45 protein-coding genes and 1 pseudogene (2 of these 46 cut by a window edge) are annotated in these 57,671 nt (G+C 61.4%); 14 read left to right on the top strand and 32 right to left on the bottom strand.

What is annotated here, in order from left to right; genetic code table 11:
- From NQL71_RS14590 to NQL71_RS14565, 6 genes are all read right to left on the bottom strand, one after another.
- Positions 1-1,509: the 5' portion of a long-chain-fatty-acid--CoA ligase gene (locus NQL71_RS14590; RefSeq protein WP_248686720.1), read on the bottom strand. It extends 54 nt beyond the left edge of the window; 1,509 of the gene's 1,563 nt are visible here — the first part of the coding sequence; it begins with the start codon at positions 1,507-1,509; its stop codon lies off the left edge, out of view.
- 90 nt (positions 1,510-1,599) lie between these two features.
- Positions 1,600-2,742: an acyl-CoA dehydrogenase family protein gene (locus NQL71_RS14585; RefSeq protein WP_046819226.1), complete on the bottom strand. Its 1,143-nt coding sequence runs from the start codon at positions 2,740-2,742 to the stop codon at positions 1,600-1,602.
- 97 nt (positions 2,743-2,839) lie between these two features.
- Positions 2,840-3,673, bottom strand: a complete 834-nt coding sequence (locus NQL71_RS14580; RefSeq protein WP_046819227.1) for an SDR family NAD(P)-dependent oxidoreductase — start codon at positions 3,671-3,673, stop codon at positions 2,840-2,842.
- Between the two features lie 34 nt (positions 3,674-3,707).
- Positions 3,708-4,142 carry a MaoC family dehydratase gene (locus NQL71_RS14575; RefSeq protein WP_274642878.1) on the bottom strand — a complete coding sequence of 145 codons (435 nt, stop codon included), beginning with the start codon at positions 4,140-4,142 and terminating at the stop codon, positions 3,708-3,710.
- A gap of 10 nt (positions 4,143-4,152) precedes the next feature.
- Positions 4,153-4,590 carry a MaoC family dehydratase N-terminal domain-containing protein gene (locus NQL71_RS14570; protein ID WP_077183406.1) on the bottom strand — a complete coding sequence of 146 codons (438 nt, stop codon included), beginning with the start codon at positions 4,588-4,590 and terminating at the stop codon, positions 4,153-4,155.
- Between the two features lie 32 nt (positions 4,591-4,622).
- Positions 4,623-5,807 carry a lipid-transfer protein gene (locus NQL71_RS14565; protein ID WP_046819230.1) on the bottom strand — a complete coding sequence of 395 codons (1,185 nt, stop codon included), beginning with the start codon at positions 5,805-5,807 and terminating at the stop codon, positions 4,623-4,625.
- Positions 5,808-6,264: 457 nt separating this feature from the next.
- Between NQL71_RS14565 and NQL71_RS14560 the strand changes: the two genes are divergently transcribed.
- Both NQL71_RS14560 and NQL71_RS14555 read left to right on the top strand, forming a co-directional pair.
- Positions 6,265-7,413: an acyl-CoA dehydrogenase family protein gene (locus tag NQL71_RS14560; protein WP_046819231.1), complete on the top strand. Its 1,149-nt coding sequence runs from the start codon at positions 6,265-6,267 to the stop codon at positions 7,411-7,413.
- A 189-nt stretch (positions 7,414-7,602) separates the two neighbouring features.
- Positions 7,603-8,067, top strand: a complete 465-nt coding sequence (locus tag NQL71_RS14555; RefSeq protein ID WP_052760663.1) for a PaaI family thioesterase — start codon at positions 7,603-7,605, stop codon at positions 8,065-8,067.
- On the opposite strand, the gene NQL71_RS14550 is transcribed toward NQL71_RS14555, so the two are convergent.
- The 4 genes from NQL71_RS14550 to NQL71_RS14535 form a co-directional block, all read right to left on the bottom strand.
- Positions 8,068-10,821, bottom strand: a complete 2,754-nt coding sequence (locus NQL71_RS14550) for a winged helix-turn-helix domain-containing protein (RefSeq protein ID WP_274642877.1) — start codon at positions 10,819-10,821, stop codon at positions 8,068-8,070. It lies immediately after the preceding gene.
- A 206-nt stretch (positions 10,822-11,027) separates the two neighbouring features.
- Positions 11,028-11,600 (bottom strand): DUF2889 domain-containing protein, encoded by a 573-nt coding sequence (locus NQL71_RS14545; protein ID WP_077183404.1) that lies wholly within the window; start codon positions 11,598-11,600, stop codon positions 11,028-11,030.
- A gap of 109 nt (positions 11,601-11,709) precedes the next feature.
- Positions 11,710-12,897: a lipid-transfer protein gene (locus NQL71_RS14540; RefSeq protein ID WP_046819234.1), complete on the bottom strand. Its 1,188-nt coding sequence runs from the start codon at positions 12,895-12,897 to the stop codon at positions 11,710-11,712.
- Between the two features lie 28 nt (positions 12,898-12,925).
- The gene (locus tag NQL71_RS14535) at positions 12,926-14,032 is read right to left on the bottom strand and encodes an acyl-CoA dehydrogenase family protein (RefSeq protein ID WP_046819235.1); all 1,107 of its coding nucleotides are present in this window, start codon (positions 14,030-14,032) and stop codon (positions 12,926-12,928) included.
- Positions 14,033-14,353: 321 nt separating this feature from the next.
- On the opposite strand from NQL71_RS14535, the gene NQL71_RS14530 reads away from it, so the two are divergent.
- Positions 14,354-17,089 (top strand): winged helix-turn-helix domain-containing protein, encoded by a 2,736-nt coding sequence (locus NQL71_RS14530; RefSeq protein ID WP_274642876.1) that lies wholly within the window; start codon positions 14,354-14,356, stop codon positions 17,087-17,089.
- A 50-nt stretch (positions 17,090-17,139) separates the two neighbouring features.
- Here NQL71_RS14530 and NQL71_RS14525 read toward each other — a convergent pair whose 3' ends face one another.
- The 8 genes from NQL71_RS14525 to NQL71_RS14490 form a co-directional block, all read right to left on the bottom strand.
- Entirely contained in the window at positions 17,140-18,474 is a 1,335-nt protein-coding gene (locus NQL71_RS14525; protein ID WP_274642875.1) for an MFS transporter, read from the bottom strand.
- Positions 18,475-18,625: 151 nt separating this feature from the next.
- Positions 18,626-19,567 (bottom strand): electron transfer flavoprotein subunit alpha/FixB family protein, encoded by a 942-nt coding sequence (locus NQL71_RS14520; RefSeq protein WP_274642874.1) that lies wholly within the window; start codon positions 19,565-19,567, stop codon positions 18,626-18,628.
- Positions 19,567-20,316 carry an electron transfer flavoprotein subunit beta/FixA family protein gene (locus NQL71_RS14515; protein ID WP_274642873.1) on the bottom strand — a complete coding sequence of 250 codons (750 nt, stop codon included), beginning with the start codon at positions 20,314-20,316 and terminating at the stop codon, positions 19,567-19,569. The genes NQL71_RS14520 and NQL71_RS14515 overlap by 1 nt, the downstream gene beginning before the upstream one ends.
- A 147-nt stretch (positions 20,317-20,463) precedes the next feature.
- On the bottom strand, positions 20,464-22,041 hold the full coding sequence (locus NQL71_RS14510; RefSeq protein WP_256721406.1) for an arylsulfatase: 1,578 nt from the start codon (positions 22,039-22,041) through the stop codon (positions 20,464-20,466).
- Positions 22,042-22,110: 69 nt separating this feature from the next.
- Entirely contained in the window at positions 22,111-23,253 is a 1,143-nt protein-coding gene (locus tag NQL71_RS14505) for an acyl-CoA dehydrogenase family protein (RefSeq protein WP_274642872.1), read from the bottom strand.
- Between the two features lie 10 nt (positions 23,254-23,263).
- Positions 23,264-24,460 carry an acyl-CoA dehydrogenase family protein gene (locus tag NQL71_RS14500; protein WP_274642871.1) on the bottom strand — a complete coding sequence of 399 codons (1,197 nt, stop codon included), beginning with the start codon at positions 24,458-24,460 and terminating at the stop codon, positions 23,264-23,266.
- A gap of 104 nt (positions 24,461-24,564) precedes the next feature.
- Positions 24,565-25,650, bottom strand: a complete 1,086-nt coding sequence (locus NQL71_RS14495) for a Zn-dependent alcohol dehydrogenase (RefSeq protein WP_274642870.1) — start codon at positions 25,648-25,650, stop codon at positions 24,565-24,567.
- Positions 25,651-25,720: 70 nt separating this feature from the next.
- The gene (locus NQL71_RS14490; RefSeq protein ID WP_046819242.1) at positions 25,721-27,133 is read right to left on the bottom strand and encodes a coniferyl aldehyde dehydrogenase; all 1,413 of its coding nucleotides are present in this window, start codon (positions 27,131-27,133) and stop codon (positions 25,721-25,723) included.
- A gap of 158 nt (positions 27,134-27,291) precedes the next feature.
- On the opposite strand from NQL71_RS14490, the gene NQL71_RS14485 reads away from it, so the two are divergent.
- Positions 27,292-29,979, top strand: coding sequence for a winged helix-turn-helix domain-containing protein (locus NQL71_RS14485; protein ID WP_274642869.1), 2,688 nt, complete (start codon positions 27,292-27,294; stop codon positions 29,977-29,979).
- Positions 29,980-29,985: 6 nt separating this feature from the next.
- Here NQL71_RS14485 and NQL71_RS14480 read toward each other — a convergent pair whose 3' ends face one another.
- A complete protein-coding gene (locus NQL71_RS14480) occupies positions 29,986-30,636 on the bottom strand; it encodes a TetR/AcrR family transcriptional regulator (protein WP_077183394.1) in 651 nt (216 codons plus the stop codon).
- An 11-nt stretch (positions 30,637-30,647) separates the two neighbouring features.
- Entirely contained in the window at positions 30,648-31,433 is a 786-nt protein-coding gene (locus NQL71_RS14475) for an enoyl-CoA hydratase/isomerase family protein (protein WP_046819245.1), read from the bottom strand.
- A 142-nt stretch (positions 31,434-31,575) separates the two neighbouring features.
- Here NQL71_RS14475 and NQL71_RS14470 point away from each other — a divergent pair, with 142 nt between their 5' ends.
- Together NQL71_RS14470 and NQL71_RS14465 are read left to right on the top strand one after the other, a co-directional pair.
- The gene (locus NQL71_RS14470) at positions 31,576-32,718 is read left to right on the top strand and encodes an acyl-CoA dehydrogenase family protein (RefSeq protein WP_046819246.1); all 1,143 of its coding nucleotides are present in this window, start codon (positions 31,576-31,578) and stop codon (positions 32,716-32,718) included.
- Positions 32,715-33,836, top strand: a complete 1,122-nt coding sequence (locus NQL71_RS14465) for an acyl-CoA dehydrogenase family protein (RefSeq protein WP_274642868.1) — start codon at positions 32,715-32,717, stop codon at positions 33,834-33,836. Before NQL71_RS14470 ends, NQL71_RS14465 begins: the two co-directional genes overlap by 4 nt.
- Positions 33,837-33,963: 127 nt before the next feature.
- Here the strand turns inward: NQL71_RS14465 and NQL71_RS14460 are convergent, their stop codons facing one another.
- Positions 33,964-35,178 (bottom strand): aldose 1-epimerase family protein, encoded by a 1,215-nt coding sequence (locus NQL71_RS14460; RefSeq protein WP_046819248.1) that lies wholly within the window; start codon positions 35,176-35,178, stop codon positions 33,964-33,966.
- 206 nt (positions 35,179-35,384) lie between these two features.
- Here NQL71_RS14460 and NQL71_RS14455 point away from each other — a divergent pair, with 206 nt between their 5' ends.
- On the top strand, positions 35,385-36,290 hold the full coding sequence (locus NQL71_RS14455; protein ID WP_077183391.1) for a LysR family transcriptional regulator: 906 nt from the start codon (positions 35,385-35,387) through the stop codon (positions 36,288-36,290).
- On the opposite strand, the gene NQL71_RS14450 is transcribed toward NQL71_RS14455, so the two are convergent.
- Together NQL71_RS14450 and NQL71_RS14445 are read right to left on the bottom strand one after the other, a co-directional pair.
- Positions 36,280-37,056: a substrate-binding domain-containing protein gene (locus NQL71_RS14450; protein WP_274642867.1), complete on the bottom strand. Its 777-nt coding sequence runs from the start codon at positions 37,054-37,056 to the stop codon at positions 36,280-36,282. The genes NQL71_RS14455 and NQL71_RS14450 overlap by 11 nt on opposite strands.
- 25 nt (positions 37,057-37,081) lie before the next feature.
- Positions 37,082-38,374, bottom strand: a complete 1,293-nt coding sequence (locus tag NQL71_RS14445; protein WP_046819251.1) for an MFS transporter — start codon at positions 38,372-38,374, stop codon at positions 37,082-37,084.
- Between the two features lie 273 nt (positions 38,375-38,647).
- Here NQL71_RS14445 and NQL71_RS14440 point away from each other — a divergent pair, with 273 nt between their 5' ends.
- Positions 38,648-41,053 carry a glucose/quinate/shikimate family membrane-bound PQQ-dependent dehydrogenase gene (locus NQL71_RS14440; protein ID WP_274642866.1) on the top strand — a complete coding sequence of 802 codons (2,406 nt, stop codon included), beginning with the start codon at positions 38,648-38,650 and terminating at the stop codon, positions 41,051-41,053.
- Positions 41,054-41,156: 103 nt separating this feature from the next.
- On the top strand, positions 41,157-42,449 hold the full coding sequence (locus NQL71_RS14435; protein WP_274642865.1) for a carbohydrate porin: 1,293 nt from the start codon (positions 41,157-41,159) through the stop codon (positions 42,447-42,449).
- On the opposite strand, the gene NQL71_RS14430 is transcribed toward NQL71_RS14435, so the two are convergent.
- Together NQL71_RS14430 and NQL71_RS14425 are read right to left on the bottom strand one after the other, a co-directional pair.
- Positions 42,439-43,113 carry a dTMP kinase gene (locus NQL71_RS14430; RefSeq protein ID WP_256721405.1) on the bottom strand — a complete coding sequence of 225 codons (675 nt, stop codon included), beginning with the start codon at positions 43,111-43,113 and terminating at the stop codon, positions 42,439-42,441. The two genes, NQL71_RS14435 and NQL71_RS14430, sit on opposite strands and share 11 nt — an antisense overlap.
- Before the next feature lie 228 nt (positions 43,114-43,341).
- Entirely contained in the window at positions 43,342-45,234 is a 1,893-nt protein-coding gene (locus NQL71_RS14425) for a sigma-54-dependent Fis family transcriptional regulator (RefSeq protein ID WP_274642864.1), read from the bottom strand.
- 244 nt (positions 45,235-45,478) lie between these two features.
- On the opposite strand from NQL71_RS14425, the gene NQL71_RS14420 reads away from it, so the two are divergent.
- Positions 45,479-47,302 (top strand): NAD(P)/FAD-dependent oxidoreductase, encoded by a 1,824-nt coding sequence (locus NQL71_RS14420; protein ID WP_274642863.1) that lies wholly within the window; start codon positions 45,479-45,481, stop codon positions 47,300-47,302.
- Positions 47,303-47,423: 121 nt separating this feature from the next.
- Entirely contained in the window at positions 47,424-48,383 is a 960-nt protein-coding gene (locus NQL71_RS14415) for an endonuclease (protein WP_046819257.1), read from the top strand.
- Positions 48,384-48,452: 69 nt separating this feature from the next.
- Here the strand turns inward: NQL71_RS14415 and NQL71_RS14410 are convergent.
- A pseudogene (locus NQL71_RS14410) lies at positions 48,453-48,629 on the bottom strand (RHS repeat-associated core domain-containing protein); the annotation flags it as partial.
- 427 nt (positions 48,630-49,056) lie between these two features.
- On the opposite strand from NQL71_RS14410, the gene NQL71_RS14400 reads away from it, so the two are divergent.
- From NQL71_RS14400 to NQL71_RS14390, 3 genes are all read left to right on the top strand, one after another.
- Positions 49,057-49,749 carry a 3-oxoacid CoA-transferase subunit A gene (locus NQL71_RS14400; RefSeq protein ID WP_046819258.1) on the top strand — a complete coding sequence of 231 codons (693 nt, stop codon included), beginning with the start codon at positions 49,057-49,059 and terminating at the stop codon, positions 49,747-49,749.
- Between the two features lie 8 nt (positions 49,750-49,757).
- The gene (locus NQL71_RS14395; protein ID WP_046819259.1) at positions 49,758-50,399 is read left to right on the top strand and encodes a 3-oxoacid CoA-transferase subunit B; all 642 of its coding nucleotides are present in this window, start codon (positions 49,758-49,760) and stop codon (positions 50,397-50,399) included.
- 364 nt (positions 50,400-50,763) lie between these two features.
- The gene (locus NQL71_RS14390; protein ID WP_274642862.1) at positions 50,764-52,086 is read left to right on the top strand and encodes an OprD family porin; all 1,323 of its coding nucleotides are present in this window, start codon (positions 50,764-50,766) and stop codon (positions 52,084-52,086) included.
- Between the two features lie 9 nt (positions 52,087-52,095).
- Here NQL71_RS14390 and NQL71_RS14385 read toward each other — a convergent pair whose 3' ends face one another.
- The 6 genes from NQL71_RS14385 to NQL71_RS14360 form a co-directional block, all read right to left on the bottom strand.
- A complete protein-coding gene (locus NQL71_RS14385) occupies positions 52,096-53,058 on the bottom strand; it encodes a Csu type fimbrial protein (RefSeq protein ID WP_274642861.1) in 963 nt (320 codons plus the stop codon).
- Complete coding sequence (locus NQL71_RS14380) at positions 53,055-55,412, bottom strand: fimbria/pilus outer membrane usher protein (RefSeq protein WP_248686743.1); 2,358 nt, start codon at positions 55,410-55,412, stop codon at positions 53,055-53,057. The genes NQL71_RS14385 and NQL71_RS14380 overlap by 4 nt, the downstream gene beginning before the upstream one ends.
- Positions 55,413-55,516: 104 nt before the next feature.
- Positions 55,517-56,305, bottom strand: a complete 789-nt coding sequence (locus NQL71_RS14375) for a fimbrial biogenesis chaperone (RefSeq protein WP_077183363.1) — start codon at positions 56,303-56,305, stop codon at positions 55,517-55,519.
- A 44-nt stretch (positions 56,306-56,349) separates the two neighbouring features.
- On the bottom strand, positions 56,350-56,850 hold the full coding sequence (locus NQL71_RS14370) for a Csu type fimbrial protein (protein ID WP_046819263.1): 501 nt from the start codon (positions 56,848-56,850) through the stop codon (positions 56,350-56,352).
- A gap of 4 nt (positions 56,851-56,854) precedes the next feature.
- The gene (locus tag NQL71_RS14365; protein ID WP_046819264.1) at positions 56,855-57,391 is read right to left on the bottom strand and encodes a Csu type fimbrial protein; all 537 of its coding nucleotides are present in this window, start codon (positions 57,389-57,391) and stop codon (positions 56,855-56,857) included.
- Between the two features lie 19 nt (positions 57,392-57,410).
- On the bottom strand, positions 57,411-57,671 hold the 3' end of the coding sequence (locus tag NQL71_RS14360; protein ID WP_077183875.1) for a Csu type fimbrial protein. It continues 270 nt past the right edge of the window; 261 of the gene's 531 nt are visible here — the last part of the coding sequence; the start codon falls outside the window, past its right edge; the stop codon is at positions 57,411-57,413.

Below are 57,671 nucleotides of genomic sequence, written 5' to 3'. Positions count from 1 at the left end.
CAGCACTTTGCCGACACTGGTCAGCGGCAGTGTTTCGCGGAACTCGACACTGCGCGGTACTTTGTAGCCAGCAATCCGCTCGCGGCAGTGGGCTATGATTTCTTCGCTGCTGGCCTTGATGCCAGGCTTGAGAATGATCACCGCATGCACGGTCTCGCCCCACCTCTGGCAGGGGATGCCGATCACAGCGCTTTGTGCCACCGCGGGATGGCTGCCGATGGCGGCCTCAACTTCCCCGCAGTAGACGTTTTCGCCACCACTGACCACCATGTCCTTGAGCCGGTCGCAGATGTAGATGAAACCGTCCTCGTCCATGTAGCCGCCATCACCGGTGTGCATCCAGCCGCCGCGCAACGCCTCGGCAGTGGCCTCGGGTTTTTTCCAGTAACCGAGCATCACGTTCGGGCCGCGCACGATGATTTCACCCACGGTGCCGCGCGGTACTTCGTTGTCATCGGCGTCTACGACGCGAATTTCCACGCAGTTCACCGGCAGGCCGGCCGAGTACATCTTGCCGCTCGCCTGGTGCTCCGCGCTGTGATACTCGCTGTCGAGGAGCGCCGCTGCCGGGGAGAGTTCGGTCATGCCGTAGCCTTGGGAGAAACTGGCATCGGTGAACACCGCGCGTGCCCGGTCCAGCAAGGCCGGGGTAATGGTGGAGGCGCCGTAGATGATCCGATTGAGGGAGCTCAGGTCCAGATCCCGACCCTGTTCCTGGTGCCAGTCCAGCAGCATCTGGATCATGGTTGGCGCGAGCAGCACCTCATTGGCCTTCTCTTGGTCAATGGCACGAAGAACGCCTTGCGCGGTAAAGGTCTGCAAGACCGCATGGGTCGCGCCACTGATGAAACAGGACGTCATCGCCGCGAAGTCCGCCAGGTGAAACATCGGCATCGCATGGAGGAATGTCGTCCCCGGCTTGCAACGTCCGGCGATCAAGGAGTTCATCGCCGAGAACGCCACATTGCTATGGCTGAGCATCACCCCTTTAGGTTGGCCGGTAGTGCCGCCGGTGTAGAAAATGCCCAGCAAGGCATCACCGCTGCGGCGCGCATCTTCCACCGGCTCGCTGAGCTCGATCAGGGTTTCGTAGTTGAGCATCCCCGGTGGTGTTTCGCCGTCACCGGCGTAGATCACCACATGCACGGTTTGCGCCTGTTCGCGCACCATGGCGCCTAAAGCTTTGTGGTGATCGTCGACGATCAGCACCGTGGTTTCGGAGTCGTCCAGCGAATAGACGATCTCCGCCACACTCCAGCGAAAGTTCACCGGATTGACCACGGCATCGGCCCACGGCACAGCCTGGTAATACTCGATGAAGCGTTGCGAGTTGAACGACAGCATGGCCACGCGATCGCCACTGCCGACACCCAGGCCTTTCAATGCACCGGCCAGGCGCGCGACGCGATCACCGAACTCGGCATAGGTGATGCTGCGGCCCTGGGAACGGACGGCCACGGCATTGGGACGTTGCTGCAGATGACGGTGCAGCCCTTGAGTGATGTACATGAAAACTCCAAATTGCTTTTTTATTATTCAATCGATTTGGAACTATCGACGCGGCTGTCGGGCCGACCACAGTCGGGGTCGGCCCTGTTGTCACAACGAACGCGCAACGACCTCGCGCTGAATCTCGTTGGAACCGCCATAAATGCGTGCTACCCGCGCATCGGCCCACATCCGCCCGATCGGGTATTCGTTCATGTAGCCGTAGCCACCGAACAGTTGCAGGCAGCGATCGAGTACTTCGCCCTGGCGTTCGGTCAGCCAGAACTTGCCCATCGACGCCAGGGTGGTGTCGAGGGTGCCGTCGATCCAGCGCTGGATGATCAGGTCGACAAAGGTCCTGGCCGCCAAGACCGTCGCCTTGGCGTCCGCCAGCACGAAGCGGCTGTTCTGGAAGTCGATCACCGGTTTGCCGAAGGCCTTGCGATCCTTGGTGTATTCCACGGTCAGGCGCAGGGCGCGTTCCATCACCGCTACGGCGCCGACGCCGATCTGCGCGCGCTCGTACGGCAGCTGACTCATCAGGGTGTAGAACCCTTGCCCTTCCACTTCGCCAAGCAGGCAATCGGCCGGCACTTCAACGTCGTCGAAGAACATTTCCGAAGTGTCCTGGGCGTGCATGCCGACTTTGCTCAGCAGCTTGCCGCGGCGGAAACCCGGGGTGTTGGTGTCGACCATGAACAGCGACACGCCCTTGGCACCCTGGGTGATGTCGGTCTTGGCGATCACCAGCACCATGTCGCAGGTCTGGCCGTTGCTGATGAAGGTCTTGGCGCCGTTGATGACGTACTTGTCGCCCTGCTTTACGGCGCGGGTGCGCACCGATTGCAGGTCGGAACCGGCACCCGGTTCGGTCATGGCAATGGCGCAGATGATTTCGCCGGAACCGATCTTCGGCAGCCAGTGCTTCTTCTGCGCTTGAGTACCGGATTCGAGGATGTAGTGCGCCACGATGTGGCTCAGGCCAAGGCCCAGGCCGCCGCCGAAGGTACTCATGGCGTTGACCACGCACACGTAGTGGCCGATGTCGCCTCCCGCACCGCCGTACTCTTCCGATACATCCGGAAGGATCAGGCCCAATTCACCGGCCTTGAGCCACGCGCTACGATCGGCGAAGTGCTGCTCACGCCACTTCAGCTCGTTGGGCTCCATGTATTCCTTGCCGAAGCGCATGACCATGTCGTTGAACGACTCCAGGTCCTCGGTCATCCACGGGGAGCGGTAATTTTCCAGCATTTCAAACACCTCATGTTCTTGGGCTTGTTACCCGCGGGCGGGCAACAAGCTCGACGAATCGTTGGCCCCGCTAACCAGGGCACACACCGCGACAGTCTTAGAAGTTGGAACCTGGACCACCGCCGCAGTAGATGACCTGGCCGGAGCAGAAGTTGGATTCCGGCAGGCAGAACATCACCACTGCACCCGCGGCTTCTTCCGGTTTGCCGACGCGACCCAACGGGATGGTGGAGGCCACACCGTCCAGGCGCGCCTGCTGCACGCCGACCTTGATTTCGCGACCTTCGATATTGACGGTCTTGCTGTCGTCGCCAGCCAGGGCCTGGGTCAGGCGCGTATCGATCAAGCCGAACGCGACGGCGTTGACGTTGACTTTCAGGCGACCCCACTCCTTGGACAGGGTCTTGGTCAGGCCCAGAATCCCGGATTTGCCCGAGGAGTAGTTGGACTGGCCCACGTTGCCGCCAGCAGCGCCGGAGGAGATGTTCACCACCTTGCGCAGCACTTCACGACCTTCGGCGGCTTCTTTCTTGGCCAGGGCGCTGATGATCGGCTGGGCGGCACGCAGGATGCGGAACGGTGCGGTCAGGTGGCAGTCGATGACCGCGTACCACTGCTCGTCGCTCATCTTCTGGATCACGTTGTCCCAGGTGAAACCGGCGTTGTTGACGATGATGTCGATAGAGCCGTAGGCCTTGACGGCGGTCTGCACGAAACGGTCAGCGAAGTCCGGCGCCGTGACGCTGCCCACGCACGCCACAGCTTCTCCGCCAGTGGCACGGATCTCGGCGACCACTTCCTCAGCCGGTTCAGCATCCAGGTCGTTAATCACGACTTTCGCGCCGTAGGCGGCCAGTTGCAGGGCGACTTCACGACCAATGCCACGGCCGGAGCCGGTAACCAGAGCGACTTTACCTTCAAGCTTTTTCATTTTTTATTGTTCCTGTGAAATAGGGTTAAGGGGTTCAGGCCAGGGCCACGACAGCTTCGCCGGCGAGCTTTTCTTCGCCGTACTGGTTGGCGCAACGGATCTGCAGGCGCACGCGTTTCTCACCGTTCTCTTCGAATTTGTCGGTGATGGTTCCGGTGCAGGTCGGGATATGTCCCAACTGGGTGATGCCGGTGAAGCGGATCGACAGGCTGCGCACTTGTTGCTGCGGTACCCATTGGGTCAACAGGCGACCGAGGTAAGCGGCCGACAACATGCCGTGGGCAAACACGTCGGGCATGCGCGATTTACGGGCGAAGTCGATGTCGATGTGGATCGGGTTGTGATCACCCGACGCGCCGCAGTACAGCGCCAGGGTGGTGCGGTTGACCGGTTGCAGCGCCAGCTGCGGGATCACATCGCCAATCTGGATATCGGAAAATTGCACGTGGGTGGTGTTAGAGAGCGTCATCGACATTTCCTCAACGCTGTACGAGGGACGAGCGGACATCGGCGATGTGTACGCCGTCCTGGTTGGTTACCCGCGATTCCATGACCACGAATTGCAGGGCCCCGCCCTTTTTCTCGTAGACATCGGTGATGCTGGCGTCGAAGGTCAGCACGTCACCGGCATAGGCCATGGCGTGGTAGACGAAGGACTGTTCGGCGTGCAGGATGCGGCCCAGGTCAAAGTTGCACAGCTTGAGGAAAGCGCTCAGGTCGCGACCTTCACCTTCCAGGCACTTGAGAAAGGTCGGCGGTACCGGCAGGGCCTTGTGGCCCGCGGCGATGGCCGCCGCCTCGCTGGTGTACAGCGGATCGGTTTCGCCGATCGCCTTGGCGAAGAAGCGCAGGCGGCCCTTCTCCACATCGACGCTGAATTTGTCGAGCTTGTGCCCGATCAGGCTCTTGTCAGCCATGTGTCTCACTCCTCTTGTTGTTATGGAAAAACTCAGTTGCGGCCGTACATCGTGATGACGCAGGCGCCGCCCAGGCCGAGGTTGTGTTGCAAGGCGATGTTCAGGTCTTCGACCTGGCGTTTGTCGGCGGTACCGCGTAACTGATGGGTCAGCTCATAGCACTGGGCCAGGCCGGTGGCGCCCAAGGGGTGGCCCTTGGAAAGCAGGCCGCCGGACGGGTTGGTCACCACCTGGCCGCCGAAGGTGTTGTCGCCATCGAGGACGAACTGTTCGCCGCCACCGACTGCGCACAGGCCCAGGCCTTCGTAGGTCAGCAGTTCGTTGTGGGCGAAGCAGTCATGCAGCTCCACGGCGCGCACGTCCTGCGGGCCGACGCCGGCCTGCTCGTAGACCAGTTGCGCGGCGCGCTGGGTCATGTGGAAGCCGGCATAGGCGATCATCGACGGCGGATCGAAGGACTCCACCGGATCGGTCACCATCGACTGCGCGAGAATCACCACGTCACTGCGCAGGCCGTGTTTCTTGGCGAAGGCAGGCGAGCAGATGATCGCCGCCGCGGCGCCACAGGTCGGCGGGCACGCCATCAGGCGGGTCATCACACCCGGCCACAGCAGCTGGTCATTCATCACGTCTTCGGTGGTCAGCACTTTCTTGAACAGCGCCAACGGGTTGTTCGCGGCATGGCGGCTGGCCTTGGCGCGGATGGCAGCGAAGGTTTCCATGCGGGTGCCGTACTTCTGCATGTGTTCGCGACCGGCACCGCCGAAGGTTTTCAGTGCACGCGGCAAGTCGACGTCGCGGGTCAGGCCTTCCAGCACGTGGACCACACTGGCCCGGGTCTGTGGACGGTCATCCCAGTGCGACTTGAGCGCGCCAGCCTGCATCTGCTCGAAACCCAGGGCCAGCACGCACTCGGCCTGACCGCTCTGTACGGCAGCGCGGGCCAGGTAAAGCGCGGTGGAACCGGTGGAGCAGTTGTTGTTGACGTTGACGATCGGGATGCCGGTGCGGCCCACTTCATACAGGGCAGTCTGGCCGCAGGTGGAGTCGCCAAACACGTAACCGGTGAAGGCCATCTGCACCTTGTCGTACGCGATACCGGCGTCCTTCAGGGCCAGGCGCACGGCTTCGGCGCCCATGTCGGTGTAGCTGGGGCTGGCACCCGGCTTGGCGAAGGGGATCATGCCGACCCCGGCGACTACGACTTTTTCACTCATGGATGAATTTCCTTTTGGCATACACGTTCGGTTGTCGTACCCGCCGGCCGGTAGGTTCTTGTGGGATTCATCCTAGGTTCGCCCCCAACGGTGCTACGACCGTCGAAGGGATGAAGTTGCGGAGGTAGTGGGACGCGTTCCAAGGAACGTTGGGAGGGAGTAATTCGATGAAGCCAGTTGTGGGAGCGAGCCTGCTCGCGAAGGCGGTGTGTCAGGCGAAATGGATGTTGAATGCGCCGGACCCTTCGCTGGCAAGCCAGCTCCCACAATGATTTTGGGTGGCCGCAGGTTTTGCATTCAACCGCAGTTACAGGAAAGTACCTTCCTACTCCCCCGAAACATCCCTTCGAACGATCCCCCGCCTACTCCGCAGCATCATCCCTTCGGCGCTCGCTGAAAATCCGCGCTGCGCCCAGCATGGCAAGAGACCCCGTCCCATCACCTACCGAGGATTCACATGAGCGAATACAGACCCGCATGGCTGACCGAAGACCTGGCGATCTTCCAGGAATCGGTTCGTCGTTTTACCGCCGAGGAACTGGTGCCCCACGAAGAGCGTTGGGCCAAACAGCAGCACGTGGACCGTGAAACCTGGCTGAAGGCCGGCGAGATGGGCATGTTGTGCCCCGCGATCCCGCAAGAGTACGGCGGCGGCGGTGGCAGCCACGCGCACAACGCGATCATCGGCTACGAACTGGCCCGTGGGATCGCCACCAGCCTGGGCACCAACGTCCATAGCGCCATCTGCGCGCACTACATCCTGCGCTACGCCAGCGAAGAGCAAAAACAGCGCTGGTTGCCAAAAATGGCCACCGGTGAGATGGTCGCGGCCATCGCCATGACCGAGCCCGGCGCCGGCACCGATTTGCAGAACGTCAAGACCAAGGCCATCCGCGAGGGTGATCACTACGTCATCAATGGCTCCAAAACCTTCATCACCAATGGCTTCCACGCCGACCTGGTGCTGCTGGTGTGCAAGACCGACCCCTCCCTGGGTGCCAAGGGCATGTCGATCATTGGCCTTGAGGTCAAGGATCTGCCGGGCTTCCGCCGTGGACGGATCCTCGACAAGATCGGCCAGAAAGGCCAGGACACCTCGGAGCTGTTCTTCGATGACGTGCGTGTGCCGGTGGCCAACCTGCTCGGCCCGGAAGAAGGCAAGGGTTTCATCCAGCTGATGCAGCAACTGCCCGAAGAACGCATGTTCATCACCATGAACGCCCTGGGCTCCATGGAACGCGCGGTCGAGGAAACCATTAAATACAGCAATGACCGCAAGCTGTTCGGCAAGCCATTGCTGGACATGCAGAACACCCGCTTCAAGCTGGCGGAAATGCAGACCACCGTGACCATTGCCCGCACCTTTGTCTTCGACTGCCTGGACAAGATGGTCAAGCACGAACTGGACCCGACCACGGCCGCCATGGCCAAGTGGTGGACCTCCACCCAAGCCTGCCAGATCATCGACGAATGCCTGCAACTGCACGGTGGCTACGGCTACATGATGGAGTACCCGATCGCCCGGTTGTACGTGAACACCCGGCCGATGCGCATCTACGGCGGCTCCAACGAAGTCATGAAAGAGCTGATAGCCCGCACCTTGTAAACCGACACCGGTTAATCAAGGTGCACACACTGTGGGAGCGAGCCTGCTCGCGAAGACGATTGCACGGTCGACACGTGTGTTGCCTGACTGTCCGCTTTCGCGAGCAGGCTCGCTCCCACAGGATTTGAAGTGAGCAGCGCCTTGGGTGATCGGCACTCACCACTGCACGCGCACAATGAGCACATGCCAATGAATTCAATCCCTGAACCCTTCGAAGCGGCCGCCCACGAAGACAGTCCGCCTGCCGGATTCCTGCCAATGGGTCGCGTCGGTTTCGTGGTGCATTGCACCGGCCTTTACGTAAATGAAGAACGCTCGGTGCTGGCTGCTCGTATCCGCCCCGAACACCTGAATCCGCTGGGCATCGCCCATGGCGGTTTTCTTGCGACTCTGGCCGACACCGCATTCGGCCGGGCCCTGCGGCTTGCGGCGGCCACCGACTTGCCGCCAGCGACCATCAACCTGAGCATGGACTACCTGAGACCGGCCAATCTGGGCGCATGGGTTGAAGCCCACGTTCAGATTCACCGGATCGGGCGCTCGTTGTCCCATGCCAGCCTCGACCTGCTCGATGGCGAACGCCTGGTGGCCCGGGGCAAGGCGACCTTCATCGGCAATACCCCAAGCCTGCACGGCAACCCGCGCCAGGGCTGATCAAACCTGGGGGTTGCCGGGAAGCTTCAGTTCCAGGTCGCGTACCTTGGCGATGGCCTCGTCGCGCCCGGTGACCTCCAGCTTGTAGAAAATATTCTTCATGTGCCACTTCACCGTTTCCGGTGACAGGTTCAGCACCCGGGCGATCTTCTTGTTGGGCAGCGCCTGGGCCACCAGGCTCATCACGTCAAGTTCGCGAATGCTCAGTACGCTGGCGGTCCCGGTGTCCGGCGCCGGCTGGCTGCTGGCGTCAGCCGTACAGGCGACGTCGAGCAAGCGTTGCGCGTAGAACGTCAACACCGGGTCCAGGACATGCTCGGCCATCAACGCTTCGAGCAGCGCAGCAACCCCCGGCCCCGCATCCAGCAGGCTGCGCACCAGCCCCAGGCGATGGCCCTGACGCAACGCTTCGATCAGTTGCTCGCGCGCCTGATCCACGTGCCCCCTGCCCTGTTCGATCATGGCCATTTGCACACGCATCGCCACCACCCGCCGCCAACGGCGGTTATTCTGTGACGTCTCGATCAGCGCCGGCAAAGGCTCGGCCGCCGCCGAAAAATCCCCGGCATGCAGGGACCGTTCAATCTCGGCCCGCCGCGCGATGATCCGAACTTCCAGTTCAGTGCCCGATTGCGCCGCCTGGTGTGGTTGCGACGTCTGGAGGATGCGCTGTAACGCGCCGTCCGCCGCGGATTCGTCGCCGGTCTGCTGCAACCAGCGCATGCGCACCAGCAGCGCACAGACCAGTAGACGGTCAAGGTCATAACGGCTCGCATACTGCTCCAGGCGGTCCAGCCAGCCCATGGCTTCGGGTTGTCGCCCGGCCAGCCACTGGGCCATGGCCAGCGTCTGCATGCATTGCAATACGGTGTCGGGGATCGCCACCTGCTCCAGCAGTTTCATCCGTGGCTCAAGCAGCTGGCAGGCGGCGTGGTAATCGCCCTGCTCGTACAACGCCGTACCGAGCAGACCGGCGGCCATGGTGCTGACCACCAGATAGGCCACCCCATGTTTTTCGGCCTCTTCCAGCACTTCACGGTAGAGGTGCTCGGCCTGGGTGGCGCGGCCTTCGAGCGCCAGGCTCATGCCACTCATGCAGCGCCCCAGCAGGCTGCGGCGCGGCGAACCGAACGGCCGCTCGCCGCCCTCGAGGACCTTGCGCGCTTTGTCGAATTCGCCCTGGTACATGTACAGCCAGGCCAGGGTGTTGCTGCGCCCCGACCAGGAAAAGTCGTCGGCATTGTCCGGGATCGCCAGCAATTCAGGGAGGATCGCCAGCATTGCCGCCGTATCGTCCTGGTGAATCGCCTGGCTGCCCTTGAGCACCGTCACTGCATGGCGCTGCCGGGGGTCGAGCCTTTCGTGATGGGCTTGCAGATGCTGTAAGGTCTGCTGCAACGCCTGGAAATTGCGCGAGTACAGTTGCAGATGAGCCATCACCACCTGCAAGCCGAAACGTTCGGCGGTCTGTTCCGCCGGCAAGCCCTTGAGCAAGCCTGAGATCTGGCTGAGGTTGCCCTTGGCCAGCAAGTCATAGGCGCAGGCTTCGACGATATCGGCCGCCGCCTCGCAATCACCGGCGCGCACGGCGTGACGCACCGCTTCATCAAGGTGCTCGTGTTCGGTGAACCAGCCCCGCGCAACGGCGTGCAGCACCTGTTCCTGTTGCGGTCGCGCCGCCAGCCGGGCGCGCAATACGCTGCCCAGCAACGGATGCAGGCGGTACCAGGTCTCGCGGTCGTGGCTCTTGACCTGGGTGATGAACAGATTGTCGCCATCGAGTCGGGCCAACTGGGTCATCATGCCGGCGATGGCGTGGGGCTGGCCAAGCAGGGTTGCGCACAACGAAGCGCAGAAGCGTTCGCAGATCGATGCGCAGGTGAGCAGGCGCAGATCTTGCGGTGCAAGGCGCACCAGCACTTCGCGTTCGAAATAGTCGGCAAAGCCGATGGCATCGCGAATTTGCACACGGTCGAAGCGCGTCATCTGCTTGGCCTTGAGGTCGACGGCAAACAATTGCAGGCCGGCGACCCAGCCATCGGTCAGCTCGTGCAGCGTCGCCGCGTCGCGGGCATCGATGGCGCCCAGGTGTTCACGCAGGAAAAGCTCCGATTCGCTGCGACTGAAGCGCAGGTCGCGCAGGTCGAATTCGCTGACTTGACCCCGTGCGCGCAAGGCGGCCAGTGGAAATGGCAGTGCCGCCCGTGTGCCGAATACCAGGTGCAGGTTTTGCGGGGCGTAGTCGATCAGCCATTGCAACGCCTGGACGATGCGCGGCTCCTGCAGATGTTGCATGTCATCGAGCATCAGCACCAGTTCACGCGAATACTGGGCGATGCCCTGCACCAGGGTGATGATCCAGTGCTCGACCGCCATGTCCTGGTTATCACGACCGAGCAGGATGCCGGCATCGCGCACCTGCTCCGGCAGCACTTGCGCCAGGCTCGCTTGCAGGCAATGGCTGAAGCGGCCGAGTTCGTCGTCTTCGGCGCCCAGCGACAGCCAGGCCACCTCGAAATTCATCGCCAAAAGTTCCCGGCGCCAGGCCAGCAACGTGCTGGTCTTGCCACACCCGGCAGGGCCCTGGATCACCACGCAACGCTGGCGCCGGACCTCTTGCAGGCGCAGCAGCAGGCTCTCACGAGGCACCAGCCGCCGGGCCCCGCGTGGCGGTACGACCTTGGTGTCGGCGATGGACTGATCAGCGTCGGCCGAGGAACGAAGGTCGGTGTCTTTGCGGGGGGGTAACGACATGGGAGAACACTTCCGGAATGGCGGGACAGGCGACAAACGATGTAGGACAAAAGCTGTCCCGACTGCATGTATTTTCGCAGCTCATTGTAGGGCCTGGCTCGACATTTGCCGATACGGCTTTCGTCCGAAGACGGCCTTACAGCCAACCTTGATTGTGTGGCTGGACCCTGATCCCCTGGCTCCCACAGGTCGTGAGCCTGACACCATCAGGCCTTGGGCAAGCCCTCGGGCCACAATAGCCGCACCGCATCACCCTCTTCTCGATAGGCATGGCAGGTGCCGATCACCCATGGGCGCACCGCGACGACCTGTTGCGTGCCCGTTTCCCGACGACGACTGGCCTCGGCACGGTAGGTGGAAAACAGCGTTTGCATCGCCACGTTGGCCATGCGCTCAAGCAGTTCGGTCAGGTGGGTACAACCGATGGCGCCACCGACGATGGCTTGCATCTTCTTTTTGAAGCCAGCGGCAATCTTCAGCCCCACCAAACCTGAGTAAGCGGCCGCCGCTTCACCACAGAACTGGCTGGCACCGGTAGCCGTCACCGCGACGATGTGCTGGATCACCATGTCGGCGTCGATGGTCATCACCAGGCGCATGTCATGGATCGTTCCGCCCTGGGGCACCCGGTGAAACGGCAGGTCGGTCGGTTCGTTGGTCAGGTCCTGCAGGCATCCTTCGATGTCGTACTGGCCATCGCTGCGCCGATAGCCCTTGCAGATGATTTCGCGGGTGTGCAGCAGTGTGCGAGTGGGTGAGTCAAGGGGCTCGGTGGTCATCAATCAATTCCTTCTTGCTGCTTCGCAAAAGCGTTTGAAACAGGCCGGTGACAGGTCCCCGACCGTTTTTCGGTGAGTAGGCCGTGCCTGGCTCGGCCGTTCACATCACTCAGTTCTTGCCGTACAGCGTGACCACGCAGGCGCCACCCAGCCCGAGGTTGTGCTGCAGGCCATGGCGCAAACCTTCGACCTGTCGCGCACCGGCGGTGCCACGCAGTTGGTGGGTCAGTTCATAGCACTGCGCCAGGCCCGTGGCGCCCAGCGGATGGCCTTTGCACAGCAGGCCGCCGGACGGGTTGGTGACAACGCGACCGCCGTAGGTGTTATCGCCGTCGAGCACGAACTGCTCGGCGCCACCCACCGGGCACAGGCCCAGGGCTTCATAGGTCAACAGTTCGTTGTGGGCGAAGCAGTCGTGCAACTCGACCACGCGAATGTCCTGGGGACCGACGCCGGCCTTTTCGTACACCGCGCCGGCGGCCCGTTCGGCCATGTGCGCGCCGACGAAACCGATCATGGTCTTCGGCTCGAAGGACTCCACCGGGTCGGTCACCAGCGACTGGGCGAGGATCGCCACATCAGTGCGCAGGCCGTGCTTTTTCGCGAACGCCGGCGAGCAGATGATCGCGGCGGCGGCACCACAGGTCGGCGGACAGGCCATCATCCGGGTCATGACCCCTTCCCACATCAATTGGTCATTCATGACTTCTTCGGTGGTGACGATCTTCTTGAACAAGGCCAGCGGGTTGTTGGCGGCATGGCGGCTGGCCTTGGCGCGGATCGCGGCGAAGGTGCTCATCTGCGTGCCGTACTTGCGCATGTGCTCACGACCGGCACCGCCGAAGGTGATCAGGTTGCGCGGGATGTCACCGGCGTCGCCACACAGTTCATCCTGAATCGGCAAGTAATCGCCACGGGGCAACGGACGGTCATCGAAGTTGGAACGGGTCGGCCCCGGGCGCATCTGCTCGAAGCCGACCGCCAGGGCGCATTCGACCTGGCCGCTTTCGACGGCGGCACGGGCCAGGAACAGGGCGCTGGAGCCGGTGGCGCAGGCATTGTTGACGTTGAAAACCGGAATCGCCGTGCGGCCCACCCGGTACAACACGGCCTGGCCGCAAGTGGTGTCGCCGTATACGTAACCGGCAAACGCCATCTGCACCTGGTCATAGCCCAGGCCGGCATCGGCCAACGCCAGACGTACCGCTTGGGCACCCATGTCGATGTAACTCGGGCTCGCGCCTGGCTTGCTGAACGGGATCATGCCGACCCCGGCTACTAATGCGTGTTGACTCATGACGATGTCCTTGCTGGTTTGAGAGGTGTCACAGCGCTTGCGCGATAATTTCGTGCGTAGCCTTGCCAGTCATGCCGTGATCGACCGTGGCATGGGCAATGGAATGAGTGCGCAGGCGGCCTTGGGTGGCGCGCAGGCGTGCCAGTTCCTCGGTGCATTTGCGCAGGGTGTCGCTGGCAAACAGGTAGGCGATCGCGACTTGCTCGGCGGTCAACGGCTGGCGCATGCGCAGCTCCAGGTAGTGATCGACCAGCACCCGCAAGGCGACGGCGCGGGCCTTGATATCGGCGACCTTGTTGCGGGTGTGCTGCAGCGCCCACGAACAATGGCCACGGGTATCGAGCTGACGCAGATGGTCCAGGGTCAGGTCCAGCAGGTGTTCGAGGCGGCTGGCGGCAGAAATCGCCGCCAACAGGCGCTCCTGGTCGCCTGCCCGATTCAGGTAATCCAGGCCCCTGCCCGCTTCGCCCAGCTGGTTGCCCACCGGTACACGTACGTTGTCCAGGTGCAACTCGGCGGCGCCCGGTTGCGCGCTGGCAGGCACACTGCGGTTGCGCTGCACACCCGGGCGACCGGTTTCAACCATGATCAGGCTGACGCCCGTATCACCTTCATTGCCGTCGATGCGGCAGGCGAGCAGGATCAGGTCGGCGGCGATGCCGTTACCGACCGCGGTTTTGCTGCCGTTGATCAGGTAATCAGCACCCTGGCGCACGGCGTGAGTCCGCAAGCTCCCGGGTTTGCCGCCGGGTTCGGTGACGGCCAGGGCCAGCACAACCTCGCCGCTGCAAACGCCTGGGAGCCAGCGACGCTTCTGCTCGTCGCTGGACAACTGGGCGATGCACGGTGCGATGACGTCCGAGTGCAGCGACAAGGCCCGGTCACAGACCCCTGCCCGGGCAAATTCCTCACGCAGCACCGCGGCATGGCCCACGTCACCACCACCGCCGAATTGCGCCGGCAGGGTCACGCACAACAGCCCTTCACGACCGGCCTTCAACCAGACCCGCCGTTCAACATCACCGGTATTTTCCCGACCCGCCAGGCCAGGCAGGTTCTCACGCTCGATAAAGCGTCGCACGGCGGTGCGAAACATTTCATGGTCTTCGCGGTAGAGAGTGCGTTGAACGTCCATCCGGAACCTTTGGCCATCGCCCGATTGCATGGAAAAAACGGGCTGACCCGTTCCAGTTTGTCGAGGCAATCGTTGCATGGGACCCGGTGCATCGAGAGCCACCCTCACAGGGGGGGCGGGTTTGCAAGACGTTGTGCGTGCACAATAATCGGGCAAGCTCATTGAGTGACGCAGGCGCTCAACGGCGCACCCTGAGGGTTGCGTTAGACCAAAGTCTCGGGCGACGGCCAGACGTGGCAATATGGCCGCACTTACAAGAATAAAAAGGTCAGTTTGCCAGGCGGTTGCGCCAGGCGAGTGATCCGTATGGAGGTTCTTTCAATGCCAGTTCACCGGGACAATCCAACGGTCGAGCCTGCCGGCCCTGCTCTCACGGCCGCCCCGGGTGAGCCATCAGCCTCGAAAAGTGGCTCTATCAAGTTCGCCAGTCCGAAATCGGCTGACAGCCACTTGTCGCGCTCTCGCCTGCTCCAGCAAATGGCCGACGCCGACGCGGCCCGCCTGATCCTGATTCGAGCAGCCGCAGGTTTCGGTAAAACCACGCTCATGCAGCAATATCGCGAGCACTGCCTGGCCAACGGCAAGCGTGCGCTGTGGATCAACATGGAGCCCGCCGACAACGATTTGCAACGCTTCGTCAACCTGTTGAACAAGGGCCTGGGCTTACTGCCCGTGTCCGACGAGCAGTCTGAGCGCAACGATCCACGCTGTGCCGAGGACCTGCTGGAGCTCATGGTCAGCGCCCCCTTGCCATTTGCCGTCCTGCTCGACGAAGTCGAAGTCATCCAGAATCCCGAGGTGCTCGAGTTTCTCCAGCAACTGGTCGAGCAACTGCCCTCAGGCAGCGTCGTGGTGATGGCGTCGCGCTCAACGCCGGGCATTGGCCTGGGGCGGATTCGCGCCCGTGGCCAACTGCTGGAAATTCGTCCGCAGGATCTGCGTTTCACCCTTGAAGAAGCCATGGCGTTCATTCGCGGCAAACGGCAGATCCCGCTGCATGACGACGAGCTGGCCACGCTGTACCGGCGCACCGAGGGCTGGATCGCAGGGCTTTACCTGGCCAGCCTGTCGCTCAAGGACCGGGACGATCACGGCACCTTCATTTCGTCCTTTTCCGGCTCCAACCTGGAGCTGGCCGAGTACCTCACCGAAGACATCCTGGCGCGTCAGACCGAGGAATGCCGGGTATTCCTGATGCAGACCAGCATCCTCGAGCAGTTCTGCGTGCCGCTCTGTGAAGCGGTAACCGGGCGCAAGGACAGCCGCGCCATGATCGATCACCTGGACCGTACCAACCTGTTCCTGGTGCCGGTCGACAGCCAGCAACAATGGTTCCGCTATCACCACCTGTTCGCCAGTTTCTTGCGCCATGCCCTGGATCGCCTGTACCCGGGCATGGCCCAAACCCTCCATGAAACCGCCGCGTCATGGTTCTTCAACGACGGGCAGCCGATCCCCGGCGTCGAACACCTGTTCAATGCCGGGCTCCTCGATGAAGCCGCCGAAGGTTTGAACCGTCACCTCGATACCCTGATCGACAGTGGCCGCACACGTTTGTTGCTGCGGTGGCTGGACCGGATTCCCGAGGCGACTCGCGACCGCTATCCGCTACTCAACCAGGCCTACGCCTGGCTGCTGGCGAGCACGACCCGCCTCAAGGACGCGATGCACGTGGCCGAACGTCTGGCGCAACAGTCGGGGCCCGCCTATGCCTATGTGCCAAAGGTCGTTGAATGTCTGCGCCTTGGGGTGACTGACCAGGCCGAAGCCTGTTGCCGCAGGGGCGTCGAACTGCTTGAGTGCATGCCCGCCGACGAGGTGCATTTATATATCGTGCTGGCCAACTCGGTGGCGATGAACATGGTTGCCAGCGGTCGCTACGATGAAGCGCGCAACCTGTTGTCCAGTGCATTGCAGCGTGACTCGCGGGTTCATTCGAGTTTTCTGCGCCACATCTTCCGCGTCAACGAGAGCACCCTGGACCTGATCCAGGGCCGCTTGAGCAATGCCCTCGTGCGTATGCACAGCACGCCGGAGCGAACGCAAAACAACGGCCAGCGCAAACCGCACGAAGCCAAGCTGTCGCTGGATATCCTCCATGGCCTGTTGCTGTACGAGAGTGGCGACTTTGCGCAAGCGCAAAAGTATTTGTCTCGCTGCCTGTTTTTCGCCAAGCAGGTCAGTTCCCCCGAGAACCAGATCATCACTCACGTACTGACCGCACGTATCGCCTACAGCCAGGGCGATCGCACCACCTGGACCCGCTGCCTGATGGAGCTCGAGATGATCGGCCGCCAGGTTGGCTCGCCCCGCGTCCAGTGCTCTGCGTGGCTGGAGAGAGCCCGCGTGGCGTTGCTCGAACAGCGCCTGGACACGGCGCTGCAAGCCCTGCATTCAGCTGACCTTGTCGGCGATTGGGACCGTCCCGATTTCATCCGTATCGCCAACGACGTGGACACGCCGAGCATCGCCCGACAACGCTTGCGCATTTTCCAGGGCGAAGGCGCGGCGGCAGCCAAGGCCTTGCGCACGGCGATCGAGCAAGCACGACACTGGCAACATCACCGCCGCGAACTCAAGCTGCGCCTTCTCCTGGCGCTCGCGCTGGACAGCACCCAGCAACCGCAGGAGGCCTTCCAGGCGCTCGGTGAAGCGCTCCGCCTGGCCAGCCATGACGGCTTCCTCGCCACGTTCATCGAAGAAGGCGAACGCATGGCGGGGCTGTTGCAACGCTGGGCCACCACCGGCAAGGCACGCTGCAAGGACCTGGGGATCGACTGCGGATTCGTCGACAGGCTGATGCAGCTATTGGAGGTCAGCGACGGCAACATGGAAGATGCCCGCAACGACAACGGCGCCCACGAAGTGCTGACGGTGCGCGAGTATCAGATCCTGCAACTGCTGGCCGCCGGGCATCGTAACCGCGAAATCGCCGAGAAGGTGTTTCTCTCCGAGTTCACGGTCAAATCCCACCTGCAGAAGATCTACGCGAAACTCGAGGCCAACGGGCGCACGGAAACCCTGGCCATTGCCCGCGCGCGGGGCTGGATCACCTGAAAGACCGACGCGCATCGCGGGGGCGGCCCGCAATGCGCCGATCAGGATGGCTACGGCTTGACGCGCTCCTTCAGGTGACTGGCCGGAATGGCGACCAGCAACACCACCGCGCCCACCACCAACACCCCTGCGATCACATCGAACGCCAGGTACAAGTCCCCGGTCGCCGACTTGATCGCGCCCACCACAACCTGGCTGATGACCCCGGCCAGGCCGCCGATGCAACTGATGACCGCGATGCCCACGGCCGCCGCCGAAGGTGACAGCAAGGCCGGTGGAATACTCCAGAACAGCGACAGCGCGGACATTGCGGCGGCGGCACCGATACTCATGAACACCAAAGACAGCACCAGATGATCCTGAACCGGGCCCAGCAGGAAGAAGCAGGTTGCGCTGAGCAGCAGGGTCAGGCTCACGTGCCAGCGACGTTCCAGGCGTTTGTCTGAACTGCGGGCCAGCAAGTACATGCCGATCAAGGCGCCGGCATAGGGCACGCTGGCGAGCAGGCCAATGGTTTTCAGGTCATGTACACCGAATCCGCGTATCAATGTCGGCATCCAGTAAGACACCGTATTGGAGCCACTGTAAATGCAAAAGAACACCAGGCCGGCGACGTACACCCGAGGATTGCGCAGCACTTGCGCCAGGCTGGCGTTGGGCAGGTCTGCCGGGCGCCCCTGGGCAAGGCCAGCGGCCAACATGTGTTTTTCCTGCGGCGTGAGCCAGCGTGCGTCGTGCGGTTTGTCCACCAGCCAGAACCAGCCGAACAGCCCCAGCAGCATCGCCGGGACGCCTTCGAGTACAAACAGCACCTGCCAGTCACGCAGGCCCAGCCAGCCATGGAAATGACTCATGATGGTCCCGGCGAGCGGCCCGCTGACGATGCCGGCAATCATCGCCGCCATCAGGAACACCGCAGTGATTCGTGCACGCAGTGCGGGCGGGAACCAGTACGTCAGGTACAGGATGACGCCGGGGAAGAAACCGGCCTCGGCCACGCCCAGCAGAAACCGCGCGACAATCAACTGGTTCGCCGTGGTGACAAAGGCCGTGGCCACCGTGACCATGCCCCACAGCACCATGATGCGAGTGAGCGTGGCCCGGGCTCCAATGCGCTGCAGGTACATATTGCTCGGTACTTCGAACAGGATGTAACCCAGGTAGAAAATACCGGCACCGATCCCGTAGGCGGCATCCGTCAGCCCGATGTCCTCGGCCATGCGTAACTTGGCGAAGGACACATTCAACCGGTCGATGGTATTGATCGCGTAGGCCAGGACCAGGTACGGCAACAGGCGCAGGATGACCTTGCGGTACACCGCACGGGTTTCCTCGACGGAATAATCGGCTGTCGCCGGCAGGTAGTGCTCCGCTGCGTGGCTCATGTGGCGCTCCTTTCCATGGGTAAAACCACCTCTCCCTGTGGGAGCGAGCCTGCTCGCGATGGACGTCAACGATGACGCGTGCATTCAGGAAGAATGCGGCGTATCTGATCCTTCGCGAGCAAGCTCGCTCCTACAGTGACGGCGGTGTTTTTTAGAGGGCTTGTTCGAGTTGCGGGACTGCTTCGAACAGGTCCGCCACCAGGCCGTAGTCCGCCACCTGGAAGATCGGGGCCTCTTCGTCCTTGTTGATGGCGACGATGACTTTCGAGTCTTTCATACCGGCCAGATGCTGGATCGCCCCGCTGATGCCGACCGCAATGTACAACTGCGGCGCGACAATCTTGCCGGTCTGGCCGACCTGCATTTCGTTGGGCACGAAACCTGCATCGACCGCTGCACGGGAAGCCCCAACCCCGGCGCCGAGTTTGTCGGCGAGGCTGTACAGGTATTGGAAGTTGTCGCCGCTTTGCATGCCACGCCCGCCGGACACAACGATCTTCGCCGCGGTCAGCTCCGGACGATCAGATACAGCCAGCTCCTCGCTGACGAAGCGGGAAATGCCGGCATCGTGGACTGTGGCAATGGCTTCAATGGCAGCGCATCCGCCGTCGGCGGCGACTGGGTCGAAACCAGTGGCACGTACCGTGATCACCTTGACCACGGCACTCGATTGCACGGTGGCGATGGCGTTACCAGCGTAGATCGGGCGCTTGAAGGTGTCGGCGCCTTGCACCGCGATGATCTCGGAGATCTGGTCGACGTCCAGTGCAGCCGCTACGCGAGGCAGGATGTTTTTGCCGTTTGAGGTCGCAGGCGCCAGGACGTGACTGTAGATGGTGTGTTGCTCGATCACCTGGCTGACCACCAGCGGGGCGATGTTTTCCGGCAGTTGATGGGCGTAGGCCGGGTTGTCGGCCAGCAGCACTTTGGCGACACCTGCGATTTTTGCCGCGCTTTCAGCCAGGGCGCCAATGCCCTGCCCTGCTACCAGCACATGGATGTCGCCGCCGATTTTTACGGCAGCCGCCACTGTGTTAAGCGTGGCCGGGGCGATGGTGTTGTTGTCGTGCTCAGCGATTACCAGGATTGCCATTAGATCACCTTCGCTTCGTTTTTCAGTTTTTCGACCAGTTCAGCCACCGACTTGACCTTGATACCGGCGCTGCGCGTGGCAGGCGCCTGGACGTTCACGGTCCGGTTGGTGGAAGCCGTGGAAACGCCCAGGGCATCGGGGGTCAAGGTTTCAAGCGGCTTTTTCTTGGCCTTCATGATGTTCGGCAAAGAGGCGTAGCGCGGCTCGTTCAAGCGCAGGTCGGTGGTGACGATGGCCGGCAGCTTCAGCGCGACGGTTTGCATTCCGCTGTCGACTTCCCGGGCCACGATCACCTGGTCGCCGGCGATCTCGACGTTCGAGGCGAAGGTGCCCTGGGCGAAACCAGTGAGTGCGGCGAGCATCTGCCCGGTCTGGTTGTTATCGCTGTCGATCGCTTGCTTGCCGAGGATCACCAGTTGCGGCTGCTCCTGATCGACCACGGCCTTGAGCAGCTTGGCTACCGGCAGTGAACTCAGCTCGTCATTGCTCTCGATCAGGATGGCGCGGTCGGCACCCAGTGCCAGCGCCGTGCGCAACTGTTCCTGCGCGGCAACCGGACCGACACTGACCACCAGGACGTCAGTGGCAATGCCCTGCTCTTTCAGGCGTACGGCTTGTTCCACGGCAATTTCGCAGAAGGGGTTGAGGGCCATTTTGACGTTGGCCAGGTCAATGCCGGACTGGTCCGCCTTGACGCGAACCTTGACGTTGAAATCGACCACGCGCTTGACGGCTACGAGGACTTTCATCAGATAACTCCAAAAAAATGAATAGCTTTTTGTGTAGGAGCGAGCTTGCTCGCGAAGAGCCTGAGAACGACGCGTTGAATCAGCAAGCACGCGTTATCATCAACGGCCATCGCAAAGCAGGTCGCCCCCCGCAGTGGGTAGTGGCGATCAGTTCGCAGTCGCAGGCTTGTGCAGCCCCATCAGCGCTTTCTTCACGGCCAGGCTCTGGTAGTTGATATTGCCGGGGTTCAGACTGACGCCTTCCTGGAACGGGTACTGGCCCAGCGTTGCCATGAAGGCCTTGACCTTGACCTGGATCGGCACCAGCAACCACGCCTGGTCCGCCGCCCAGCGCTTGGCCATTGGCGATTCCTTGCGCGCGGTCTGGAACGGGTCGGCCAGCAGGTTGGTCAACACCGGCACGTTGGTGACCTTGCGCGAAGCGCTGGCGAAATCCCCGGTCATTTGCGCGAACGCCAACCGCCACTCGCGCCAACGGATCGCATCCAGGTCGCCGCCCATGCTGAAGTAGAAATATTCCTCGCGCGGGCTGTCCTTGACCTCGCCCTTGAAGAACGGCAGGAAGTCATAGCCATCCAGATGCACACGGAACTGCTTGCCGTTGAGCTGCGTACCCTTGGCCAGATCCGCTACCAGGTTCGGTGCGCCCGCCGCCGCGGCCAGGGTCGGCATCCAGTCGTTATGGGCAATCAGGTTGTTCATATGGGTACCGGGCTTGAGTACCTTCGGCCACTTGACCAGCAACGGCACACGGTGCCCGCCTTCATTTGAGGTGCCCTTCTCCCCAGCGAACGGTGAGGTGCCGCCATCGGGCCAGCTGAATTTCTCCGCGCCGTTGTCGGTGGTGTAGATCACGATGGTGTTGTCAGCAATGCCCAGGTCATCGAGCTTCTTGAGCAACTGGCCAACCTGCCCGTCATGCTCGACCATGCCATCGGGGTACAGGCCGACGCCGGTCTTGCCTTCGGACTCTTTTTTCAGGTGGGTCCAGATGTGCATGCGGGTGGCGTTGAACCAGGCGAAGAACGGCTTGTCGGCCTTGTGCGCCTTGTCGATGAAGTTGTTGGTGGCCTGCACCAGCTCGTCATCGATGGTTTCCATGCGTTTGCGGGTCAGCGGACCGGTGTCTTCGATCCTGCCGTCGGCATAGGAATGGATCACACCGCGCGGACCGTATTGTTTCCTGAACGCCGGGTCCTTGGGGTAGTAGTAGGTCTCCGGCTCTTCCTCGGCGTTCATGTGGTACAGGTTGCCGAAGAACTCGTCGAAGCCATGGTTGGTCGGCAGGTGTTTGTCCCGATCGCCCAGGTGGTTCTTGCCGAACTGGCCGGTGGTGTAGCCCTGTTGCTTCATCGCGTCACCGATGGTCGGCGCCCAATCGGGAATGCCGTGTTCGGAGCCGGGCATGCCGATGGTCAACAGACCGGTACGGAACGGGTGTTCGCCCAGGGCAAAAGCTGCGCGACCTGCGGTGCAGGACTGTTCGCCATAAGCATGGGTAAACAGCACGCCTTCCTTGGCGATGCGGTCGATGCTAGGCGTTTCATAGCCCATCATGCCCTGGTTGTAGGCACTGATATTGAAGATGCCGATGTCATCGCCAAAGATGACCAGCACGTTCGGTTTGTCGGCGGCAGAACTGCAGACCGCTACGGCCAGCAACGTGCTCGCGACGCTCAGGTCGCGCAGCCGCTGGCGTAGCCATCGGCATGATTTTGTCATCATGTCTTGCTCCTTGTTCTTATTGTCTGGTTCGAACGCGCCTGGCGCAAAAACAGGCGCGCAGCGTCGGGTCTAGGCGTCCTGCATGAGTGCGCTGTAGGCCTGCAGGTGATGGTCGTCGTCACCGAACTGGCGGGCGATCATCAGCAAGTGTTTGGCATGGTGCGACAGCACGTATTCCCACGTCAGGCCGATACCGCCGTGCAACTGGATACCCTGGTCGGCGACGAAACGCGCGGCGCGGCAGACGGTGTACTTGGCGGCGGCCAGGGTGCGGCTGCGTTCTGCGCTGTCCGGCTCATCGGCCACGCAGGCGGCGAGCAGGGTCATGGAAGTCGCCTGGTCGAGTTCGATGTACATGTCGACCATGCGGTGCTGCAGGGCCTGGAATTTGCCGATGACCTGGCCAAATTGCTTGCGGGTCTTGAGGTAATCCAGGGTCAGCGCGCAGGTCGCCTGCAGGCTGCCGACGGCTTCGGCGCACTGCGCGGCGATGGCGCGGCCCTGCTGATAACGCAACGCATCCAGGGCCTTTGCGTGCTCGCCCAGTACAGCGGCGCTGCTGACGAACACGTTGTCCAGGAACAGGTCGCACGCCCGGCGGCCGTCCATGCTCGGGTATTCGCGCACACTCACGCCCGCGCTAGACGGATCGACCAGGAACAGGCTGATGCCCGCCTCGTCACGTACATCCCCGGACAGCCGCGCCGAGACCAGAATCAAACCGGCACTCTGCCCGCCCACCACCACCGACTTGCGCCCCGTGAGGGACCAGCCACCGGTGACCGCTACGGCGCGGGTCTGTACATCGTGCAACTGGTAGTGGCTCTGCGGCTCTTCGACGGCCACCGCCAGTTGCAACTCGGCGCTGGCCACCGACGGCAGCAGTTCGTTCTTTTGCGCCGGGCTGCCCAGTTGATCGATCAGGCCACCCGCAAAAATTACCGAATGCAGCCAGGGCTCCAGGCACAGGCCGCGACCGAGTTCCTGGGCCACCAGCATCACATCCACGCCATTGCCACCGAAACCGCCGACCTCCTCGGCAAACGGCACCGACGTCAACCCCAGTTCGCCCATCTGCTGCCAGAACTCGGCGCTAAACCCCTTGGCGCTCTCGCGAAACTGCTCGCGCTGCTCGAACGTGTAGGTGTCGCGTACCAGGCGCGCGGCGGTGTCTTGCAGCATTTGCTGCTCTTCGGAAAGTTTGAAGTCCATGGTCTGCCCCTTAGAGTTCGAGAATCATCTTGGCGATGATGTTCTTCTGGATTTCAGTGGAACCGCCGTAGACCGAAGCTTTGCGCATGTCCAGGTACTGGCAGGTGGAGCTATTGCTGAACTCGCTGTGCAGCAGTTCGCCCTCATGGTCGTAGCCCAACTCGTCCTTGAGGAACGGGTTGGCGTAGGCTCCCATGGCTTTGGTCAGCAGGTAGGTAATCGCCTGGCGAATCTCGGTGCCCTTGATTTTCAGGATCGAGCTTTCCGAACCGGGAACACCGCCCTCCTGGGCCGCAGCGAGGATGCGCAGGTTGCTCATGCCGATGGCCATCAACTGGATTTCCACGTCGGCGATCTGTGCCCGAAAGTGCGGATCTTCGATCAGGGGCTTGCCGTTGCGACGCTCCGCCTTAGCCACCGCTTTGAGCCGCGACAACATGGCCTTGGCGATGCCGATCCCGGCGATGGTCGTGCGCTCATGGGTCAGCAGGTACTTGGCACAAGTCCAGCCCTCGTTCTCGCGGCCGACCAGGTTCTTCACCGGTACCCGCACGTTGTCGAGGAACACTTCGTTGACGTAATGGCCGCCATCGAGGGTGATGATCGGCCGCACCGTGATGCCGGGGCTCTTCATGTCGATCAGCAGGAAGGAAATGCCCCGTTGCTGTTGCGCCTCGGGGTCGGTGCGCACCAGGCAGAACATCCAGTCGGCCATGTGCCCGGTGGAGGTCCAGGTCTTCTGGCCGTTGACCACGTAGTCGTCGCCGTCCCGCACCGCGCGGGTGCGCAGGCTGGCCAGGTCGGAGCCGGCGCCCGGCTCGGAGTAGCCCTGGCACCACCAGTCCTCGCAATCGAGGATGCGCGGCAGGTAATGGGCCTTTTGTTCTTCGGTGCCGAACTTGATGATCACCGGGCCGACCATGTTGATGCCGAACGGCACGATTCGGGGCGCACCGGCCACCGAACATTCTTCATCGAAAATATGCTTCTGCACGGCGGTCCAGCCCGTGCCACCCTGCTCCACCGGCCAGCTCGCCGCCAGCCAGCCCTGGTCATTGAGGGTGCGCATCCACAGCACCTGGTCGGCTTTGCACACCGACTTGCCCTGGTTGATCCTGTCCGCGATGTCTTGCGGCAGGTTGGCCTCGAGAAACCCGCGCACTTGCTCGCGGAACGCCACTTCCTCGGCGCTGAAATGAATGTCCATCTGATACCTCAATGATGAGTCGCCAGCCTGTGGCTGGTCTTGTTAGTCGATGACCGAGTGGGGCCTGCCGTCGCACAGGGCAACCTGGCGACGGCAGCGCAGCGTCATTGATCGAAGACGATGACCGAGCGCGCCAGCTCGCCACGGCGCAACTCGTCGAAGGCCTCGTTGATCTGCTCAAGCTTGATGCGCTGCGAGATCATTTCATCGAGCTTGAGCCGGCCCTGCATGTAGAAGTCGGTCAGGCGTGGCAGGTCCACCGGGAAGCGGTTGGAGCCCATGAACGACCCCTGGATGCGGCGCTCGTGCAAAATGGCCATGGGGTCCAGTTCCAATTTCACGCCGGGTTTGATCATGCCGATGATCGTCGCGGTGCCGCCGCGAGCCAGCATGCCGAACGCCTGCTCGGCAGTTTGCTTGAGGCCGATGCACTCGAAGGCGTGATGCACACCGCCTCGGGTCAACTCCAGCACCTGCGCAACGGCGCTGCCGTCCTTGGCGTTGACCACATCGGTGGCGCCAAACTGTTTGGCCAACTCCAGTTTCGAGTCGAGCATGTCGATGGCGATGATTCGCCCGGCACCGGCCAGTGCCGCGCCATTGATGGTGGACAGGCCGATACCGCCGCAACCGATCACCGCCACCGTCTCGCCCGGGCGCACCTTGGCCGTGTTGAACACCGCACCGGTACCGGTGGTGACCGCGCAACCGAGCAATGCGGCGCGGTCGAGCGGCATGTCGCGGCGAATGGCCACCAAGGCGTTCTCGTGCACCAGCATCTGCTCGGCATAGGCCGACAGGTTGATGAACTGGGTCATCGGTTTTTGTACGTAGGTCAGGCGCGACTCTTCATCGACACGGCGCTTGGTGTCCGGGGACACGCACAACGACAGGTGCCCGGTGACGCAATGCTCGCAGTGGCCGCAATAGGCCGACAGGCAGGTCACCACGTGATCGCCCGGCTTGACCGTGCGCACCTCGCTGCCCACTTGCTCGACGATGCCGGACGCTTCATGACCGAGCACCACCGGCATCGGGTACGGATAAGCGCCATCGACGAAGTGCAGGTCGGAGTGACAAACCCCTACCGCAACGGTGCGCACCAGCACTTCCCGTGGGCCGGGCTTGCTAATGCCGACTTCTTCGATGATCAGTGGCGTACCGGGGGCATGCAGAACGGCAGCTTTCATATTTTTATTCTCTTCTTTAAGCAGGATGTGGCCGGCGATGGCGAACGGATCCGCCATCCCGGGGGTTGTCTTAGCGCTTGATCATCGAACCGACGAACTGACGGACCTGTTCGCTGTACGGAGGACGCATCGCGTCCGGCCCGTCGACAGCGCGCAGTACCGATTTGCCGTGGCTGAAGGTGCGGAAGCCGTCGATCCCGTGGTAGCAGCCCATGCCGCTGTGACCGACACCGCCGAAGGGCAGCGTCTCGACACCGCCATGGCGCAGCACGTCATTGAGGGTGACCCCGCCAGAGGTGGTGCGATTGAGTACAAAGGACTCTTCCCCGGCATCGTCGCCGAAGTAGTACAGGCCCAACGGACGTGGACGCGAATTGATGTAGCTGATCACTTCCGCGAATGATTTGTAGGGTTTGAACGGCAACAGCGGGCCGAAAATCTCGTCCTGCATGATCTGCAGTTCATCACTGGGGTTGCGCAGCAGGGTCGGCACCATCTTGTGGTGCTTCTGGCCACTGAAATCCTCGCCGGCCGGGTTCAGTTCGATCAGCTCGACACCCGCGTCACGCGCCTCGTTGAGGTAACCGTGCAGACGTTCAAAGTGACGGGCGTTGATCACCGAGGTGTAGTCCGGGTTCTCGAGCAGTGTCGGGAACAGCGTGGCAACCACGTCCCGGACCGTTTCGACGAAGGCGTCCTGTTGTTCCTCGGGCACGAACACGTAGTCTGGCGCCAGGCAGATCTGCCCGGCGTTGTGCAGCTTGCCGGTGAGGATTTTAGTGACCGCGACTCTAAGGTCGGCGGAGCGCGAAATGATGGTCGGCGACTTGCCGCCCAGCTCCAGGGTGACCGGCACCAGGTTCTCGGCGGCGGCGCGCATGACGTGCTTGCCGATGCTGCTGGCGCCGGTGAACAACAGATGGTCGAACGGTTGCTGGCTGAAGGCGTGGCCGATGTCCGGGCCACCGGTGATGATTGCCACTTCGTCTTCGGCATAGACTTCACGGAAGATCCGCGCCAGCAACGCCGAGGTTTGCGGGTTGTATTCCGAGACCTTGATCATCACCCGGTTGCCCGCGGCCAGGGCCCCTGCCAGACCGTTGAAGACCATGTTCCCCGGAAAGTTCCAGGCCGTGAGAATGCCCACCACGCCCAGCGGCTGATACTGCACCCACGCCTCGCCGCGGTCGGTGGCCCTCTGGTCTGGCTGCATCCATTCGGCAATTTTCGCCTTGGTATACTTCAACGATGCCAATGGCCCCAGTACATCGAGCATGCGCGAAAAGTCGCGGCTGCGATGACCGAAGTCCGCTGACAGGGCTTCGATGATGTCGTCCTGGTAATCGACCAGCAGGCCGATGGCCCGGTCGATCAGTTCGCAGCGTTGTGCGGCCGTCCAAGGCTCACTGGCAAGGCTTGCGGCACGTTGCTTGTCCAGGATCACGCGAATATCGGCAGCCTTCAGGTTTTCGTTGGCACTCATGGTGTTCGGACTTCCATGCAAGGGTGGGCGGTTGGGGAGCTGCCAATCCGGTGTCGTCCCGTTACACTGGCGGGCTCGAACCCTGAATCGGGTGTCGCTCATGACAGGCGATACTAGAAAGGCCCGCACCGGCCCGACGACAACCAAAGGTAGGATGCATGGAAGGTTTTGAACGTAGTTCCAACGAACCAGCACAGGGAGCAACGCCACCCATTCGCGCGGGTAAATTCCTGGCGCCGGCCACCCTGCCGGGTCAATTGGAACGTTCAGCCTTGCTTGAGCAACTGCAACCACGCGATGGCTTGCGGCTTATCCTGATCAGTGCCTGCCCCGGCTACGGCAAGACCACGCTGCTGCAGCAATACCGCGAACGTTGCCTGGCCGAAGGCCGGCGTGTGTTGTGGTGCAACCTCGATGCCCTGGACAAAGATCCGCAGCGCTTGACTCAAGTACTGCTTACCGGCCTGCGCGATATCGGTTTGATCGAGGCGGGCGACAACCCCGCTGCCGAAAGCAGTGCGGCGCAGCGCGAGCACTGGCTGCTCGAGCACATCGCCGCGAGTGACGACGCGTTCACCCTGCTGATGGACGAATTCGAAGTCCTTGATCAGACGCCGGCCCTCGAATTCATCCAGCAGTTGCTCAAGGCGTTGCCCATGGGGGCGACGCTGGCCATCGCATCGCGCACCACCCCCCAGATCAATCTGGGCCGTTTGCGCGCCCGTGGCGAACTGCTGGAGATCGGCACCGATGCGCTGCGCCTGAGCCCTGACGAGACTGCCACCTACATCTTGCAAAAGCGCCAGTTGCCGCTGGACCTGGCCGATATCGAAAGCCTGCACGAGCGCACCGAAGGCTGGATCTGCGGCATTTACCTGGCCACCCTGTCTCTGCAAAGACACGGCGATCCGGCCGCGTTCATTGCCTCCTACAACGGTTCAAACCCGGCATTGGCGGAGTACTTCGGCGAAGACGTGTTGGCCCGGCAGACCGCGCAGGTCCAGCAATTTCTGTTAGAAACCTGCGTCCTGGCGCGATTCTGTCCAGCCTTGTGCGATGCCGTCACAGGTCGCCATGACAACCAGTCGATGATCGAGTCACTGGAACGGGCCAACCTGTTCGTGATGGCAACGGACGAGCAGCGCCAATGGTTTCGTTATCACCCGCTGTTCGCCGATTTTCTCCTGCAAACCCTCAAGCGTCACCCGGACCTGTTCGAGCGGCAGCATCAAAAGGCCGCGAGTTGGTATTTCGCCAATGAGCGCCTGGTAGAAGCCCTTGAACATCTGTTTACCGCCCACGCTGTCGACGAAGCAGCCACGCAACTGGTGCTGCACATCGACGAACTGGTGGAGAATGGCCATGCCAGCCTGTTGATGCGCTGGCTTTCGCGCATTCCCGTGGAGATACGCGATGTGCATCCGCGCCTGGGCATTGCCTACGCCTGGGCACTGCTGCATGCGCGTCGTCACAAGGACGCACTGCAGGTCCTGGAAAACCCGGCGCTGGCGCAAGAACACCACTACGTTCACCCGCTGTTGCTGCTGATCGGCGACCGTGTCGATGAAGCGCTGGTGGCCGCCACCGAGTTGTTGTTGCAGCTGGGTCCTGAGGACAAATTGCAGTATCGCGTCACGGCATTTGTGCAAATCTGCGCGCTGTTCTACACCGGCCGCTTCGACGAAGCACGCAAAATGCTCGGCGGAGCCGGGCTGCGCGAGGCGCAACAGGAGTCGACCTACCTGCGCGATGTCACCGATGCGCTGGAAACGATGCTTGACCTGACCCAAGGGCAACTCGACAGCGCCCTGACCCGCGCGGACACGGCCATGCGCCGCAGTCGCGAGTCGCTGGCGGGTACGCCACCGGTGGGTTATCCGGTCCTGCAAACCATCCATTGCGTGGTGCTCTACGAAACGGACGCGGTCGATGAAGCACGGCGCCGACTCACCGAACTGCTGCCCTATGCCCGGCAGCATGCTGCGCCGGACTCATTGATCAGCACCCATGTATTATTGGCCCGCCTTGCCTACCTGCACGGCGACCGGCCGGCCTGGATGCGATATCTGGCCGATCTCGATCAGTTGGGCCAACTGGCCGGTTCTACGCGCATCCTCTGTTCGACCTGGCTGGAACGGGCGCGTGTCGCCACCCTGGAAAATCGCCTGGATACCGCCGATCACGCCATGCGCGCCGCCGAGCAACTGAGCGACTGGGAACAACCGGGCGTGACCTTGAGCGCCAATGACGTCGACACCCCTTTCATCGCGCGCCAGCGCCTGCGTATCGCGCAAGGTGATAGCGCTTGCGTCGACACGTTGCGTCAGGCCATGGCCCACGCCCTTGAACGACACCAGCATCGTCGGGCCTTGAAGTTGCGTTTGTTGCTGGTCCTCGCACTTGACGGCGCGAAACACCACAAAGAGGCGCTTGAACATTTGACGGCGGCCCTGCGCCTGGCCAGCCACGTCGGATTTATCCGCACCTTTCTCGATGAAGGCGCGCCCCTGGCGGCTGTGCTGGAGCGCTGGTCGGTGACCTACCATGGCCAGGAAGAAGCGTTGGGCATTGGCAGCGGTTTTATCGCCCGGTTGCTGCGTGGCGAAAACAGCCACAGGAAGGTCGAACCCAAGCGTGAAGACGAACCGCAGACCACTCTCTCCACCCGTGAACTCCAGGTGGTGCGCTTGCTTGCACTGGGCTACCGCAACCGCGAAATCGCCGAGAAAATGTTTCTCTCGGAACTGACGGTGAAATCGCACTTGCGCAAGATCAACAGCAAACTCGGCGCGGGCGGACGCACCGAGGCGGTGTCGATCGCACGAGCCCAGGGGTTGCTGGACTGATCGCTCCTACAAGGATCGTACGGATGCCAATGCGTTTTCGATGAAGGCCAGCATCTGCGTGTGCAGCAACTCCAGATCGACGGACGCGGGGTTCAGCAGGACCTGCAGCATCATGCCGCGCAACGTGCCCAGGAACAGCAAGGCCCCTGTCATGGGGTCCACGTTCGAGCGGATCTCGCCGTTGTCGATGCCTTCGCTGATGTACCTTGCCAGATGCTTTTGCACCGAGAGGTTGTACTCGGCGAGGACCTGCACCGTTTCCGAGTCCTGGGTCACGGCCTCCGACATCAGGGCCAACAGTGCACGGGTATTGACCCAGTCGCCGTCCGGGCGCGCCAGATAGACACTGACAAATCCCTTGAGCGCATCCATCCCCGGGCGCCACTGCGGCGACCGGGCCTGTACCAGCTCCATGAATGTCGCATTGACGAAACCCGCCAGGGCACGCAGCAGACCGGCCTTGTTGCCAAAATGGTGAGTCGCCAGGCCACGACTGTAGCCCGCTTCCTCGCCCACCTCCGATAGCGTCATGCCGACCCAGCCCTTGCGCGCGACGATCTGTCGGGCAGCGACCAGCAGGCGTTGTTCCGCCTCAGCGCGACGCTCCAGTTGCGTGCGCCGCGAAGTCGGCTGGGTGGTTTTTTCTACGGGTTCCATCGGGTGATTCCTTACTGTCCTGTAAAAACGGGCGTGCGCCGTTCAGCCATGGCGCGGGTGCCTTCGGCAAAGTCGGCGCTGACGATCTGCCACTCCTGCTCGGACGCCTCGCGATCAATGATCCGGTCAACCGCATCGGCCAGGCCCATGCGCAGGGTCTCTCGGCTGGACATGACCGCGCCGGGTGCCGAAGCGGCGATTTCCTCGGCCAGTTCCCGGGCCTGTTGGCGCTCCATGCCCGGTTCTGCCAGCACATCGGCCAATCCGATGCGCACGGCTTCACGGCCATCGATGCGCCGCCCGGTGGCGATCAGCAACGAGGCCATTTGCGGGCCGACCAGACGCGGCATGGTAACCGAAATCCCGAAACCCTGATGAATGCCCAGCCGGTTGAAGTTGGCCGAAAACCGCGCTTTTTCGCTGGTCACGCGAAAGTCCGCCACCAGTGCCAGGCCCAGGCCTCCACCGATCGCGGCGCCCTCGACCACACAGATCAGCGGCTTGCGATTGCGAAACAGGCGCACGGCCGACTTGTAGACACGGCGCGGGTATTGCGGGTCGCGCTGATCGGCACCCGAGAAGTCCGCCCCGGCGCAAAACACCTTGCCTTCAGCCTGCAGGATAACGACCCGGCACTGTGGCAAATCGTCGAGGTATTGCAGGGCGTCGGCCAGGTCATTGATCAGTTCGGCATCGAAAAAATTCAGTGGCGGACGGTTGAAACCCAAGGTTGCGACATGGCCTTCAAGGCCCAGTGCCAGGCCGCGGCCGGGGGTAAAGGAGGTATTGGTCGACATGCAAGCTCCGTGTGTTTGGCGAGGTTCAACAGAAGCAGCGGCTTGATTCGCCGCCTGGGATGCTGTTAGCTTATTTACTTGTTGGGCGTTCAGCAAGTTACAAAAACAAAACAACAATCCTCTTCATATGAGCAAAAAAGCCATGCAGGCACTCGATATACGTCCCTGTCAATTGGACGCCAGAACCCAGGCTTTACGGGCCCAAGTGCGCGAATTCGTCGCCGAAACACTGAAGGACTACCCGGCTCGTGAACGCGCGAAAAACTGGAACGGTGCCGACCCTGAGTTCAGCCGCAAGCTGGGCGAGCGCGGTTGGCTGGGCATGACCTGGCCCAAGCGCTACGGCGGACATGAACGCAGTGCCCTGGAGCGTTACGTGGTGCTTGAGGAGCTGCTGGCCGCTGGCGCGCCAGTCAATGCGCACTGGATCGCCGAGCGGCAATCCGGTCCGTTGCTGATGAAGTTTTCCCCTGATGTGCTGGCGCCACGGCTGATGCCGGCTATCGCACGCGGCGAGCTACTGTTCTGCATTGGCATGAGCGAGCCGAATGTCGGCTCCGACCTGGCGTCGGTGCAGACCCGGGCGGTAAAAACCGAAGGCGGTTGGCTCGTCAATGGCAGCAAGGTCTGGACCACGGGTGCCCACCGCTGCCACTACATGGTCACCCTCCTGCGCACCGGACCGAAGGACGAGAGCAATCGTCATGCCGGGTTGTCGCAACTGTTGATCGACATGCGTGCCTCCGGCGTCACGGTTCGGCCGATCTACAACATGCTGGGCGAGCATGATTTCAATGAAGTGTTCCTCGATGACGTGTTCGTGCCCGACGACTTTGTCATCGGGCAGCCAGGTGATGGCTGGAAACAGGTCGGGGCCGAACTGGCGCTCGAGCGCAGCGGCCCGGAGCGCTACCTGAGCAGCACCCAGTTGTATCTGGAAATGCTCGACGCCGCCGACCCACAGGATTCGCGCCACCGCGTCAGCCTCGGTCGCGTCGCCGCGCGCTACGCGGTGCTGCGCCAGATGTCGTTGGGCGTCGCCGGCATGCTCGCCCGCGGCGACAACCCGGCAACTCCGGCAGCGCTGGTGAAGGACCAGGGCGCCCTGCTCGAACAATCCCTGCCCGACCTTGCCCATGACCTGTTTGGCGGCACCCGCCAACCCGGTTCCCGACTAGACCAGGTGATGCGTTACCTGACCCAGACCGCCCCGTCGTTTTCCCTGCGTGGCGGCACCCGCGAGATTCTGCGCGGCATCATTGCCAGAGGATTAGGACTGCGATGAACCAGGCTACCCCCTTTCAAACACTGGATGACAGCGCGCCATCCGAGCTGCAATCGATCATTGCCGACAGCGTCGAGCGCCTGTTCGACGAACAGATCACCCCCCAGGTGCTGGCCAGTTTCGATGCCGGGCAAGCCGCGACAGCGTTGTGGCAACAGGTGCTCGAGCAAGGCCTGCCCGGTGCCTTGATGGACGAAGAGGCCGGCGGCAGTGGCGCCAGCTGGCTGGAGGTCAGCCCGGTATTGCGCGCCATAGGTTACTGGAGCGCACCCCTGCCCTTGAGCGAAACCATGCTTGCCTCGCTCTTGCTGAGCCGTGCCGGGCTTGAAGTGCCTGTGGAACCGATCACGCTGATTCAGATCGGCCGCCTCGGCGACCTGGCGTTGACCACAGATGGCCATCTCGAGGGCCGCGCATTCAATGTACCGTGGGCCCACAGCAGTCGCTGGGCGGTTGTCGCCAATGACGCGGGACGACTGGCATTGGTAGACCTGCGCCAGCCCACCGTCAGCCTGGAGGTCGGGAGCAATTTTGCCGGTGAGGAACGTGACACCCTGCACTTCGCCCACGCTCGCATTCACGCCATCGGCCAGTTGCAGATAGCGGATGTGCAGGAACCTGTCTGGCTGTTCGGCGCGTTGATCCGTGCCTGCATGCTGGTCGGGGCGCTGGAGTCGAGCCTGGACAAGGCCGTCGGCTACGCCAACGAGCGCGCCCAGTTTGGCAAGGCCATCGGAAAATTCCAGGCGATCCAGCAGCAACTGGCGCAGATGGCCGGAGCCATCGGTGCCGCGCGCATGGCGACCCAGGTCGCCTTGCGTAGCGCTTGCGATGCCTTGCAGGCAGAACCCGGGTGGCGCAGCAGCCTGGCGTTCGATGTGGCCGTGGCCAAGGTCTGCGCCGGCGAGGCCGCCACCCTGGCCACCTCGATTGCGCACCAGGTTCATGGGGCCATCGGCTTCACCCACGAACATACCCTGCATTTCACCACCCGGCGCTTGTGGTCGTGGCGCGATGAATTCGGCAGCGATTCGCAGTGGGCTGATGTCCTCGGCCAAGCGGCGATCGCAGCCGGTGGCAAGGGCTTCTGGGCAGGACTGACAGAGCGCCAGTTCTGACAAACAGGCATTGCCCGCCAGCGGGCACTGCCCCTCAACCAAGTTCTCGCAAAGGGAGTTGACTGCCATGACCCTGCACTGGAATACGTCCGGTTCATTCACCCGTACCCCTTGGCACTAGCCGGCATCACCCCTTGGTCAGATCCACCAACGGCGTTTGCCGCACCTCCGTCTGCCGCCCATCCTGAATCTCGCTTACCTGCTTCAAGGCCTTATCCACCGCCGCCTTATCCGCCAACAAGCTGTAGCTGATGCGGAATTGCTTGTGTTCCTTGGGCCCAATTGTGGGTACCAGGTTCAGTGGACGCTGATAACGGCGGTTGTAGGAAAAACTTGTCCCCGGCTCCAGCCCCGTGACATAGCCCTGGCCTTGGGTATCGGTGTTTTTCCACAGGGAAAACACGGGCAGTGCCTGGGTATTGAAGCCCACCGAAACGCCCAGGCTGCCGGCCTTGTTATGCAACACGGTCAACGTATCGCCCTTGGCATCGGCATACGGCACCACGTTGTAAACCGTTTCGTCGTAGTCCTTGGTCGGTGCGCGGTAGGTTTGCCAGTCGGGCAGATCGCCCTTGGCCTTGTCGTTGAACGGCGACACCTGTTTCACCGGCGCGGCGAAACGAGCGCCCTGCTCCAGGAACGGGGTGCTGAAGTTGCTGTGATACAACGCCTGGTATTCCTTCGGATAGTCGCCGTTGTTGGTCAGGGTGTCGTTGAGGGCGAACACTACGCTGCCGGGTTCGGTGACCAGTTCGGTCGCGACGGAGAAGTCGACTTTCTTGAATGCCTGCTCTTTCAGTTCGCCGCGCAGGGTGATGGCGTACGGTGGTTGCTCATCGATATGCAGGGTGACTGTGTTCGCAGGAATGTTGGCGGCCCGACCGTGCAGGGTCAGCAGTTCGCCGTTGTCGACGCCGGGGTGGCCGACCCACTCGTATCCGCAGCGGGTGACCAGCTCGTTGAAACCTTCCAACCAGCCCAGACCACCGCGGCCATTAAGTTCGATGAAGGACGGATTGACCACTTCCTTGACCGGCGAATCCCAGCCCATGCGCACATTACCGACCGAGGCCTGCAAGACGTTCATTCCGCGAGTCGGCACTACCGAGAGTTTCATCGTGCCGTTATCGATGTCGACGATGCTGACGCCCTCCTGCCGACCGCCGTGCAAGGTGCGCAGGGTAACGCTGAAGGGTTTGTCGGTTTTGATGCCGAGTTGCTGGCTGGTGATCTGCCAGCTCCGGGCGGCTTTGTCGGTGTCGAGCAGAACGTAATCCCAAGCCATGGCGTGGGAGGCAGCGGACAGTGCGCTGAGGGCAACAAAGAGTTTGAGCGGGGTCATGACAGCAGCCTTTTTTGGAGTTGTGCCATTTATATAAACTTGATGAAACGTTTCAGCAAGCTGAAAAAACGACACAGCGCCAGATTTCGTCAAGGCAATCAGTGTTGAAGCAGAAGCGGTTTTCCGGACCTTTAGTTACATTTTGCATTAATTCCATTTATTCATAGGTTAAACTGATCAATCTGCCTGCTCCCGAGTACATGCCTATGGCCATCAACTTCGACCTCAACGACTTGCAAGCTTTTCGTGCTGTTGTCGAGCAAGGCAGTTTTCGAAAGGCCGCCGACACTGTGCGCATCTCTCAACCTGCCTTGAGCCGGCGCATCGACAAACTTGAAGATGCCTTGGGTGTGCGGTTGTTCGAGCGCACTACGCGCAAAGTCAGCCTGACACAGGCCGGACGAAGCTTTATTCCCAGCGTCGAGCGCTTACTGGATGATTTGGACGTGGCGTTGCTGGGCATCAGCGAAGTGGCTTCGACCCGGCTCGGCCATGTCACCGTCGCTTGCGTACCGTCAGCGGCTTACTACTTCATGCCGCGGGTGATCGCGCATTACCACCGGCAATTTCCACGCATCAAAGTCAAAGTGCTCGATTCCAGTGCTCACGACGTGCTCAGTGCCGTGGTCAACGGCGAGGCAGATTTCGGCCTGAGCTTCATAGGCACGCTGGAGACTGAAGTCGAGTTCGAGCCGCTGGTGCAGGAAAGTTATGTTGTCGCGTGCCGGCGTGATCATCCGTTGGCGGGTCGCCAAAGCGTGAGTTGGGACGAGTTCTATCAGCAGGACTACATCTCGCTAGACAAGACGTCGGGCAATCGCTTTCTGCTCGATCAGGCGCTGACCGGCATCGTCCCGCAACGCCAGGGTATCTGTGAAACCCGGCATGTGACGACGATGATCGGTTTGGTGGAGGCTGGGCTGGGGGTAGCGGCGGTGCCTCTGATGGCGATGCCGGCAGCGGATCATCCGATATTGACGCGAGTGCCGCTGACCGACCCGCAGGTGATGCGCAGTGTTGGCCTGATCAAACGCCGAGGTCGTACATTGACCCCGGCGGCGCTGGAGCTGGAGCGCTTGGTGGTGAAAATGAAAGTTCAGATCAACGACTGACCGAATCCAGGCCGGTGGCCTTTACGTCCGTTTGCGCCTGCGACGACGCCAGGTATTTCAATAACGCCCTGGCTTGCGCTGGGTGTTGTGCGCCCACGGGAATGGCGCCAGCGAAACGCGTCACCGACTGCACCGGTTCCGGAATCTTCGCCACAAAACTTACGCCCGGCACGGGCAGCAATTCGCTCACCTGCTGAAAGCCCAGTTGGTAATCGCCGGTGGCGACTACCTCACCCACGGGAATCTTCGGGATCATTTTCGATTTAGGTTTGAGCTGGTCTTCTATGCCCAGGCGCGTGAACAGTTGATTTTCGATGTATACACCGCTTGCGCTGTCTGAATAGGCGACAGACTCCGCGTTCAGTAATGTCTTTTTCAATGCATCGACGGTACTGATGTCCGGTTTCGGTGCACCTTCACGCACCACGAGACCGATCCGCGAATCTGCCAGCTCTACCCGTGAGGCGGGATCGACTTTGCCCTGCTTGATCAACTCGTCGAGGGCATAACCGACCATGATCACCACGTCCGCTTTTTCGCCGCGAGACAGTCGGTTGGGAATAGCTTGCGGCGCGTTGCCCATCGACGGGCCAAGGGCGGTATCGAGCGTGTTGCCGGTAGACGCGGCAAATTTAGGGCCAAGGACTTTGTAGGCGGCGGTGAAACCACCAGAAGTCATCACACGGATTTCCTCCGCCTGGACTGCGGTGCTCAGGCCGAGGCTGGCCACCAGGGCGAAGGCGGCACCATTGAATAGCTGTTTCATCGTTGTTTCTCGCAATTGGGCGGGATCAAGAGAGCGCGGGTTGCAAACGGCCGGTCGAACGGCGATAGAGATAGAGCGTCGCGCACAGGGCACAGAGCGCAGCGAAACTCATCCAGTAGCCAGGCGCAGCCTTGTCGCCGGTGTACTGAATCAGGAGGGTCGACATTGCCGGCGTGAAACCACCAAACACCGCCGTCGCCAGGCTGTACGCCAGGGAGAAACCGGCGACGCGGACTTCCACCGGCATGATCTCCGTCAGCGCCGCAATCATCGCGCCGTTGTACAAACCGTAGATAAACGACAGCCACAGCAAGACCAACAGCATGTTGACGAAGCTGGGCGCGTTCACCAGATAGGTCAGGGCCGGATAGGCGGTGGACAGGGTCAACAGGGCCATGGCGATCAACACCGGACGTCGACCGATACGGTCAGACAACGCACCGCCGACAGGTAACCAGAAGAAGTTCGAGACACCCACCAACAGCGTCACCAACAGCGCATCGGAGGTGCTCAGGTGCAACACGGTTTTGCCGAAGGTCGGGGCATACACAGTGATCAGGTAAAACGCTGTGGTGGTCAGCGCGACCATCATCATCCCGGCAAACACGATCACCCAGTTCTGCCCGAGGGTGCGGAACACATCGCCCATGCTCGGCCGATGCTTGCGCGCGGCGAACTCCTCGGTTTCCTGCAGATTGCGGCGCAGGAAAAATATGAACGGAACAATCATGCAGCCGACGAAAAACGGAATTCGCCAGCCCCAATCGGCAACCATCGCCGGCGCCATCCACTGATTCAGCCCAAAGCCCAATGCAGCGGCGACGATGATCGCGACTTGTTGGCTGGCCGATTGCCAACTGGTGAAAAAGCCTTTGTTGCCGGGCGTGGCAATTTCAGAAAGGTATACCGAGACACCCCCCATTTCCGCACCGGCCGAGAAGCCTTGCAGTAGACGACCGATCAACACGATCGCCGGTGCGAACAACCCGATGGTTTCGTAACCGGGCACCAGCACGATCAGGATGGTGCCGCTGGCCATGATCGACAGCGTTACGATCAGGCCTTTGCGTCGCCCGACATCATCGATGTAGGCACCGAGCACTACCGCACCCAGCGGACGCATCAGAAAGCCTGCACCGAACACCGCAAAAGTCATCATCAGCGAGGCGAACTCACTGCTGGCCGGGAAGAACACAGCCGCAATCTGCGTGGCGTAGAAACCGAAAAGAAAGAAGTCGAACTGTTCAAGGAAATTGCCCGAGGTGACCCGGAAAATCGCACTGGCGCGTGAGCGCCCGGAAGCTATTGATGTTGTCATTGACCTGTACTCCACCGCTTTTATGACGTGCACTGCCTGGACGCACTGCACGGTTTTTATTGGGGAGAATGGTGGAACAGGCAGACCGATTTGATAAGTGCATTGTTGGCATGCATTGATGCGCATGACGCATCAACACGCATCCCTGAGGTGAGCGAGTCTACGATCGGGCGAGTCCATGAGCAGCAAACTACGCTTCATACTGAATTTATGATTTAACTAGATAGTTACCTAACGATATAATGCCCCCCTCATTTCAACGGGACATTCAACGTGAAGCAGAGTCAACGCCTCTCGGGCATATCAAAATTCATTGTGGTCGGGCTGGGCGTGGTCATCGCCCTGCTCGGCCTGGCGCTTGCTGCTGGGGGCGTGAAGTTGGTCAGCCTGGGAGGCTCCTGGTACTTCCTGGTGGGTGGGCTGGTGATGACCGTTTCCGGTCTGCTGATCGCTCGCTTCAAAACGGCCGGTGCCTGGTTGTTCGCTGCGTTTCTGGTGGGCACGGCGATCTGGGCGGTCAGTGATGCCGGGCTGGTGTTCTGGCCAGTGTTCTCGCGCCTGTTCATGTTCAGCGCCGTTGGCCTGGCGGTCACGCTGGTCTACCCACTGCTCAAGCGTGCCAATGGTGATGTGCCAGGTCGCGGTGCCTATGGCATCGCTGCTGTGTTGGCGATTGCGCTGGCGGTGGCCGCTGGCAACATGTTCGTTGCGCACCCGACTGTCGCTGCAACGGACACGGGGCCGGGCCTGACACCCGTCGAGCCAGCCAACGCGCAAAAGGACTGGGCGCACTACGGTAATACCGAGGGCGGTAGCCGCTTTGCTGCGCTGGATCAGATCAACCGCAACAACGTCGACAAGTTGAAGGTGGCGTGGACCTACCACACCGGTGACGTCGCCGAGAGCGATGGCAATGGCGCCGAGGACCAACTCACCCCGCTGCAGGTCGGCAACAAGGTGTTCATCTGCACCCCGCACAACAACCTGATCGCACTGGATGCCGACACCGGCAAGGAACTCTGGAAAAACGCGATCAACGCGAAGTCGAAAGTCTGGCAGCGTTGCCGTGGCATGGCCTACTTCGATGCCACGAAGGACATCGTTCAGCCAGGCAACTCGAGCATCATCGAAGCCAAACCTGCCCCGGCGGCCAACTGCCAGCGCCGTCTGCTGACCAACACCATCGATGCCCGCCTGATCGCGGTCGATGCCGACACCGGTGAGTTCTGCCAAGGGTTCGGCAACAACGGTCAGGTCGATCTGAAGGCTGGCCTGGGTGATGTGCCGGACAGCTATTATCAATTGTCTTCAGCACCGCTGATGGCCGGCACCACCGTGGTGGTTGGCGGTCGCGTGGCCGACAACGTGCAAACCGACATGCCGGGCGGCGTGATCCGTGGGTTCGATGTGATCACCGGCGCGATGCGCTGGGCATTCGACCCGGGCAACCCGCAGGATCGCAACGCGCCGGTCGAGGGCAGCACGTATGCGCGCAGCACGCCGAACAGTTGGGCGCCGATGTCCTACGACCCGGCGACCAACACGGTGTTCCTGCCGATGGGCAGCGCTTCCACCGACATCTATGGTGTCGAACGCAGCAAGCTCGATCACACCTACGGCGCCTCGATCCTGGCGCTGGACGCCACCAGCGGTGAAGAACGCTGGGTCTTCCAGACTGTTCACAACGACCTCTGGGACTTCGACCTGCCGATGCAGCCGAGCCTGATCGATTTCACCAAGGACGGCAAAACCGTACCGGCGCTGGTCATCGGCACCAAGGCCGGGCAGATCTACGTGCTCGATCGTGCCACCGGCAAGCCGCTGACCGACGTTGAAGAAGTACCGGTCAAGGCGGCAAACATCCCCAACGAACCGTACTCGCCAACCCAACCGAAATCGGTGGGCATGCCGCAGATCGGTGCTCAGCACCTCACCGAATCCGACATGTGGGGTGCAACGCCGTACGACCAGCTGTTGTGCCGGATCGATTTCAAATCGATGCGTTATGACGGTCTGTACACCGCGCCGGGCACCGACAAATCGCTGAGCTTCCCAGGTTCGCTCGGTGGCATGAATTGGGGCAGCATCTCCACTGACCCGGTGCACGGCTTCATCTTCGTCAACGACATGCGCCTGGGTCTGTGGATTCAGATGATCCCGTCGCAAAACAAAGGCCAGGCCACTTCCGGTGGCGAAGCGTTGAACACTGGCATGGGCGCCGTTCCACTCAAGGGCACCCCTTACGCAGTGAACAAAAACCGCTTCCTGTCGGTGGCCGGCATTCCTTGCCAGGCACCACCGTTCGGCACGCTGACTGCCATCGACATGAAGACGCAGAAAGTCGCCTGGCAGGTTCCGGTCGGCACCGTTGAGGACACCGGTCCCTTGGGTATCCGCATGCACCTGCCGATCAAGATTGGTCTGCCGACCCTCGGCGGCACCCTGTCGACTCAAGGTGGCTTGATCTTCATCGCCGGCACCCAGGACTTCTACCTGCGCGCCTTCAACAGCGGCAACGGTGAAGAGGTGTGGAAAGCCCGCATGCCAGTCGGCAGCCAGGGCGGCCCGATGACCTACGTCTCACCGAAGACCGGCAAGCAGTACATCGTCATCACCGCCGGTGGTGCGCGCCAGTCGACCGATCGCGGCGACTACGTGATGGCCTACGCCTTGCCGTAAGCCGCTGTGCCCGCCTCACTGGCGGACACTCTCTCTGTGCGCGGCACCTGCGGGTGCCGCGCCGCTTTGCGAAATCATTCAAGATTGCACCTGGAAGACTCCCATGTTTTTGGCTGTTCGCTTTTCTCATGCAGGCTGCGGCTTGCTGTTGGGCCTGACCTGCTGCGCCACCCTGCCCGCCTTCGCCGATACCGACTTGAACCTGTTGACCCGCAATACCCTGACCGGTGATTGGGGCGGTCTGCGCCACCAGTTGGATCAGGACGGCATCAGATTCACCGGCGATTACAGCGGCGAAACCGCCTACAACGCCGATGGCGGCCTGCACCGTTCCGCCCGTTACTCGCAGAACATCAAGCTCGGCGCGCAGTTCGACCTCAGCAAGCTGTATGGCGTGGATAACGCCGGCAAGATCCAGCTGACCATCAACGACCGACGCGGCAATAGCGCCTCCGAGGATCTGGTTGGCAACCGTCTGCCCATCCAGGAAAACTACGGCGGTCTCTACACTCGCCTGACCGAGCTGAGTTACGAGCGCAGCCTGTTCACCCCGGCGCTCAACGTGAAGCTGGGGTACATGGCCATGGGCAACGACCTCGGTGGCCTGGACAGTGGCATTCTCTGCAACTTCATGAACGCCGGTTTCTGCGGCCACCCGCTGAACATGTCCGGCGGCAGTGGCTGGACCAACTACCCCAACGCCCACTTGGGCGTGCGCGTGAAGTACGACTTGTCCTCGTCCTGGCAGCTGCGTGTGGCGGCCTTCAATGTCGATCCCGAGAGCAACGGCAATTCCAGCCGTGCCTGGCACCTGGGCCCGAAACATACGACCGGCACCGTGGTGCCGATCGAACTGGTGTACAAGCACGCCGGTGAGTTGCCCGGCGAGTACAAGGTTGGCTACTACTACGACAGTTCCGACGTGCAACGCATCGGCAGCGATAAAGAAGTGTCCGGCCGCGGCGGTCATTACCTGCTGATTGATCAGGCCGTGTGGCGCTCGCAAACGTCCGAGGGCCGCAGCCTGCACGCCTTCGGCCAATACTCGGCGGCCAGCGAAGCGGCTTCACCGTTCAGCAAGTGGTACGGCACCGGCGTGGTCCTGTACAAACCGTTCGAAGGTCGCCCGCGTGACACCGTCGCCCTGGGCTATGGCCGGGCCGTACCCAACCCGCGCAGCCGCGATGTGCAGGAGGACGCCGCGCAGGCCAATGGCACAACGTTCCCGAATCTGGACAGTGCCGAACAATTGGTCGAACTTGGCTACGGCTACCAGGCCACTCCCTGGCTGACGCTGCGCCCGAATGTGCAATACATCATCGAACCGGGCGCGTTTTCCGGGCAGGACATCGACAATGCGCTGGTGTTCGGTTTGCAGGTGAAAGCTACGCTCTGAACGCTCGATTTCCATCGCCAATGGTGGTACCACCATTGGCGATAAAGTTCAGACCGCCAAGGACTTTATGGATCTCAGCAACCACCTGCAGCGTGGCGTCTTCGATCGTTCCTTCATTACGGCATAACACCCAGCCGTGATCTGCAATCGCACGCTCGAACGCCTGGGTACACGCGACGTGTTCTTCCAGCTTATGGATCACCGTACTGCTCAGCCCACGCCGGCGTGCCGCTGCCCTCGCCCAGGAAATATCGGGGTCGGTGACAACGCCGACATGCAGGTCTGGCACTTGCACGTTTCGATCAATGTTCAACTGCAGAATCTCTGCAAACGGGACCAGCCGGCGAAACGCGGCATCGGACGGGTACCAGCGATCGATCAAGATGATGCTGCCGGGCGGCTGTTTAGTCAGCACGTGCCGGGAAATCCAGGTACGGCTGTCAGCAAAGCGCTCACAAACCCGCAACTCCAGATCCCGGCTGGGATTTCTGACGAGTTGGTTAACCAGGGTCATTGTTTCACCCCTGAAGGGATCGCTTTTACTCTCGCAAAGCCGGATCACCTTTTTGTTGCCTGCCCTCAGTGCTTTCGTGACGGCTTCCAACAATGTGGTTTTGCCGGTTCCCTTGGGCCCATCCAGAGAAACAAACAGCGGTCGATTCATTCTTCAAACAACGATTGATGTACGGTTGTTGTTGCCCGGTTCGTACGCGGGAACCGCTTGGCGCGGCAATGCGAATTGAGGGTGGGGCCTTGTGAACAGATATTGACGAACACTCTAACCCGGTTTCGCTAACGGGCCTCAACATCCAGGTCATCTAGTGTAGGGGATGCGCGAGCCTATCTGATCAGGTGTCCGGCGGTTTCAAAAATTCCTTGTGTCACTGCGCATTCAACCAGTTCGTGAAATACCGTGCTGCCGCAGTTTGCGATAGAGCGTATTGCGGCTGATCCCCAGGCGGGCGGCAACACGGGCGATATGCCAGTGCTCCGCCTCGATCAACGTCAGCAGCGTCTGCCGTTCGGATAATCCAAGCGGATTTTCAACCTGCGCGGTTGTCGCTGGCGCAACCGGCAGCAATTCCGCCAGGTCGTCCAGGGTGACACGCCCTTCCCACGCCAACGCCACCAGAGTGCGCAGACAGGTACGCAACTGCCGGACATTGCCTGGCCAAGGGTGCGCCAGCAAGCGCTCCCTGACACCCGCATCCAGCCGAATCCTGGCCCCTGCCGCCTCCTCGCGCAGCAACAGGTCGAGCAAACGGCCCTTATCGGAACGTTCGCGCAGTGGTGGGAGCTGCACGGCGAACCCGGCCACACGATAGAACAGATCCTCGCGAAAGCGACCTTCGGCCACGCAGGTCTGCAGATCCTGGTGGCTGGCACTGACAAGGCGTACGTCGAGCGGACGTGGCGTCGCGCCACCCAGCGGTACCACCTGACGTTCCTCCAGCACCCGCAGCAGGCGAGTCTGTAGCGCCAGCGGCATGTCGGCGATCTCATCGAGAAACAGAATGCCGCCATGGGCCTGCTCCAGCTTACCGATCATCCCGTCTTTGCGTGCGCCGGTGAAGCTGCCGCCGCGATAGCCAAACAGCTCGCTTTCAATCAGCGCTTCTGGAATTGCCGCGCAATTGATCGCCACAAACGGCTGGCTCGCCCTAGCGCTGGCGCGATGCAGCGCCGCCGCAAACGCTTCTTTGCCGGTACCGGTTTCGCCCTGTAGAAACACCGGCACATCACGCTCCAGAACACGCAATGCGCGAGCAAAGCCGCGTTGCAGGCGCGGGTCTTCCAGGCACACGTGCACGTCGTTGATCGCGGCAATTGCAGGGGTGACTGAAGGTACCTGGTGCATGGGTTCGCGCAACTGTCCGTAGAGCAGGCGTCCGTCCGCCAGGCGCATTGGCCAGCAGACACTCGGCTGCGCGCTGGCCTGACACATCACCTGATCGACAGGTGTTTGCAGCAACATCGTCAGCGATTGCCCAACCACCTGGTCACGGCTGAGGCCCAGCAGATCCAGCGCAGCCTGATTGACTGAACAGACACGGATACTCTCGTCGAAACTGAGCAGGCCTTCACCCAGCAGCCCAACGAAGCCTGCCTCAGGGTGGAAGCGCAGCAAGTAGCGCTGCGGATCATGCCCCAGGAAAAAACAGCTCTCGATCAACTTGGCCGACAGGTTGGTCAATGCCATGGCCTGGAAGTGTTGCGCAAGACTTTGGTCATCCCTTACAGAGGAAAGGTTGAGCACGGCGAGCAACTCCCCGCTGGCATCGAATATCGGGCTGGCCGAACAGGTCAGACCAACATGCTTGCCGCGAAAATGTTCATCACGACGGATGGTGACGTGCTGTCGCTCGACCAGGCAGGTGCCGACACCGTTGGTGCCCTCGCAATCTTCACTCCATACCGAGCCGAGCCACAGCCCGGAACGCTGAAATACGGCGCGCTCGGATTCGTTGAACACACTGTCAATCGCCACACCACGAGCATCGGTGAGCAGCACCACGTGGCCGTCACGCCCCAGCTGCTGGTGCAGACTGCTCATCTGCCAGTGCGCCACGGACATGATGCTTTCCAGTGGCGCGCGGTGATCCTGCAAACGTGGATGCTCAACGACATTAGGCGCGCGGCGGCTGGCGGGATCGAGCTGATGCTGATCCAGGCACCGGCGCCAGGAACGTGTGATCGCCAGGTCAGTCTGGCTGTGGTTAACGTGAGTGCCCTGCACGGCTTGGAGCACTTGTTGGGCATGGGCGTTGATCAGGGCCGGCTTCATTGTTCTTGTTCTCCGTTACGGTCAGGACACGGGACTGTTCGAAGCTTATATGAAAAGTTCGCAGCAGGCGCTTTTTGCACTGAGTGACACTCTGTCATCCGCCATTCCCGAAATCGTGACATGAATCCGCGTCAAAGCCTGAGCAGTCCTGCGCCAGCCGCTCTGCAACGGGCCTTTCACCAAACTGGCCCGGGCCTTGCTCAAGGGCAGTTGTTACCAAAACAACAAGATCGGGAGAGGCTCCATGAACGTCGCTATCGAAACACCTCTGCAAACGCCAACTGCCCAGCTCGCGGCCTGGGTCGAGAACCTCGGCGAGCGTCTCGCCCAACGTGACCTGGACGGCGCGCTGGAATTGTTTGCCCAGGAGTGTCACTGGCGTGACCTGCTGCTTTTCAGCTGGAACCTGGTGACCCTGGAAGGCAAGCCTGCCATCCGTGACATGCTTGAAACGCGCCTCGACGAGATTCGTCCCGGGCAATGGAAACTCGAAGGTGAGGCGACGCTCGATAACGGTGTGCTCGAAGGTTGGATCAGCCTGGAAACCGCTGCGGCGCGAGGTAAAGGCTACGTGCGTCTGAAGGAGGGGCTGTGCTGGACGCTGCTGACGACCATGCGCGAGCTCAAGGGCTTTGAAGAACCCAGGGGCCGACGTCGTCCAATGGGGGCCAATCATGGCCATGCCCATGCCGACAAACGCAATTGGCTGGAACGCCGTCGTGATGAAGAAGCTTCGCTGGGCATCACCACCCAACCTTACTGCCTGATCGTGGGTGGCGGCCAGGGTGGGTTGGGGCTTGCTGCGCGGCTCAAGCGAATGGGCGTGCCGACCTTGATCGTCGACAAGGCCGAGCGTCCCGGTGATCAGTGGCGCGGTCGTTACAAATCACTGTGCCTGCACGACCCGGTCTGGTACGACCACATGCCTTACCTGCCCTTCCCCGATCACTGGCCGGTCTTCACCCCTAAAGATCAGATCGGCGACTGGCTGGAGATGTACAGCAAAGTCATGGAGCTCAATTATTGGCCGCGCACAGAGTGCGTGAGCGCCCGCTTTGACGAACAAAGTGGCACCTGGAAGGTGGAGGTGCAGCGCGATGGCGAGCCTGTGACGCTACAGCCTGCCCAGTTGATCCTCGCCACCGGCATGTCTGGCGTACCCAATGTTCCCGATTACCCGGGTGCCGAGGTTTTCAATGGCCAGCAGCATCATTCCAGTCGCCATCCCGGTGGCGATGCCTGGCGTGGCAAGCGCGCGGTGGTCATCGGTGCGAACAATTCGGCCCACGATATCTGCGCCGACCTGGTGGAGAACGGCGCCGAGGTGACCATGGTGCAACGCTCCAGTACCCACATCGTGCGCTCCGACAGTTTGATGGAACTCGTCTTCGGCGGGCTCTACTCCGAAGACGCCCTGGAGACGGGGTTGACCACGGACAAGGCCGACATGCTGTTCGCCTCGATCCCCTACAAGGTCATGCCAAGCTTTCATCAACCTGTCTTTGCGGCGATCAAGGAGCGTGACAAGGACTTCTACGAACGCTTGGCCAAGGCCGGCTTCATGCTCGATTTCGGCGACGACGAGTCTGGCCTTTTCATGAAGTATGTACGCCGTGGTTCCGGTTACTACATCGACGTCGGCGCCAGCGAACTGATCGCCAACGGCACGATCAAGCTCAAGAGCGCACCTGGCCTGGGGGTTGAACGCATCGAAGCCGATGCCGTGGTACTCAACGATGGCAGCCGATTACCGGCAGACCTGATCGTCTATGCCACGGGCTATGGCTCAATGAATGGGTGGGCGGCGAAGCTGATTTCCCAGGAAGTGGCTGACAAGGTTGGCCGCTGCTGGGGCCTGGGTTCTGGCACCACCAATGATCCTGGCCCGTACGAGGGCGAACTGCGCAACATGTGGAAGCCGACACAGCAGGACAACCTCTGGTTCCACGGTGGCAACCTGCATCAGTCACGGCATTATTCGCTGTATCTGGCGCTACAGTTGAAAGCGCGCTTCGAAGGCATCGACACCAACGTCTATGGCCTTGCAGAGAGTCATCACAAGGGCTGAGTCAAATGGCGCCCGACCGCGGTCGGGCGCCTCTGCAGGAAAGGCGCGCTAGCCGGGTTTCCATGATTCAGCGTGGAGCCCATGCGTATAATGCGCGCCCCAACACTGCCAATGTTTACCCATGAAAAAGCTGTTTTCCGTAGTAGCGCTGTCCCTTTCGGTAATTACCCCCGCCTTCTCTAGCCCTCCCTCGACCTTTTCCGAAGCCAAGGTCATCGCCAAGCAAAAAATTTACCTCGACCAGGCGAACAGCTCCATGGGCGAGTTGTATTGCGGCTGCAAATGGACCTGGGTGGGTAAATCAGGTGGTCGTATCGATGCCCAGTCATGTGGCCTCAAGGCCAGAAGCCAAGAGACTCGGGCAGAGCGGACTGAGTGGGAGCATATCGTTCCAGCCTGGACGTTCGGTAACCAGCGCCAATGCTGGAAGAACGGTGGGCGCGAGCACTGTGTGGACGATGATCCTGTGTTTCGGGCAATGGAAGCGGACCTTTTCAACCTTTACCCCTCTGTTGGAGAAGTGAACGGCGACCGTAGCAATTTCAATTACGGCATGGCCACCGGGGTAGCGCCGCAGTATGGGCAATGCAAGACGCGGGTTGATTTCGACCAGCGTGCTGCAGAGCCGCGTGATGAAGTAAAAGGGCTTGTCGCAAGGACGACCTTTTACATGTTCGACAGATACAAACTGAACATGTCCCGTCAGCAGCAACAGCTACTGATGGCCTGGGACAAGCAGTACCCGGTTTCGCCTTGGGAGAAAGAGCGGGATCGCCGCATTGCGGCAATCATGGGGCACTCCAATCCATTCGTAACGGGCGAGCGTCGATGGTCGCAAGGGTATAAGGCGATTGGTGATGGTGTCGTTAACGCCATTCCTGTTAATCCCCCACGGGCAGGCGTCCAGCCAACCCTCGCGAGCGCCAACGGGATAGTCATTGGTAACCGCAAGAGTCAGGTGTATCACCTCTCAGCGGGTTGCCCTGGCTATGGTCAGGTGGCCGAGAAAAACCAGATCTCCTTCACCTCAGAAGCCGAGGCTGTGGCGGCGGGGTATCGTAAAGCTGGCAACTGCAAGTAACGGGGGTCGCATACCGGGAAATCTACGGAGTGTCCGGCTCAATGAAGCATCACGCCGAGCCGGGCCTTTTGGGTCTCCTCCCCAGTACGCATATGCATTTACTCCCCCCTTCCCAAACGCACTCCAACTGTCCGGGCTGTTAAAACGCATCAGCACGGGGTTGAATGGGTGACAGCCATTACCCAAATGATAATGCCCTGTCACCGGATCCGGCCGTTCGCCGTTGAAACCGAGCAGGCTGGGTATTGAGGGCCAGCAGGTTGGTTTGCCTGGCGATGTCCTGGATGCTGCCGACCAACCCTCTAATTTGCACGGATTGGCCGCCCTGTTTGGCGCGCTTGAGCCAGCTTCTCCGTAGACAGATCGAGCTCGCAGAAGATAGTGGCTGAAGGGCTAGGGGGAGCTCGAAGGCCCGGACTATCTGGTTTGTGCAGACCTTTATCCGATTTCTGGAAACCCGCAATTGCCGCCAGGGACTGCTTTCAGTAATGCCCGTTGAAAGACCCAACGCTGTGTTCGATAATCGATTTGTGTTCGTTAATCGCACGACATCGCCTCTCAGGGCACCCTCCTCGACCCATTGTTTGGCAACCTATGCACCATGCATTTGCCGTGATCCACGCGGTTTTCCCTCGGATCATTCTGTTCAGCCGAATAAAAACAGGAGTACGCCTTGATCAATAAAACATTTGAATCCGTCGCTGCCGCACTGGACGGCATTGCCGATGGTTCGGTCATCATGGTCGGTGGCTTCGGCACTGCCGGGATGCCGTCGCAGCTGGTAGATGGCGTGATCGCTTCGGGCGCTCGCGAGTTGACCATCATCAGCAACAATGCCGGCAACGGTGAAATCGGCCTGGCTGCACTGCTCAAGGCCGGGCGCGTTGCCAAGGTGATTTGCTCATTTCCACGCCAGTCCGATTCCTATGTTTTCGACGAACTCTACCTGGCCGGAAAAGTGCAGCTTGAGGTCGTGCCGCAAGGCAACCTGGCTGAACGTATTCGCGCGGCAGGCTCAGGCATCGGTGCGTTTTATTCGCCGACCGGGTACGGCACGTTGCTGGCCGAAGGCAAGGAAACCCGGGTGATCGACGGTCGCAACTACGTGCTGGAAATGCCGTTACACGCCGACGTTGCACTGATCAAGGCGGAAAAAGGCGATCGCTGGGGCAATCTCACCTTCCGCAAAGCCGCGCGTAACTTTGGCCCGATCATGGCCATGGCAGCGAAAACCACCATCGCCCAGGTCAATCAGATCGTCGAGTTGGGAGAGCTGGACCCCGAACACATCATCACCCCGGGGATCTTCGTCCAGCGCGTGGTCGCCGTGCCGCGCGCCACTTACTCGAACGCCAACGTCAACTGAGGCCCGCCATGACTGTCATGAAAAAACTATCGCGTAGCGAAATGGCCCAACGTGTGGCCGACGATATTCTCGAAGGTTCCTACGTGAACCTGGGCATTGGCGTACCCACGCTGGTGGCCAACTACCTGGGTGACAAGGAAGTGTTCCTGCACAGCGAAAACGGTGTACTGGGCATGGGCCCGAGCCCTGCGCCGGGTGAGGAAGACGATGACCTGATCAACGCGGGCAAACAGCACGTGACGTTGCTGCCCGGTGGTGCCTATTTCCACCACGCCGATTCGTTCTCGATGATGCGCGGTGGGCACATCGATATTGCCGTGCTGGGCGCCTTCCAGGTCGCGGTCAACGGCGACCTCGCCAACTGGCACACCGGCGCCGAAGGTTCCATCCCGGCGGTGGGCGGCGCGATGGACCTGGCGACAGGCGCTCGCCAAGTGTTCGTCATGATGGATCACCTGACCAAGACCGGCGAAAGCAAACTGGTGCCGCAATGCACCTACCCCCTGACCGGCATTGGCTGCGTGACGCGCATTTATACCGACCTGGCTATTCTGGACGTCACTTCGGATGGCTTGAAGGTTCGGGAGATTGTCGCCGATATCAGCTTTGAAGACTTGCAAACCCTCAGTGGCGTTCCTTTGATTCGATAACAGATCGATTGCGCCGTTTGCAGCGGCGCAACTTTCGAGTTCCACTCGGTGTTTGAGATCACTTTGATCTGTGGATTCACAGATCAAAGTCACTTCCACCGCGCCTCCCGATGCGCTGCAGGGCTAATACCCCGCTGTTGGAGCATCCACTGATACCGTCTCTTTCCCAAAAACCGCACGTCTATCCAATTCTGCCTTTCCAAAATGCGCGACCATCTCTTCACCTTTCGAGAGACGATGGACATGCAAGCGATGAATACAACACCGGCTGAAAACGAGTGGGTCGTGGCGCCAACGCCAGCCGGTGAGTTGATCCATGCCGGTTGCAACAAAAGCCCTGCTTGCCGTGCAAGGACGCAGAAAAGTGAATGAACTGCGAGTCACTTTCGGGCTATTTCTGGTCATTTGCGCCCCCAGTGCAACAGCCTTGGCGTCGCAAGCTGCACAACCGTCAGAAGGGTTATTAGAAGGCTCTTCACTTGAAGTGCTCAGTCGAAACTTCTACCTGAACAATGACTATCGATCACCCTCGCCTTCAGGCAAAAACTACACCCGGGAATGGGCCCAGGGGTTCATCACCTCGTTCGAATCCGGCTTTACCTCCGGCACTGTTGGTTTTGGCATCGATGCCCACGGTTTTTTGGGTGTGAAGCTGGACAGCGGCAAGGGGCATTCCGGGACGGGGTTGCTGCCTGTCGATCAGGAGGGACGCAGCGAAGACGATTATTCCAGTGGCGGCGGCGCCCTCAAGCTGCGCACCTCGCGCACCACCTTGGCGTTCGGTGAAATGACGGTGCAAACCCCGGTATTCGACACGGCGGACAAACGCCTGCAACCCGAGTACGCCACCGGCCTGCTGGTAGATAGCCGGGAAATCGATGACATGCACGTGCTGGCCGGTCACTTCACCGCGTTCAAGAACCAGGACGCATCGACCAGTAAAGGCAATTTCACCGGATATGGTGTGAGCACCCGAACCGGCGGCATCGATTTCATTGGCGCCAACCTGTTTGAAGAGCGCCCGGTAGGCGGTGCGCTCTATGCCTCACAACTGAGTGACACCTGGCGCCAATACTATGGCAACGTGCACCTGAAGCAGTCCGGTGTATTCCTCGACGGTAACCTTTATCACACCAGGGACTATGGCGAGTCCGTGGCCGGAGCCATTGATAACACTGCCTACAGCCTGGCAGCCCAATACACCGCTGGCGCCCATGGCTTCACCCTCGCCTTCCAAAAGATCAACGGCGACACCCCGTTCGATTTTGTCGGCGGCGACTCGATCTACCTTGCCAATTCGATCAAGTATGCCGACTTCAATGGCCCCCGCGAACGTTCGTGGCAGGCCCGTTATGACCTCGACCTGGGCAGCTACGGCGTACCTGGCTTGAAATTCATGACGCGTTACGTCAACGGGCGCGGTATCGACGGAACCCACGCGCCCCAAGGCGGCGGTTATAACCCTTTCGACGAATCGAGCGGCGAGTATGTTCCTCAACAGGGCGATGGCGGACGACACTGGGAGCGCGATATCGATCTTCGGTATGTGCTGCAGTCAGGGCCGGCCAAGGACATGTCTGTGCAGCTGTCCCACGTGGTACATCGGGCAAACAGCGCCCAGGGCGGCGACGACATCGACAGGCTCTACATTGTGATCGAATACCCACTCAAGTTCGGGCGGTTTTAAGCTGCAACATCAAAACCCCACATCCAACACCACACTGTCCAGATACGTCCCCGCTGGCGGAGTCGCCTGATCGGTATAGATCTTCGCGTTGTAATTGAAGATCTGGCTTCCCGTCCCCAGTCCATTCCCCGGGTTGACCTCGGCATCCGAACTGGCCCGACGGGCACTGCCCACGCTTCCCCAGCGGGTCGTGCCGGCACTTTTGAAAATGTCATAGGCCAGATAATTACCGCTCGAGGTCATCCGTCGTCGCCCACCGACACTCAGCGGGTTTTGCCCATCGCTCAGTCCCACGGTGTAAGCGCTGCCTTTGGTACAAGCCAGGTTGATGGTCTGTCCGGTGACCGGGGCGAAAGCACTGACCACCGGTGCGCTGCCGAAGGCGATGTTCGGGGCGGTGATGGTGCAGTCGTTGGCAACCGTCAGGTTGATCGTCAATGTGGCGGTGCCGCTACTGATGTCGCGTCCCAGGCAAAGCCCGCCAAGGCCGATGCCCGAGCAATAGTTCCAGTTCCAGAAAATGCTCAGGGTTTCGCTGTAGATCCCGGCCGCGACGTTGCTGCCAAGGGTAGTGCCGAAATACAGGGGCACGGTTCTTGGGACCGTGCCACCGAGCAGGCCAAGCGCATCGATGATGCCGTTGCGTGCAAAGTCGAAGGCCGTGCCGCGGGTCAGCGGGTAGCTGGTGCTGTTGTTGGCGTAGATCGTGTAGCCGATGACGTCGCCGGTGGGACCGCGCAAACCGCTCTGGCTCGAGGTGACGGTGGCCCAGAAGTGATCGTCGCTGCTCAGGAGGGTCAACAGCGAGCCGCTGCAACTCAAGCCGGCGTTGAGTGTGGAACCGGGTTGCGAAGTGGTGCGCACGGCAATCGAACTCAATGAGCCGAAGGCCACGGGCGTAGTGCCGACCACCGAACACAAGGCCCACGCGGGGGCGGGCAGCCAGAGCACCAGCGGTATCAGCCACTTCATCGACACACCAACGGCCCGATCAGCGGGATCTGATCCTGCGCCAGATCGGCGGCAAACTGCACGTGGCAGGTCTTGCCATCGCCCAATGTCACCCGCAGATCGTTCTGCCCCTGCAGGTTTTCCAGGTACACCAGACCGTCCCAGCCGACCACGGTTTGCGTGCCGCTCTGCTCGTGCACCACACCGCTGCCCAAGGGCAACTCCTGCTGCTGCGCGTCCACCAGCACGATGCTCGCCGCGATGACACGGCTCAACGGAAACTCCAACAGATAGCCGCTGCCACGGCGCACCGCGATGCGTTGCTCGACGTTCGGGCTGCGCACGTTGGCCGGCAGGTTGAGCGGATCGATCTCGTATTTGCCGCGGTAGTAGGCGCTGCTCCAGGGTACCAACAAGTGGCCGTTGCGATCGGTCTGGCCCACCGGCTGGTTTTCGTAGCGCACCGGGATGTCCGCGTAGCCATCGGTGCTGACCACCACAAACGCGTCGTCGATGCGGTTCGCGGCGAACACCTGGCGGTCCATCCACACCAGCGAACCGCTGGCATCGGCCCAGCGGGTTTGGGCATCGCTGGTGCCGTAGACACCGGCCTGCAATTGCACCGACTGTAAACGCCAAGTCAAGTCGGCCTGCCGGTAATCGGGTCCGTCACCCTTGGCGTAGCCGAGATTGAAACCCACCCCGCCCTCGGTCGGCACGGCACGGCTGTAGTTGACCCGCTGCTGTGATTGGCCGTCCTTGCCGCGTTCACTGCCGATGGCCAGGCTGCCACGCAGGTCGAACGGAATCACCAGTTGCGCCTGCACCGCCCAGTTGCTGTCGCCGATCTCGCGGTTGGCCGACAGGTAAAAGCTGGTGCTGCGCCACAACGGTTTGCTCCAGGTCAGGTTAAGCAGGCGGGTGCGCGAGTCGTCCGCCGCGCGCACGTCGAAATACCCGGCGCCCAGGCTACCCCAGGTATCGAGATTGACGCTCAGGGTCGCCTGCTCACTGCGTTTGCTGAGGGTGGTGTACGGACTGTCGACCACGGTCAGGTCGGCATAGTGATCACGCCGTTGCAGGCGCTGCCAGGAAAAGCTGTAGCGCTGGCTGCTGTATTGATAACCGAGGCTCAGTTGCTGGCCGGTTTGCCCGTCGAAACGGCTTTGGCTGACGGCGCTGTTGAGCACGCCGAAATTGCCCAGCCGCACATTGCTGCCAGCCCCCCCGAGCGCCAGCGCATCCGAGGCTTCAGCGTGGCTTTCCAGGGTGACGCTGTCACTCAGGCCGTAACGCAAACTGCCGGACGTGACGCCCGGACCATAACTGAAATCCCGCAGGCCGTAGTCCTGGCGCAAGGTGCCGGCCGCCACCGAAAAATCTGACAGGCCTTTTTGCAACAAGCTGCTGGTGACGTAGAACGGCACCGTGGTCGAGACCTGGCGTCCCAGGGCGTCGGTGGTGACCACCACGGCTTCGCCGGCACCGTTGATGAACGGAATGTTGGTCAGTGTGTAGGGGCCAGGTTGCAGATCGGCGCTGCTGGACTTGTAGCCGTTGATGAACAGATCGACCGACGACGGCACCGCGGCCTCCCCGGCGAACTGCGGCAAGGGGTAGGTCACCAGGTCCGGGCGTACGCCGAAGTCCCGTGACAGTTGAATGCCACCCAGACGCACCGAACTGCTCCAGGGCAAGGCACCGCTGACCAGATCACCCGCCTCGTAAGTCAGCATCCGGTCATCATCGGAATAGCGCCAGGTGGTGTCATAGCGCAGGTAACCATTGTTCAGCGTGTCAACCGCATCCCCGGACAAGGTGCGGCGATATTGCCCGGTATTGGACAGCGTGCCCCAACTGTCGAACAGCCGCACTTCGTTCCAGGCGGCCAGGTAAGTGCCGGCATCATCGGTGTCGTTGAGGTACAGGTCATAGTTGAGCAAGGCGCCGAAGCTGCTCAGTGCCGGGGTACGCGGGTAGGCTTGGCGACGGCCGACAAACTGCTCCGGCAGCCAGTCGGGCGGTACCTCCAGCAACAGGCGCTGCGCTTGGCTGTCGTACTCGCTGTGCAAGCCCGGCAAGCTGTCGAGGCCGACTTCGGCCTTGATATCTTGCGGCAGTTTCATGCCGGTTTCCTGCAGTGCACTGGCGGGCACGAAAAATTGCCCCTGGCGCTGCTCGACCGCCACGATTCGTCCGGTGTTCATCTGGTTGACCACCAGTTCCAGAAACAACTGCGCATCGGCAACAGCCTCCATGCCGCTGGGCGGAGGCGGCAGGTCACCGGCCTCTGCGTGATAACTCGCTACCAGGCAACACGTACAGCCCATGGCCCAAAACGGACGCCGCAAACTGCGAGCCCAACCCTGGCTCATTAGCGCTTCCTGTCCGTCATTGGACTGTGTCTCCTTTACTCCACCGCCACTCAACCGCCACTCAACCGCAGGCAAAAGTCGCCTGCAAAAGAATCAACGGCAGGTCAGCGTGCCGGCGCAATACTCTGCACCTTCGGCGCACCATTGACCCGCACCTGCAATGCCGGGTCGCCAGCCATCGGGCCGGGCGCGGGCCAGCGCATGATCGCGCCGGGCAACACATAGCCCAGCAATCCGTCTACCAACGGCCGGGTCTGGCTGCCCTGCTTGAGCGCCACATCGGTCAGGCGCGCATGAACCGCGCCCTGGTTGCGCACCTCGACATAAGGACGACCGTCCACGGCGACCGTGCGCCAACTCAAATCCGGCAAGCCGACGCCTTTCGGATCGCGCGGGCGGGTGGTGTCTTCCTTGCTCCACAGGCCAGCGCCATAGGCGAACAACGGCACCGAATAACGCATCTGAAAACGAATCGCCGCCGCGGTCTTGCCGTCGTCCGCCTCGGCTGTCTTCGGCGAGGGAATTTCATCGATGATGATGCGGTAGGCCAATTCCTGACCCGGCGGAATGTCCCGCGTGCGGGTCAGGCGCACCAGTTGTTTCTGGCCGGGTTCGATCTTCGCCACCGGAGGGCTGCCGATCACGTCACGCTGGTTCTGGTATTGGTCGCTGAAGCCGCTCTGGCTCCAGGCAAACACGCGTATCTGCAGATTGGCGGTCTCGCTGCCGCGATTTTCCAGCCACAAGGCACTGGCCTGTTGATCGGCTTCCAGCACCGGATCGATCGGCCAGATCAGCACCGAACTGGCTGCCTGCACCCGGGTTGTCCCCAACCACAACAGTGCCAACAGCATATGACCGACGACCCACCGCCGTCGCGAAGATGAAACCATGTGCCTGCTCCTTTTTGCCCATCGGGCCTGATCCGTTCACCCCGTCACCACGACAGTTGCACTTGCAGCACGTCGCTGTACGTCCCCCCGGGTTGATTGCCCGGTAATTGCACCTGGCCGTAAATCGGCAGGCTGATGTTGTTCGCATCGCCATACGCCACCGCCACGCTTTGCCCGATCCCCAGGGCCTGGCTGTAGGCCGCGTCGCGAAACAGTTGATACGCCACCCGGTTGCTGCCGGTGGTCAATTGCATGTGTCGCCCACCATTGTTGTACTGACCGCCATCGATGCTCATGTTCAGGGTCACGCCCGGCGTGCATTGCAATTGGACGCCCCCGGTCAGTGCGACTTGCACCGTGTTGGTGGCCAGCGCCGAGCGGTTGCCGAAATTCAGGCTGCCGTAATTGGAGACCCCGCCGACCACCAGGCAGCCGGCCGTCACCGTGGCGCTGACCTGGAAGCTCTGGCTGGTCGCCGCAGTGAGCGGCAACGGCAGCACACCCGCACCCAGCAGGAGCAGCGCCGCACAGCCATGCCTGCCCATGGCGCTAGAACGTCAGTTCGACGGAAATCGTGTCGGTGTAAGTGCCCGCCGGCAAACCGGCCTTGCCCACCGCCTGACCGTAGAGGTTCACGGTCTGCTCCACGCCGGTACTGGCGGCGAGGTTGATCACCCCGTCAATCGCCAGGATCTGCGAGTGCCCGGCATCGGTGTACAGGTCGTACGGCACGTAGTTGGCGACACCGTCGTACAACGCTCGGGTCCCGCCCGGCGATTGTCCATCGTGGGCCCCGGCGCGCACCTTGACCGTTGGCGTGGTGCCTGCCGAGCAAAGAATCGACAGCGCCCCGCCGCCTCCGCCGAGCACTTGCCCCGTGGCCGTAGTGAACAGGCTGTTGGCGGTGCCGAAGTTGAGGTCACCGAAGTTCAGATTGGTGGAACCGCCGCCCCCGTTGACCTGGCAACTGCTGATCAGGATCAGGCTGGAGGTGATCTGGCCGGTGACCGTGGTGGCAGCCTGGGCGCCGGACGCCAGCGTCAGGCCAAGCAATGACAAACCTATCCTTGATGTAAACGTACGCATGTGTCCGTCCTCTACAGGGTTACCAGTCGAGCGTTACCGTCAGGGTGTCGGAATAGACACCGGCGGGTAACGCGCGGGTATTCGCCACCACCGAGCCGAATACCGGAATCGGTATCTGCGCCCCGCTGGTGACAGCGAAATTGTGCTGTTGGCCGATGCTGTAGCTACGGTTGCCGCTAGCGTCGACGAACAACTGATAAGCGACGGTCTGGCGGCCGTTGCTCAGGCGCCGGGTGGTACCGTCGCCATGGGTGCCGCCATCGATGGTGACGGTGAAGCC

It is taken from the genome of Pseudomonas serbica (assembly GCF_028823535.1).
Classification (GTDB): Bacteria; Pseudomonadota; Gammaproteobacteria; order Pseudomonadales; family Pseudomonadaceae; genus Aquipseudomonas; species Aquipseudomonas serbica.
Note: the sequence above shows the minus strand (reverse complement) of the source record. Positions and strands in the feature narration are given on the sequence as shown.

Excerpts from the sequence above, each read along its gene's own strand:
- NQL71_RS14585 (WP_046819226.1), bottom strand. The coding sequence starts at position 2,742 with ATGCTGGAAAATTACCGCTCCCCGTGGATGACCGAGGACCTGGAGTCG.
- NQL71_RS14580 (WP_046819227.1), bottom strand. The coding sequence starts at position 3,673 with ATGAAAAAGCTTGAAGGTAAAGTCGCTCTGGTTACCGGCTCCGGCCGT.
- NQL71_RS14575 (WP_274642878.1), bottom strand. The coding sequence starts at position 4,142 with ATGACGCTCTCTAACACCACCCACGTGCAATTTTCCGATATCCAGATT.
- NQL71_RS14570 (WP_077183406.1), bottom strand. The coding sequence starts at position 4,590 with ATGGCTGACAAGAGCCTGATCGGGCACAAGCTCGACAAATTCAGCGTC.
- NQL71_RS14565 (WP_046819230.1), bottom strand. The coding sequence starts at position 5,807 with ATGAGTGAAAAAGTCGTAGTCGCCGGGGTCGGCATGATCCCCTTCGCC.
- NQL71_RS14560 (WP_046819231.1), top strand. The coding sequence starts at position 6,265 with ATGAGCGAATACAGACCCGCATGGCTGACCGAAGACCTGGCGATCTTC.
- NQL71_RS14555 (WP_052760663.1), top strand. The coding sequence starts at position 7,603 with ATGAATTCAATCCCTGAACCCTTCGAAGCGGCCGCCCACGAAGACAGT.
- NQL71_RS14550 (WP_274642877.1), bottom strand. The coding sequence starts at position 10,821 with ATGTCGTTACCCCCCCGCAAAGACACCGACCTTCGTTCCTCGGCCGAC.
- NQL71_RS14545 (WP_077183404.1), bottom strand. The coding sequence starts at position 11,600 with ATGACCACCGAGCCCCTTGACTCACCCACTCGCACACTGCTGCACACC.
- NQL71_RS14540 (WP_046819234.1), bottom strand. The coding sequence starts at position 12,897 with ATGAGTCAACACGCATTAGTAGCCGGGGTCGGCATGATCCCGTTCAGC.
- NQL71_RS14535 (WP_046819235.1), bottom strand. The coding sequence starts at position 14,032 with ATGGACGTTCAACGCACTCTCTACCGCGAAGACCATGAAATGTTTCGC.
- NQL71_RS14530 (WP_274642876.1), top strand. The coding sequence starts at position 14,354 with ATGCCAGTTCACCGGGACAATCCAACGGTCGAGCCTGCCGGCCCTGCT.
- NQL71_RS14525 (WP_274642875.1), bottom strand. The coding sequence starts at position 18,474 with ATGAGCCACGCAGCGGAGCACTACCTGCCGGCGACAGCCGATTATTCC.
- NQL71_RS14520 (WP_274642874.1), bottom strand. The coding sequence starts at position 19,567 with ATGGCAATCCTGGTAATCGCTGAGCACGACAACAACACCATCGCCCCG.
- NQL71_RS14515 (WP_274642873.1), bottom strand. The coding sequence starts at position 20,316 with ATGAAAGTCCTCGTAGCCGTCAAGCGCGTGGTCGATTTCAACGTCAAG.
- NQL71_RS14510 (WP_256721406.1), bottom strand. The coding sequence starts at position 22,041 with ATGATGACAAAATCATGCCGATGGCTACGCCAGCGGCTGCGCGACCTG.
- NQL71_RS14505 (WP_274642872.1), bottom strand. The coding sequence starts at position 23,253 with ATGGACTTCAAACTTTCCGAAGAGCAGCAAATGCTGCAAGACACCGCC.
- NQL71_RS14500 (WP_274642871.1), bottom strand. The coding sequence starts at position 24,460 with ATGGACATTCATTTCAGCGCCGAGGAAGTGGCGTTCCGCGAGCAAGTG.
- NQL71_RS14495 (WP_274642870.1), bottom strand. The coding sequence starts at position 25,650 with ATGAAAGCTGCCGTTCTGCATGCCCCCGGTACGCCACTGATCATCGAA.
- NQL71_RS14490 (WP_046819242.1), bottom strand. The coding sequence starts at position 27,133 with ATGAGTGCCAACGAAAACCTGAAGGCTGCCGATATTCGCGTGATCCTG.
- NQL71_RS14485 (WP_274642869.1), top strand. The coding sequence starts at position 27,292 with ATGGAAGGTTTTGAACGTAGTTCCAACGAACCAGCACAGGGAGCAACG.
- NQL71_RS14480 (WP_077183394.1), bottom strand. The coding sequence starts at position 30,636 with ATGGAACCCGTAGAAAAAACCACCCAGCCGACTTCGCGGCGCACGCAA.
- NQL71_RS14475 (WP_046819245.1), bottom strand. The coding sequence starts at position 31,433 with ATGTCGACCAATACCTCCTTTACCCCCGGCCGCGGCCTGGCACTGGGC.
- NQL71_RS14470 (WP_046819246.1), top strand. The coding sequence starts at position 31,576 with ATGCAGGCACTCGATATACGTCCCTGTCAATTGGACGCCAGAACCCAG.
- NQL71_RS14465 (WP_274642868.1), top strand. The coding sequence starts at position 32,715 with ATGAACCAGGCTACCCCCTTTCAAACACTGGATGACAGCGCGCCATCC.
- NQL71_RS14460 (WP_046819248.1), bottom strand. The coding sequence starts at position 35,178 with ATGACCCCGCTCAAACTCTTTGTTGCCCTCAGCGCACTGTCCGCTGCC.
- NQL71_RS14455 (WP_077183391.1), top strand. The coding sequence starts at position 35,385 with ATGGCCATCAACTTCGACCTCAACGACTTGCAAGCTTTTCGTGCTGTT.
- NQL71_RS14450 (WP_274642867.1), bottom strand. The coding sequence starts at position 37,056 with ATGAAACAGCTATTCAATGGTGCCGCCTTCGCCCTGGTGGCCAGCCTC.
- NQL71_RS14445 (WP_046819251.1), bottom strand. The coding sequence starts at position 38,374 with ATGACAACATCAATAGCTTCCGGGCGCTCACGCGCCAGTGCGATTTTC.
- NQL71_RS14435 (WP_274642865.1), top strand. The coding sequence starts at position 41,157 with ATGTTTTTGGCTGTTCGCTTTTCTCATGCAGGCTGCGGCTTGCTGTTG.
- NQL71_RS14430 (WP_256721405.1), bottom strand. The coding sequence starts at position 43,113 with ATGAATCGACCGCTGTTTGTTTCTCTGGATGGGCCCAAGGGAACCGGC.
- NQL71_RS14425 (WP_274642864.1), bottom strand. The coding sequence starts at position 45,234 with ATGAAGCCGGCCCTGATCAACGCCCATGCCCAACAAGTGCTCCAAGCC.
- NQL71_RS14420 (WP_274642863.1), top strand. The coding sequence starts at position 45,479 with ATGAACGTCGCTATCGAAACACCTCTGCAAACGCCAACTGCCCAGCTC.
- NQL71_RS14415 (WP_046819257.1), top strand. The coding sequence starts at position 47,424 with ATGAAAAAGCTGTTTTCCGTAGTAGCGCTGTCCCTTTCGGTAATTACC.
- NQL71_RS14395 (WP_046819259.1), top strand. The coding sequence starts at position 49,758 with ATGACTGTCATGAAAAAACTATCGCGTAGCGAAATGGCCCAACGTGTG.
- NQL71_RS14385 (WP_274642861.1), bottom strand. The coding sequence starts at position 53,058 with ATGAAGTGGCTGATACCGCTGGTGCTCTGGCTGCCCGCCCCCGCGTGG.
- NQL71_RS14380 (WP_248686743.1), bottom strand. The coding sequence starts at position 55,412 with ATGAGCCAGGGTTGGGCTCGCAGTTTGCGGCGTCCGTTTTGGGCCATG.
- NQL71_RS14375 (WP_077183363.1), bottom strand. The coding sequence starts at position 56,305 with ATGGTTTCATCTTCGCGACGGCGGTGGGTCGTCGGTCATATGCTGTTG.
- NQL71_RS14370 (WP_046819263.1), bottom strand. The coding sequence starts at position 56,850 with ATGGGCAGGCATGGCTGTGCGGCGCTGCTCCTGCTGGGTGCGGGTGTG.
- NQL71_RS14365 (WP_046819264.1), bottom strand. The coding sequence starts at position 57,391 with ATGCGTACGTTTACATCAAGGATAGGTTTGTCATTGCTTGGCCTGACG.